Origin of the sequence: Pseudokineococcus basanitobsidens (assembly GCF_037482545.1) — a bacterium.
Taxonomy (GTDB): Bacteria; Actinomycetota; Actinomycetes; order Actinomycetales; family Quadrisphaeraceae; genus Pseudokineococcus; species Pseudokineococcus basanitobsidens.
The window spans coordinates 1-49,403 of sequence record NZ_JBBIAA010000004.1 but is presented as its reverse complement, the minus strand read 5'-3'; the positions used below and the strand labels follow the sequence as shown (position 1 = coordinate 49,403).

The window sequence follows — 49,403 nt, the reverse complement described above, 5'->3', positions numbered from 1 at the left end:
CCCCAGCACCACCCCCGGAGCCGTCCGGGCCGGTCACGCCGACCGGCCCGGACGGCTCCGGCGCGTCGGGGGCACCTCGGGACCTGCCCCCGGCCGTCGGTCCCCTCGGGCAGGATGACGGCGTGAGCGTGACACCCCCCGAGCCGGCCGGCACCGGCGCCACGGCTCCCGCCGCCCCGGCGGGCGAGGACGACCGCCGCACGTGGGCGGCGCTGGCGGACGAGGTCCGCTCCCACCAGTTCGCCTACTACGTCCGCGACGCGCCGAGCATCCCGGACGCCGCCTTCGACGCCCTGCTGCGCCGCCTGCAGGACCTCGAGGCCGCGCACCCGGAGCTCGCCGTCCCCGACTCCCCGACGCAGCGGGTGGGCGGCACCTTCTCCACCGAGTTCACCGCCGTCGACCACGTCGAGCGCCTGCTGAGCCTCGACAACGTCTTCACGTCCGCCGAGCTCGACGAGTGGGTCGAGCGGGTCGTGCGCGAGGCGGGCGAGGGGGCGCGGGTCCGCTGGCTCTGCGAGCCCAAGATCGACGGCCTGGCGATCGACCTCGTCTACGAGGACGGCCGCCTCGTCCGCGCCGCGACGCGGGGGGACGGCCGGACGGGCGAGGACGTCACGCTCAACGTGCGCACCATGGCCGACGTCCCCCAGCGCCTGCGCGAGGACGTCGGGGCGCCCGTCCCGGAGCTGCTCGAGGTCCGGGGCGAGGTGTTCATCCCGGTGGACGACTTCGCCGAGCTCAACGCCGGGCTCGTCGAGGCGGGCAGGCAACCCTTCGCCAACCCCCGCAACTCCGCGGCCGGCTCGCTGCGGCAGAAGGACCCGCGCGTCACCGCCCGGCGTCCGCTGCGGCTGCTGGTCCACGGTCTCGGCGCGCGCCGGGGGTTCGACGTCGCGACGCAGTCGCAGGCGTACGAGCGGCTCGCCGCCCTCGGGCTGCCCGTGAGCTCGCACGTGCAGGTGCTGGACGACGTCGCCGCCGTCCGCGCCTTCGTCGCGCGCACGGGGGAGGCCCGGCACGACGTCGAGCACGAGATCGACGGGGCCGTCGTCAAGGTCGACGACCTCTCGCTGCAGCGGCGGCTCGGGGCGACGAGCCGCGCGCCGCGCTGGGCGATCGCCTACAAGTACCCGCCGGAGGAGGTCACCACCCGGCTCCTCGAGATCTCCGTCAACGTCGGGCGCACCGGCCGCGTCACCCCCTACGCCCGGATGGAGCCCGTGCTCGTGGCCGGCTCGACCGTCGAGCTCGCGACGCTGCACAACGCCGACGAGGTGCGGCGCAAGGGTGTGCGACCGGGGGACGTCGTCGTCGTCCGCAAGGCCGGCGACGTCATCCCCGAGGTGCTGGGCCCGGTCCTGGCAGAGGGCGCCGACGCCTCGCCGCGCGGGCCCGAGTGGCAGATGCCGACGCACTGCCCGTCCTGCGGGACCCGCCTGGCGCACGAGCGCGAGGGCGACAAGGACATCCGCTGCCCGAACGCCCGCACCTGCCCGTCCCAGCTGCGGGAGCGGCTCTTCCACATCGCCTCGCGGAGCGCCTTCGACGTCGAGGCGCTGGGCTGGGAGGCCGCCGGCGCGCTGCTCGGCGGCGTGCCCGACGCGGGGGGCAGCCGGGACGGCGGCGGGTCGGCGGCGGAGGACGAAGGGGTCGCCTCGGCGGCGGAGACCGACGGGGCGCCGGTGGGTGCGGACGGACGGGTCCTCGTCGACGAGGGGGGCCTGTTCGACCTCGACGAGGCCGACCTGCTGCGGGTCCCGCTCTTCCGCAACGCGAACGGCGACCTCTCCGCGAACGGCCGCCGGCTGCTCGACAACCTCGCGGCCGCGCGCGAGCGCCCCCTGTGGCGCGTGCTGGTGGCGCTGTCGGTCCGGCACGTCGGCCCGACGGCCGCCCGTTCGCTCGCCACGCGCTTCGGCAGCCTCGACGCCGTCGTGGGCGCGAGCGCCGAGGAGCTCGCCGCCGCGGACGGCGTCGGGCCCGTCATCGCGGAGGCCGTCCGGGCGTGGTGGGACGTCGACTGGCACCGCGGGATCGTCGAGGCCTGGCGCGCGGCCGGGGTCCGGCTGGAGGACGAGCGGGACCTCTCGGCGCCGCGGCACCTCGAGGGCCTGACGGTCGTCGTCACGGGCGGCCTGGAGGGCTTCAGCCGGGACGGCGCCAAGGAGGCGATCCTCGCCCGGGGCGGCAAGGCCTCCGGGTCGGTCTCGAAGAGGACGGACTTCGTCGTCGTGGGCGAGAACGCCGGCCAGAAGGAGGTCCGCGCGCGGGAGCTCGGCCTGCGGGTCCTGGACGAGGCGGGCTTCCGCGTGCTCCTCGAGCAGGGCCCGTCGGCGCTGCCGGCGCACGGAGGCGACGAGGGCGCTGCCGCACCGGTCGAGGGCGCGGGGGAGCCCGAGGACGCCGGAGGCGCCGACGAGGAGCGCTCGAGCACCGGTGACGGCGACGAGCGGGCGGCCGGGGCGGCCGGGGCGGGCTCCTAGACTCGCCGGCATGCCCGCCCTGACTCCCGACGACGTGGCGCGCCTGGCGGCGCTCGCCCGGATCGACCTGCGACCCGACGAGCTCGAGCGTCTGGCCGGCGAGCTGGACGCCGTGGTCGCGGCGGTCGCCTCGGTGTCCTCGGTGGTGTCCGACGACGTGCCCGCGACGAGCCACCCGCTGCCGCTCGCGGACGTCTACCGCGAGGACGTCGTCGAGCCGTCGCTGGCACGCGAGGACGTCCTCGCCGGGGCGCCGGCCGCGCAGGACGGCCGCTTCCTCGTCCCCCAGATCCTCGAGGAGGACTGATGGCCCCCGCGACCACGGCGCCGTCGGCAGGGGGCCCCGGCGACATCGTCCGGGCGACCGCCGCCGACCTGGCCGGGCGGCTCGCCGCCGGCGACGTCACGAGCGAGGACGTCGTCCGCGCCCACCTGGACCGCATCGCCGCCGTCGACGGCGCCCCCGGGGACGGTCGCGGCGTCGCGGCCTACCTGCACGTCAGCGGCGAGGAGGCGCTCGCCACCGCGCGCGACGTCGACGCCCGGCGCGCCGCCGGCGAGGCCCTGCCCGCGCTCGCCGGTGTCCCCGTGGCGGTGAAGGACGTCGTCGTCACCCGGGGGACGCCGACGACGGCGGGCTCGAAGATCCTCCGGGGCTGGGTCCCGCCGTACGACGCGACGCTCGTCGAGCGCCTGCGGGCGGCCGGGATGCCCCTGCTCGGCAAGACGAACATGGACGAGTTCGCCATGGGCTCCTCGACGGAGCACTCGGCGTACGGCCCGACCCGCAACCCCTGGGACCTGGCGCGCACGCCCGGCGGCTCCGGGGGCGGCAGCGCCGCGGCCGTCGCCGCCTTCGAGGCGCCGCTGGCCGTCGGCACCGACACGGGCGGCTCCATCCGCCAGCCCGCCTCCGTCACCGGCTCGGTCGGCGTCAAGCCCACGTACGGGGGCGTCTCGCGGTACGGGCTGATCGCGATGGCCTCGAGCCTCGACCAGGCCGGCCCGTGCGCCCGGACCGTGCTCGACGCGGCCCTCCTGCACGAGGTGATGGGCGGGCACGACCCACGGGACGCCACCTCGCTGGCCGACCCGGTCGGCGCGCTGGCCGACGCCGCCCGCTCCCGCGACGTCCGCGGCCTGCGCGTCGGCGTGGTCCGCGAGCTCACGGGCGAGGGCTTCTCCGCCGGTGTCACGGCGAGCTTCCGCGCTGCGCTGGACCTCCTGGCGGACGCCGGCGCCGAGGTCGTCGAGGTCTCCTGCCCGACCTTCGCGCACGCCCTCGACGCCTACTACCTGATCATGCCGAGCGAGGCGTCCAGCAACCTCGCGCGGTTCGACGGGATGCGTTTCGGGCTGCGGGTCGAGCCCTCCGAGGGCCCGGTGACCGCCGAGCGCGTCATGGCCGCGACCCGCGGCGCCGGCTTCGGCCCGGAGGTGAAGCGGCGCGTCGTCCTCGGGACGTACGCCCTGTCCGCCGGCTACTACGACGCCTACTACGGCTCGGCGCAGAAGGTCCGCACGCTGGTGCAGCGGGACTTCGCCTCGTCCTTCGAGCAGGCCGACGTGCTCGTGTCGCCGACCGCGCCGACGACGGCCTTCCCGCTCGGGAGCCGCCTCGACGACCCGCTGGCCATGTACGCCGCGGACATCGCCACCATCCCGGCCAACCTCGCCGGCGTCCCCGGCATGTCGCTGCCGAGCGGCCTGGCCGAGGACGGCCTGCCCGTCGGCTTCCAGGTGATGGCGCCGGCCCGCGCCGACGAGCGCCTCTACCGGCTCGGCGGCGCGCTCGAGGCGCTGCTCGACGAGCGCCGCGGCGGGCCCCTGCTGGCCTCCGCGCCGGACCTGCCCGCCCGCCCCGACCCGTCCGCCGCCCGACCGGAGGCCGCACGCGCATGAGCACCGCCACCACGGCCGCCACGGCCTCCACCGCGACGGACGGCAGGGACGCCCTCGTCCCCTACGAGGAGGCGGCGGCCCGCTACGACGTCGTCATCGGCCTCGAGGTCCACGTCGAGCTGGGCACGGCCACGAAGATGTTCGACGGCTGCTCGACGGCCTTCGGGGCGGAGGCGAACACGCAGGTCTCCCCGGTGTCCCTCGGGCTGCCCGGGGCCCTGCCCGTCGTCAACCGGCTGGCCGTCGAGCACGGCATGCGCATCGGCCTCGCGCTCGACTGCGGGATCGCCGAGATGTGCCGCTTCGCGCGGAAGAACTACTTCTACCCGGACATGCCGAAGAACTTCCAGACCTCGCAGTACGACGAGCCGCTGGCCGCGGACGGCCACCTCGACGTCGTCCTGGAGGACGGCACGCCGTGGCGGGTCGAGGTCGAGCGGGCCCACCTGGAGGAGGACACGGGGAAGTCGACGCACGTCGGCGGGGCCACGGGGCGCATCCACGGGGCCGACCACTCGCTCGTCGACTACAACCGCGCCGGCATCCCCCTCGTCGAGATCGTCACCCGGCCCGTCCTGGGGGCCGGTGCGCGGGCGCCGGAGGTGGCGCGCGCCTACGTCGCCGCGCTGCGCGACCTGCTGCGGGCGCTCGGGGTCTCGGAGGCCCGGATGGAGCAGGGGCAGATGCGCGCCGACGTGAACGTGTCCCTGCGCCCCTCGCCCGACGCGCCGCTCGGCACGCGCACGGAGACGAAGAACGTCAACAGCTTCCGCTCGGTGGAGCGCGCCGTGCGGTACGAGGTCTCGCGGCAGGCCGCCGTCCTCGACGCCGGCGGACGGGTCGTCCAGGAGACGCGCCACTGGCACGAGGACACGGGCGTCACGACGTCCGGGCGCCCCAAGTCCGACGCCGACGACTACCGCTACTTCCCCGAGCCCGACCTCGTGCCGCTGACCCCGTCGCGCGACTGGGTCGAGCAGGTGCGGGCTACGCTGCCGGAGATGCCGGTGGCCCGGCGCGCGCGGCTGCAGGGGGAGTGGGGCTACAGCGACCTCGAGATGCGCGACGTCGTCAACGCGGGCCTGCTCGACGTCCTCGTCGAGACCGTCGCCGCCGGCGCGAGCCCCGCCGCGGCGCGCAAGTGGTGGGGCGGCGAGCTCGCCCGCACGGCCAACGACCGGGGCGTCGAGGTGACCGACCTGCCCGTCGGGCCGGGCGAGGTCGCCGGGCTGGCCCGGCTCGTGGACGAGGGCCGGATCACCGACCGCATGGCGCGGGAGGTCCTCGCCGGCGTCCTGGCGGGGGAGGGGACCCCCGAGGAGGTCGTCACCGCCCGCGGCCTGGAGGTCGTCTCCGACGAGTCCGCGCTCGTCGCCGCCGTGGACGAGGCGCTCGCCGCGCAGCCCGACGTCGCCGAGAAGATCCGCGGCGGCAAGGTGGCGGCCGCCGGCGCCGTCGTGGGCGCCGTGATGAAGGCCACGCGCGGCGCGGCCGACGCCAGGCGGGTGCGCGAGCTGGTCCTCGAGCGCGTCGGCGCCGCCGCGGGCTGAGCCGTCGACGGACCTGCGGCGGCGGGGGCGGCGCCCGTCGCACCGGCGCTGCGGCGGCCGACCCGTCGGGCCCGCTAGCGTCGACGGGTGCCCGACGAGAGCAGCCCTGCGCCCACCTCGACGTCCGACGGCCGTTCGCGGGCGCCGGACCAGGGCGTCGTCGTCCGCCCCCTGACGCCGGAGGACCACGCGCGCCAGTGGCGTCTGCACGCCCTGTCCTTCGGCGAGGACCTGTCGTCCCCGCCGGCCGTGGACTCCGAGCCCCCGGGTGCGGTCCGGTACGGCGCCCTCGCGGCCGACGGCGACCTGCTGGGCGCGGTGACCCTGCTGCCGCGCGAGCACTGGTGGGGCGGGCGACGGGTGCCGGCCGCGGACGTCACTGACGTGGCGGTCCAGCCGGAGGCGCGGGGCGCGGGGGTGGCGACGTCCCTCCTGCGGGAGCTGCTCGCCGGCGCGCACGAGCGCGGGGCGGCCGTCTCGGCGCTGTTCCCGACGGTGTCCGGCCTCTACCGCCGCGCCGGGTGGGAGGTGACGGGGACGCTGACCACGGTCGAGGTCCCCACGCACGCCCTCGCGCGCGGCGGCCCCGTCGCCGGGCTCGCGGTGCGCTCCGGCCGCCCGGCGGACCTCGCCGAGGTGGCGGCGCTCTACGAGCGCGAGGCGCGCGCCCGCAGCGGCATGCTCGTCCGGCCCGCCCCGCCGGAGGGACGCTTCCCCGAGGGCGTCGACGGGCTCACGCTCGTCGAGGACGACGGGCGGCTCGTCGCCGCTGCCAGCTGGCACCGCGGCCGCGGCTACGGGCGGGACGCCGTGTTCACCGTCCGCGACGTCGTCGCCGACTCCGCCCCGGCGGCGCGGACCCTGCTCGGCGTCCTGGCCGGCTGGGCGCCCGTCGCGCGCAACCTCCACCTGCGGCTGCTGCGCGGGGACGCCGTCGCCGAGGCCCTGCCCGTGGAGCTCGCCCGCGTCGTCGACCGGAAGGTCGTCATGCACCGCGTCGTCGACGTCGAGCGGGCGATGGCCTGCCGTGGGTGGCCCGCGGCCGTGCGCGGGTCCGTCGTCGTCGAGCTCGTCGACGACCTCGCGCCCTGGAACGCCGGCACGTGGGAGCTCTCGGTCGCGGCCGGCACGGGGTCGGCCCGTCGCACCGACGCCCGGCCCGTCGCCCGGCTCACGCCGGGCGGGCTGGCGGCGCTCTACGCCGGCTCGGTGACCCCGCTCGGGGCGGTGCGTACCGGCGGTGCGGTGGTGCTGGGCGACGAGGGTGCCGCGCTCGCGGGGCTCGACGTGCTGGCGTGCGGGGACCTCGTCGAGGTCCTCGACTACTTCTGAGCGTCCGGGTCGTCCCCGTGGGTGACCGCACGGTCGGGGGACACGTGTCACCAACTCCTTGACCACCGCCGTCCACGTGCCTACAGTCCTCGTGTTCGCCGCGTTGCCGACAAGTTTCGACAGCGCGCTCGGGGTGACGTCCCGCCGGCGAGGACGCCGGTGGCCACGACGGCCCGAGCGCCGCCCGGGTCCCGGCCGAGCCGAGGTCTCGGCGCCCGTACCCGCGCGCCTCACGATGGAGATCACTGTGGATCAGACCAAGACCTCGCGCCGCTCCTTCCTCACGATGGTGGCGATGGCTCCCGTCGCTGCCGCGGCCGTGTCGGCCTGCGGCACGTCCGGGCCGGGCTCCTCCGGCGGCGGTGGTGGAGGTGGTGGCGGCAGCGCCGCGAGCATGTGGTACCTCAGCGGCGAGCCCAACGAGACCATCAAGAACGAGAACATCGGCAGCTGGAACGACGCCAACCCCGACCAGACGATCGACATCACGTTCTTCCAGAACGACGCCTACAAGACGAAGATCAAGACGGCCATCGGCGCCGGCCAGGCGCCCACGATGATCTACGGCTGGGGCGGCGGCATCCTCGCCAGCTACGCGGACGCCGACCAGGTCGTCGACCTCACCGACTGGCTCGACGAGAACCCGGACGTGAAGAACCGCGTGCTGGACTCCACCTACGGCGCGGCCACGGTGGACGACAGGATCTACGCGCTGCCGAACGAGAACGCCTCGCCGATCATCTTCTACTACAACGCGGACATCTTCCAGGAGCAGGGCGTCGAGCCGCCGGCGACGTGGGACGACCTCATGTCGCTCGTCCAGACCTTCAACGACGCCGGCATCGCCCCCATCGCCCTCGGTGGCCAGTCCCGCTGGACGTCGATGATGTGGCTGGAGTACCTCTACGACCGGGTCGGCGGCCCCGAGGTGTTCAACGCCATCTACGCCGGCGAGGCCGACGCGTGGTCCGCCGACGGGTCGATCCAGGCGCTGACCATGGTCCAGGACCTCGTCAAGGCGGGCGGGTTCATCAACGGCTTCGAGTCCATCACCGCCGACAGCAACGCCGACATCGCCCTGATGTACACCGGTCGGACCGCGATGATGCTGCACGGCTCCTGGACCTACGCCGGCATGAAGGGCGACGGCGGGGACTTCGTGCCCAGCGGGACCCTCCAGTGGATCGACTTCCCCTCGGTCGAGGGCGGCGCGGGGGACCCGAAGAACGTCGTCGGGAACCCGGCGCAGTACATGTCGATCTCCAGCGAGGCGGACGACGCCGCGCAGGAGGCGGCGAAGGCCTACTTCGCGGACACCGAGAACGGCATCATGAGCGACTCGGTCATCCAGGCCTACATCGACTCCGGCCAGGTCTGCGTCGCGACCGGCATCGACGACCTCATCGCCGCCTCGGACGACAAGGACTTCCTCAACTTCGCGTACGGGCTGGTCCGGGACGCGCCGAACTTCCAGCAGTCCTGGGACCAGGCGGTGAGCCCGGCCACGGCCGAGACGCTCCTCACGAACATCGACCAGCTCTTCGCGCTGTCGATCACGCCCCAGCAGTTCGCCGACAGCATGAACCAGACGCTGGGACAGTGAGCGCCGCAGCCGCGACGGCGCCCCCGGCGCCGGTGGGCGACGCCCCGCGCGCCGCCCGGCGCAGCGCGACGTCGGCGGGGTCCGTCTGGTGGATGACCCTGCCCGCCCTGGTCATGTTCCTCGCCTTCGGGATCGTCCCGCTGGTCGGCGTCGTCGTCCTCAGCTTCGCCAGCTGGAACGGCATCGGGGCCATCTCCACGGCGGGCCTGGACAACTGGCGCTCCGTCCTCGTCGACCCGGTGATGTACCGCGCGCTCGGCCTGACCTTCGGCCTCATGATCGTGTCGTGGCTCGTGCAGACGCCGCTGAGCATCCTCATCGGCACCTTCACGGCGGGCCGGCAGCGCTACCGCGCCTTTCTGGCGGTCCTGTACTTCCTGCCCCTGCTGCTGTCGGCGGCGGCCATCTCCATCGCCTACAAGGCCCTGCTCGACCCGAACTTCGGCCTCGCGGAGGGCCTCGGCCTGCCGTTCCTGGCGCAGAACTGGCTGGGTGACCCCACTCTCGTGATGTTCGTGGTCATCTTCGTGCTGGCGTGGCAGTACGTGCCCTTCCACTCGCTCATCTACCAGGGCGGGGTCCGGCAGATCCCGGCCTCCCTCTACGAGGCGGCCCAGATCGACGGGGCGGGCACCGTCCGGCAGTTCTTCTCCATCACGCTGCCCCAGCTGAAGTACACGATCATCACGTCCTCGACGCTGATGGTGGTCGGCTCGCTCACGGCCTTCGACCTCATCTTCGTGCTCACCGGCGGCGGGCCGGGGAACTCGACCCGGATCCTGGCGCTGGACATGTACCTGCGCGGGTTCCGCGCCAACCAGATGGGGCCGGCCAGCGTCATCGCGACGCTCATCGTCGTCATGGGTCTGGCCCTGGCGTTGTTCCTGCAGCGGCTCGGCGGGCGGGACAAGTCCTCGAGCCAGCTCGAGGGGCTGTGATGGACGACGGAGGAGCGACCGGACGCCGACGACCGGCCGCCCGGCCCGGAGGGAGGGTGTCGTGAGCTCGACGTTGACGAGGGGCGGGACGCAGACCCGCGGCGATCAGCACGGTCACCGGCGGTCCGCGGGCCGTGAGGGCGCGACGAAGGTCCGGCGCCGCAACGTCCCGGCCGGCGTCGCCGGGTGGGTGTGGCTGGCGGTGATCATCGTGCCGATCTACTGGATCGTCATCACCAGCTTCAAGGCGCAGTCGGACTACTTCGTCCAGAACCCGCTGCTCCCGTCGCCCTCCCCGACGCTGGACAACTACCGGATGGTCGTCGAGAACGACTTCGTGCGGTACTTCGTCAACAGCGCGGTGGTGACGCTCGGCGCGGTCGTCCCGGCCGTCGCGTTCGCCTTCCTCGCGGCCTACGCCGTGGTGCGCAGCGGGGGGCGGTACGTGCAGGGGGTCTCCCGGATCCTCCTGCTCGGGCTGGCGATCCCCGTGCAGGCGACCATCATCCCCGTCTACCTGATCATCATCCGGCTGCAGCTGTACGACTCGCTGCTCGCGCTGATCCTGCCGTCGGTCGCCTTCGCCCTGCCGCTGTCCGTGCTCATCCTCGGCAACTTCGTCCGCGACGTGCCCCGCGAGCTCTTCGAGTCGATGCGGCTGGACGGCGCCTCGGAGTGGCAGATGGCCTGGCGCCTGGCGTTCCCGCTGACCCGACCGGCGATCGTCACCGTCTGCATCTACAACGGGCTCCAGGTGTGGAACGGCTTCCTGCTGCCCCTCGTCCTGACCCAGAGCCCCGACCTACGGGTTCTCCCGCTGGCGCTGTGGACCTTCCAGGGCCAGTACAGCGTCAACGTGCCGGCGGTCCTCGCCGCCGTCGTCCTGAGCACCCTGCCGATCCTCGTGTTCTACGTGGTCGGCCGACGCCAGCTCGTCAGCGGCCTGACCGCCGGCTTCACCAAGTAGCGCAGCACGCGGGGCCCGGCCGGCGAGCCCGGCCGGGCCCCGCGCGCGTCCGGGGCGCCTCCCCGGACGCCCGCCCCTCCCGCGCCGCGGGACCACCGAGCAGGACCGAGGGCCCCATGAGCAGCGACCTGACCAGCAGCCGGCCCGCGACCGGGTCGGGCGACCCCCGCGTCGACGCGCTGCTCGCCCGGATGACCCTCGAGGAGAAGCTCGCCCAGCTCGTCGGCCTCTGGGAGGGACGGGGCGGGTCGGGCGACGGCGGGGACGTCGCCCCCATGGCCGACGCCATGCAGGGGGAGGAGAGCGACTTCGCCGAGTTCGCCGCGCACGGGCTCGGGCAGATGACGCGCCCCTTCGGGACGGCGCCGGTCGAGCCCGCCGACGGGGCCCGGGCCGTGGCCGCCCGGCAGCGGTGGCTGGTCGAGAGCACCCGCCTGGGGATCCCGGCGCTCGTCCACGAGGAGTGCCTCACCGGCCTCGCGGCGTGGCGGGCGACGACGTTCCCCGCGCCGCTGTCCTGGGGCGCCTCCTTCCACCCCGAGCTCGTCGAGGAGGTCGGCGCGGCCATCGGCGCGACGATGGCCGGTCTCGGCGTCCACCAGGGCCTCGCCCCCGTGCTCGACGTCGTCCGGGACGCGCGCTGGGGCCGGGTCGAGGAGTGCATCGCCGAGGACCCCTACCTCGTCGGGACGGTGGGCACCGCCTACGTCCGCGGCGTCCAGTCCGCCGGCGTCGTCGCCACGCTCAAGCACTTCGTGGGCTACTCGAGCAGCCGGGCGGGGCGGAACCTGGCGCCCGTGCACGCGGGTCCGCGCGAGCTCGCCGACGTCCTGCTGCCCCCCTTCGAGATGGCGGTCCGCGACGGCGGCGTCCGCTCGGTCATGAACTCCTACGCCGAGGTGGACGGCCTCCCGGTGGCGGCGGACGCGGCGCTGCTGACGGGGCTCCTGCGCGAGGCGTGGGGCTTCGAGGGGACGGTCGTCGCGGACTACTTCTCGGTCGCCTTCCTCCAGACGCTGCACGGCGTCGCGGAGGACCTCGGCGACGCCGCCGCGCAGGCGCTGGCCGCCGGCATCGACGTCGAGCTGCCGACCGGGACGGCTTACCTGGGGCCGCTCGCCGAGCGCGTGCGCTCGGGCGCGCTGCCCGAGGGCGTCGTCGACCGGGCCGTCCGCCGGGTGCTCGCCCAGAAGGCCGAGCTGGGGCTGCTCGACGCGACCTTCGACCCGGACGCCGTGCCGGACGTCGTGGACCTCGACCCGCCGGAGCACGGCCGGCTCGCCGCGCGGCTCGCCGAGGAGTCGCTCGTCCTGCTCTCGAACGACGGGACGCTGCCGCTCGGCGCCAGGGCGGACGACGGAGGGGACGACGCGGCGGGGCGGCGCGTGGCCGTGGTCGGTCCCAACGCGGACGACCCGTCCGCGCTCTTCGGCTGCTACAGCTTCGCCAACCACGTGCTGGCGCAGCACCCCGGCACCGAGCTCGGGCTCGACGCCCCGGGCGTGCTGGCCGCCCTGCGCGAGGAGCTCCCCGAGGTCGAGCTCGTCCACGCCCGGGGGGTGGACGTCGACTCGGACGACACCAGCGGCATCGGGGCTGCGGTCGAGGCGGCCCGCGGGGCGTCCGTGTGCGTGGCGGTCCTGGGGGACCGCGCCGGGCTCTTCGGCCGGGGCACCTCCGGGGAGGGCTGCGACGCCGAGTCGCTCGACCTCCCCGGCCGTCAGCCCGAGCTCCTGGAGGCGCTCGTCGCCACCGGCACGCCCGTCGTCCTCGTCCTGCTCACCGGCCGCCCCTACGCCGTCGACCGGGCCCTGGGCACGTGCGCCGCGGTGGTCCAGGCGTTCTTCCCCGGGCAGGAGGGCGGCCGTGCGCTCGCCGGGGTGCTCTCCGGCCGGGTGAACCCCTCCGGACGCCTGCCGGTGAGCCTGCCGCGGTCCGTGGGCGCGCAGCCCTACAGCTACCTGCACCCGCGTCTCGGCGGCGCGAGCTCGGTGAGCAACATCGACACCGCCCCGGTGCGCCCCTTCGGGCACGGCCTGTCGTACACCACCTTCGAGCGTTCCGACCTGCGCGTCGCGTCGTCGTCCGTCCCCACCGACGGCGCCCTGGAGGTGTCCTGCCGGGTCACCAACACGGGCGGGCGCCGCGGCGCCGACGTCGTCCAGCTCTACGGGCGCGACCCGGTCGCCTCCGTGACGCGCCCCGTCACGCAGCTGCTGGGCTACGCCCGCGTCGAGCTCGACCCCGGCGAGAGCGCCGAGGTCCTCCTCGACGTGCCGGCGCACCGCCTCTCGCTCGTCGACCGGCGGCTGGTCCGGGTGGTCGAGCCGGGCGCCGTCGAGCTCGTCGTGGGCCCGACCTGCGAGGACGTCGAGCTCGTCGTCGGGGTCGAGCTCACGGGCCCGGTGCACGAGGTCACGCCCACGGACCGCCGGCTCGTGCGGGTGGAGGTCGTGCGCTCCTGACGACGCCGGGCGGGGGGTGGCTACCGCAGCGGGAGGCGCAGCAGCTGGTCGGCGCCGTCGCCGTCGTTGGTCAGGACGCGCAGCGCGCCGCCGTCGGGCGCCGCCGAGACGTCGCGCAGCCGGCCGTGCTCCCCGACCAGGTACGGCTCCGGGTCGCCCACCGGGCCTCCTGCCGGGCTCGTCGCCACGGGCACGCGCCACAGGCGCTCGCCCCGCAGGGCGCTGACCCACACGGCGTCGTCCACGACGGCGAGGCCGCTCGGCGAGGCCTGCGACGGCGACCACCAGACGATCGGGTCGGTGAAGCCCGTGGAGGTGGCCTCGTCCCCGCCGGGCCCCTCGACCTCGGGCCACCCGTAGTTCGAGCCGGGGGTGATGAGGTTGAGCTCGTCCCAGGTGTCCTGCCCGAGCTCGCTGGCGTACATGCGGCCCTGCCCGTCCCAGCCCAGGCCCTGGACGTTGCGGTGGCCGAGGGTCCAGACCGGCGACCCCTCGACCGGGTTGCCCGGGGCGGGCGACCCGTCGGGCGCCAGACGGAGGATCTTGCCCGCGAGGGAGAGCGGGTCCTGCGCGAGCCGGCCCTGCCCGGCGTCCCCCGTCGTGACGTAGAGCATGCCGTCGGGGCCGAACGCGAGGCGGCCGCCGTCGTGGTGGTCCGCGCGCGGGATGCCGGTGAGGAGGTCCTCGGGCTCGCCGAGCGCGTCCCCGTCCAGCGCGGCGCGCACGACGACGTTCTCGGCCGCGCGCGAGACGTAGGCGTAGACGAGGGAGTCCTGCGCGAAGGTGGGCGACAGGGCAAGCCCCAGCAGGCCGCCCTCGCCGTCCGGGGCCGCGCCGGCGACCGTGCCGTCGGGCGAGGTCGTCTGCACGTCGACCACCTCGCCGTCGGGGGTCACCCGCACCAGCCGCGCCTCGTCGCGCAGGCTCACGAGCGTGGAGCCGTCGGGCAGCGCCACCGCGGACCACGGCAGCGGGAGGCCGTCGGCGAGCACCTGCGCCTCGCCGGCGGGCGTGCCCGCGACGGCGGGCGAGGGCTCGGGCGCGGGGGCCGACGGGCTCGCGGTGCCCGGGCCCGGCGCGGGGGCCGACGTGGCGGGCGGGAGCTCGGCCGTCGGCGTCGGCGAGCCGGCCTCGTCCTCCTCACCGCACCCGGCGAGCGCGGCGACGGCGAGGAGGGCGCCGACGGAGGCGGCCGCGACGGTGCGACGACGGGCGGGGAGGGGCGCGCTGACGGACCAGGCCATGCCCGTCCAACGCACCGGCGCGCCCGTGTGCTCCCGCGGGCGGGGCGCCCGCGGCGGCGTCCCGGCCCGCGGACGAGGTGCTCGAGGGCCGGACCGCCGGAAAGGCGCCCGACCTCGCTCCTACACTCGCGCGCATGACCTCCGGCACGACCGACGCCCCCGCGACCAGCGCCTCGTCCGGCGCCCCGGGCCCCACCGGAGGGGTCGACCCCAAGCCTCGCAGCCGGCAGGTCACGGACGGCCTCGAGGCCACCGCGTCGCGCGGGATGCTCCGCGCGGTCGGCCTCGGCGACGACGACTTCGCCAAGCCGCAGATCGGCGTCGCGAGCTCGTGGAACGAGATCACCCCGTGCAACCTCTCCCTCGACCGGCTGGCGAAGTCGGTGAAGGACGGGGTCCACATCGCCCAGGGCTACCCGCTCGAGTTCGGGACCATCTCCGTCTCCGACGGCATCTCCATGGGGCACGAGGGGATGCACTTCTCGCTCGTCTCGCGGGAGGTCATCGCGGACAGCGTCGAGACGGTCATGCAGGCCGAGCGCCTCGACGGGTCGGTGCTCCTCGCGGGCTGCGACAAGTCGCTGCCCGGCATGCTCATGGCCGCCGCGCGCCTGGACCTGGCGAGCGTCTTCCTCTACGCCGGCTCCATCCTGCCCGGCACCGCGAAGCTCGAGGACGGCAGCGAGAAGCAGGTCACGATCATCGACGCCTTCGAGGCGGTCGGGGCGTGCTCCCGCGGGCTGATGAGCCGCAAGGACGTCGACGCCATCGAGCGGGCGATCTGCCCGGGCGAGGGCGCCTGCGGCGGCATGTACACCGCCAACACGATGGCGAGCGCCGCCGAGGCGCTCGGCATGTCGCTGCCGGGCTCGGCCGCGCCGCCGGCCACCGACCGCCGTCGTGACGGCTTCGCGCGCCGCTCCGGCGAGGCCGTCGTCGAGCTGCTCCGACGGGGCATCACGGCCCGCGACGTCATGACGAAGGAGGCGTTCGAGAACGCCATCGCCGTCGTCATGGCCTTCGGCGGCTCGACCAACGCCGTGCTGCACCTGCTCGCCATCGCGAACGAGGCGGAGGTCGAGCTGACGCTCGACGACTTCGACCGCATCGGCAGCCGGGTGCCGCACCTGGCCGACGTCAAGCCGTTCGGGCGCCACGTCATGACCGACGTCGACCACGTCGGCGGCGTCCCGGTCGTCATGCGCGCGCTGCTCGACGCCGGCCTGCTGCACGGCGACGCGCTGACCGTCACGGGGAAGACCATGGCGGAGAACCTCGCCGAGATCGCCCCGCCGGACGTCGACGGCGCCGTCCTGCGCGCGATGGACGCGCCGATCCACCGGACGGGCGGCATCACGATCCTGCGGGGCTCGCTCGCCCCAGGCGGCGCGGTCGTGAAGTCGGCGGGCTTCGAGTCCGACGTCTTCGAGGGCACGGCGCGGGTCTTCGACCGCGAGCGCGCCGCGATGGACGCGCTCGAGGACGGCACCATCACGGCGGGCGACGTCGTCGTCATCCGCTACGAGGGGCCCAAGGGGGGTCCCGGCATGCGGGAGATGCTCGCCATCACCGGTGCCATCAAGGGCGCCGGCCTCGGCAAGGACGTCCTGCTGCTCACGGACGGGCGCTTCTCCGGCGGCACGACGGGGCTCTGCGTGGGCCACGTCGCGCCGGAGGCCGTCGACGCCGGCCCGATCGCCTTCGTGCAGGACGGCGACCGCATCCGGCTCGACGTCACGGCCAAGACGCTCGACGTCCTCGTCGACGAGGACGAGCTGGCCCGCCGACGTGCCGACGGGTGGCAGCCGCTGCCGCAGCGGTACTCGCGCGGCGTGCTTGCCAAGTACGCCAAGCTCGTCGGCTCCGCGTCGAAGGGCGCCGTCCTCGCCTGACCGTCGCAGGCGCTGGGTACGGTCCCGACCATGCCCGCCGCGACGCCACCGGAGGTCGACGACGTCGACCGCGCCATCGTCGCCGCGCTCGTCGCCGACGGGCGCACGAGCTTCACCGACCTCGGCCGGCAGGTGGGGCTGCCGACGTCGACGGTGCACCAGCGGGTGCGCCGGCTGGAGCAGCGCGGCGTCCTCAAGGGCTACACCGCCGTCGTCGACCACGAGGCGCTGGGGCTGCCGCTGTCGGCGATCGTCTCCGTGACGCCCTTCGACCCGGCGGCTCCCGACGACGTGCCGGAGCGGCTGGCCCGGGTCGCCGAGGTCGAGTCGTGCTGGTCGGTGGCCGGGGAGGAGAGCTACGTGCTGCTCGTGCGCACCGCGACGCCCGGGCGGCTCGAGGAGGTCCTCGCCGAGATCCGCACCACCGGCTCGGTGGCCACCCGGACGACCGTCATCCTCTCGACGCCGTTCGAGGGGCGCCCCCCGTCGAGGTCCTGAGGTGGTCGGCATCCGTGACCGTGCACGGTCACGGATGCCGACCACCTCAGGACCTCGACGGGGGGCGCCCCTCGAACGGCGTCGAGAGGATGACGGTCGTCCGNCGCTGCTTGCATTTTCCTCACCCCCCCCCCCCCCCACCTCCGGCCGGGACGAGCCCCTCGGCTGATCCTCCCGACGGTGGGGCTCCCGCCCGGACGAACATGCGCCGAGGTGCTTGTCCGGCGGAGGATCTCCCGCCTACCCTGCGGCTCATGAGCGCCCCCACCGTCGACCGACCGCAGGCCCCGACGACCGGCTCCCCGGTCACGGCGGCCACCGCCCACGAGCACGTCGCGGCGCACATGCTCGACGACGGCCTCGGGCTCGTCCTCGACCTGGCGGCCAGCCGCGGCTCCCGCCTCGTGGACGCGCGGGACGGCACCTCCTACCTCGACATGTTCACCTTCTTCGCCTCCTCGGCGCTGGGGATGAACCACCCGGACGTCGCCGAGGACGAGGCGTTCCGCGAGGAGCTGCTGCTGGCGGCGTTGTCCAAGCCGAGCAACTCCGACATCGTCACGGTGGAGCGGGCGCGCTTCGTCGACGTCTTCGCCCGCGTGCTCGGCGTGCCCGGGCTGCCGCACCTGTTCTTCGTCGAGGGCGGCGGCCTCGCGGTGGAGAACGCCCTCAAGACGGCCTTCGACTGGAAGAGCCGCTGGAACGAGGCCCACGGCCTCGACCCGGCGCTCGGCACCAAGGTGCTGCACCTGCGGCAGGCCTTCCACGGCCGGACCGGCTACACGATGTCGCTGACGAACACCGACCCCAACAAGGTCGCGCGCTTCCCGCAGCTCGACTGGCCGCGCATCGACAACCCGCACCCCGTCGAGGGCGAGGACGACGCCGTCCTGCGCGCCCGCGAGGACGTCGCGCTGGCGCAGGCCCGTGCCGCGTTCGAGGAGCACGCGCACGACATCGCCTGCGCGGTCGTCGAGCCGATCCAGGGCGAGGGCGGCGACAACCACCTCACGCCGCGCTTCCTCCAGGGCCTGCAGGCGCTGTGCCACGAGTTCGACGCCCTCTTCGTCTGCGACGAGGTCCAGACCGGCTGCGGCCTGACCGGGACCGCGTGGGCGCACCAGCAGCTGGGGCTCGAGCCCGACGTCGTCGCCTTCGGCAAGAAGACGCAGGTGTGCGGGATCATGGCCGGCCGTCGCGTCGACGACGTGCCCGACAACGTCTTCCGCGTCTCCAGCCGCATCAACTCCACCTGGGGCGGTGGGCTCGTCGACATGGTGCGGGCCCGTCGGATCCTCGAGGTGTGCGAGCGGGACGAGCTGTTCGACCACGCCGCCCGCGCGGGGGAGCACCTGCTCGCCGGGCTCCGCGACCTCGCGGCGCGCCACCCCGAGATCTCGGGCGTGCGGGGCCGCGGCCTCATGTGCGCGGTCGACCTGCCCGACGGCGAGCGCCGCGGCGCGCTGCTGGCGCACCTGGAGACCGAGGAGCACGTCCTCGCCCTCGGGTGCGGGACGCGCAGCCTGCGGTTCCGCCCCGCGCTCACGGTGACCACCGAGGAGCTCGACGAGGCGCTCGCGGCGCTCGACCGCTCGCTGACGGCGCTGTCCGGCGCGGCCGGTGCCGGCGACCCGCACATGGCCGGCGCCGCGGCCGGCGCAGCCGTGGGCCACGCCGCGGACGCCGGCGGGCAGCCCTGAGCGGCGGGGCCGGGCGCGTCGGCAGCGGGGTCGGCAGCGGGCTCGTCGGCACCACGGAGCTCCGCGCCCGCTTCGCTGCGGCCCTCTCGGCGCTGTACGCCACGGAGGTGCCCGCCTACGGGACGCTCGTCGAGGTCGCGGGCGAGGTCAACGCCGACGTCATGGCGGCGGACCCGGACGCCGCCCAGCGCCTCGGGGCCATCGAGCGGGTGACGGCGGAGCGGCACGGGGCGATCCGCGTGGGGACCGCCCGCGAGCTCGGCCAGGTCGGGCAGGTCTTCGCGGCCCTCGGCATGCACCCCGTCGGGTTCTACGACCTGCGGGAGGCGGCGGCGCCCGTGCCCGTCGTCTCCACCGCGTTCCGGCCGGTCGACGACGACGAGCTGGCGGCCAACCCCTTCCGGGTCTTCACCTCCGTCCTCGCGGGCGACGACCGGCGGTTCTTCGACGCGGACCTCCAGGCCCGGCTGGAGGGGCGCCTGGAGCGGCGCGAGCTGTTCAGCCCGCTGCTGCTCACGCTGGCGGCCCGGGCGGAGGAGGCCGGCGGGCTCGACCCCGAGGACGCCGACGCGTTCGTGCGCCTGGCGACCGCCGCCTTCGCCCTGTCGCCGGAGCCCGTCGACGCCGCCTGGTACGCCGAGCTCGAGCGCGTCTCCGGCGTCGCGGCCGACATCGGCGGCGTCGGGTCCACGCACGTCAACCACCTCACGCCGCGGGTGCTCGACATCGACGCGCTCTACGCGCGGATGACCGGGCGTGGCATCACGATGATCGACGCGATCCAGGGGCCACCCGGAGAGGGAGCGCCGGTCCTGCTGCGGCAGACGAGCTTCCGGGCCCTGTCCGAGCCCCGGCGGATGCGCGGGGCCGACGGGCAAGTGCACGAGGGCGCCCTGCGCGTGCGCTTCGGCGAGGTGGAGGCCCGCGGCTGCGCCCTCACCCCCGCCGGGCGGGCGCGCTACGACGCGTGGACCGCCGCCGGCGGGACGGCGCCCGAGCGCGAGGCGCGCTGGCGCCGGCTGTTCCCCGACGGGGCGGACGAGCAGGCGGCCGCCGGCCTGACGAGCGTCCGCTGGGTGCCCGTCCCCGACCGCCCCCGGGACGACCGCGGCCCGCAGCCCGACCTCGCCCGGCTGCTCGCGGACGGCTGGGTCCGCGCGGAGCCCGTCGTGTACGAGGACTTCCTGCCCGCCTCGGCCGCGGGGATCTTCGCCTCCAACCTCGACGGCACGGGGGAGCGGGACGCCGCCGAGGGCGCGAGCCACCGCGACCTCGCGTGGCTGTCCGACGCGCTCGGCCGCGAGGTCCTCGAGCCGGCGGACCTCTACGCCGCCCGCACCCGGGCGAGCGCCGAGGAGGTCGCGGCCGCGCTCGACCTGCCGCCGCTCGCGCCGCCCGCCGCCGACGACCTCGACGAGAGCGCCCTCCGCGCCTGAGAGCCTTCTCCGCGACGGCGACCCCTCCGGCGAGGTCCGTCACCGTCACCCGACCGGCGCCCTGCGCGCCGCCCCCCTGCACGGCCCACCCGAGGAGACCGCAGTGACCAGCCCCGCACCCGCCACCGGCCACCTGCCCGAGGGGGAGCCGCTCGAGGGCTCGCTCGCCGGCCCCGGCGGCGCCGTCCTGGCCCTCACCGGGACGACGGACGACATCCGGGAGCGGGCCCTGGCCGCGCTGCGCGCCTGCGGCGTCGACGTCGAAGAGCTGCGCTCGGAGGGCGAGGCCGCCGCCGCGCGGGGTGCCGCCGTCGTGACCGCGCGCACGCCCGTCACGGGAGAGGACCTCTTCCCCCTGCCGGCCACCAGCCCGGACGGGGTCGAGGCGGCGGTCACCCTGGCGACGGGCGCCTTCGGCGTCTGGCGCACCACCCCGGCGCCCGTGCGCGGGTTCCTCGTCAAGCGCCTCGGGCAGCTGCTCGTCGAGCACCTCGACGACCTCGCCGCGCTCGTGACGACCGAGGTCGGCAAGACGCCGTCCGAGGCGCGCGGCGAGGTGCAGGAGATGGTCGACGTCTGCGACCTCGCCGTCGGCCTCTCGCGCCAGCTGACCGGCCGGACGATGCCGTCGGAGCGCCCCGGCCACCGGCTCATGGAGACGTGGCACCCGCTCGGACCGGTGGCCGTCGTGTCCGCCTTCAACTTCCCCGTCGCCGTCTGGTCGTGGAACACCGCGCTGGCCCTGGTCTGCGGGGACCCGGTCGTGTGGAAGCCGTCCGAGCTCACGCCGCTCACGGCGCTGGCCTGCACGGCGCTGGCCGAGCGCGCCGCCCGCGAGTGCGGCGCCCCCGAGGGCCTCGTCCCGCTCGTGCTCGGCGACGCCGAGGTCGGGAAGCGGCTGGTGGACGACCCGCGCGTGCCGCTCGTGTCCGCCACCGGGTCGGTGCCCATGGGCCGCGACGTCGGCGCCCGCGTCGCCGCCCGCTTCGGCCGGACGCTGCTCGAGCTCGGGGGCAACAACTGCGCCGTCGTCGCGCCGTCGGCCGACCTCGACCTGGCGGTGCGCGGCATCGTCTTCGCCGCGGCCGGCACCGCCGGCCAGCGCTGCACGACGCTGCGTCGCGTGCTGGTGCACACCTCGGTCGCCGACGCGCTGCTCGAGCGGCTGGTCGAGGTCTACGGGCGGCTGCCGGTCGGGGACCCCTCCGCCCCCGGCGCGCTCGTGGGGCCGCTCGTCGCGCCGCGGGCGCACGAGGCGATGGAGGCGGCGCTCGCGCAGGCGCGCGCCGACGGCGGCGAGGTGCTCGTCGGCGGGGAGCGCGTGCTGGTCGACGAGGCGCCGAGCGCCTACTACGTCCGCCCCGCGGTCGTCCGGATGCCTGCGCAGACCGACGTCGTGCGCAGCGAGACCTTCGCACCCCTGCTGTACGTCATGACCTACGACGACCTCGACGAGGCCGTCGCGGTCCACAACGACGTGCCGCAGGGCCTGTCCAGCGCGATCTTCACGCTCGACGCGCGGGAGGCCGAGGCGTTCATGGCGGCCGACGGGTCGGACTGCGGCATCGTCAACGTCAACATCGGCACGTCGGGTGCGGAGATCGGCGGCGCCTTCGGCGGGGAGAAGGAGACGGGCGGCGGGCGCGAGTCCGGCTCGGACGCGTGGCGCGCGTACATGCGTCGCGCCACCAACACGGTCAACTACTCCCACGAGCTGCCGCTCGCCCAGGGCGTCGACTTCGGCTGACGCGCGGTCTGCGTCCGCGAGACGCCCGTCCCGACATCCGGGACGGGCGTCTCGCCGGTTGACGACGGGGCGGAGCGGGAGCACTGTGGCCCCCATGTCGAGCCGGCAGGACCTCCTCCTCGTAGTTCCCGGGCGTGCGTGAGCCCAGCGCCCTGACGGCTCCGCACGCGACCCCTCGTACCGCCCGCGCACCGCGCCGGCCGAGGGGTCTCGTCATGTCCGGGGGCCGTGCCCCCGCGCTGCGGTGACGCCACGCCCCCAGCAGCACCCGCACGGCACCGCCCGCACCGCACGACGCGGGGCGGTCAGCACCACCGGCACCACCGCGGGCCCGCCCCGGGCCCGTCCGCCCCACCGTGGAGGACCGCCATGGCCAGCGCCGACCAGCGCACCGCCCCCCGTCCGGGGCCGCACCCCGGGCCCCACCCCGGGCCTCCTCCCGGGCACAGGCCCGCACCGCCGGCGCGGGAGCAGGCCACCGTCGGGCAGACCTCGCCCGCCCGCGGCGGCGGGAGCAGCGCCCCCGGGTCCGCCCCCGAGCCCATGACCGGGGCGCAGAGCCTCGTCCGGTCCCTCGAGGCCGCCGACGTCCGCGTCGTCTTCGGCATCCCCGGCGGCGCGATCCTGCCCGCGTACGACCCGCTGCTCGACAGCGCGACCGTCCGGCACGTCCTCGTGCGCCACGAGCAGGGGGCGGGCCACGCCGCGCAGGGCTACGCCCAGGCGACCGGCCGCGTCGGCGTCTGCATGGCGACCTCCGGGCCCGGGGCGACGAACCTCGTGACGGCCATCGCCGACGCCCACATGGACTCGGTGCCGATGGTCGCCATCACCGGGCAGGTCGCCTCGGCCGCGATCGGGACGGACGCCTTCCAGGAGGCGGACATCGTCGGGATGACGATGCCCGTGACCAAGCACAACTTCCTCGTCACGGACCCGGCGGAGATCCCGCGCACGATCGCCGAGGCCTTCCACATCGCGGCGACGGGTCGGCCCGGGCCGGTGCTCGTCGACATCGCGAAGGACGCCCTGCAGGCGCGGACCACCTTCGCCTGGCCCGAGCGCCTGGACCTGCCCGGCTACAAGCCGACCACGACGCCGCACCGCCGCCAGGTCCGGGAGGCGGCGCGGATGCTCGCGGCCGCCGAGCGCCCGGTGCTCTACGTCGGCGGCGGCGTCATCAAGGCCGGTGCCTCCGCCGAGCTCGCCGAGCTGGTCGAGCTCTCCGGGGCCCCCGTCGTCACGACGCTGATGGCCCGCGGCGCGCTGCCGGACAGCCACCCGAGCCACCTCGGCATGCCCGGCATGCACGGCACCGTCGCCGCGGTCACGGCCCTGCAGAAGGCCGACCTCCTCGTCGCCCTCGGCGCCCGCTTCGACGACCGGGTCACGGGGCTGCTCTCGAGCTTCGCGCCCGACGCCGCCGTCGTGCACGCCGACGTCGACCCGGCCGAGATCGGCAAGAACCGTGTCGTCGACGTCCCCATCGTCGGCGACGCGCGCCAGGTGCTCGCCGAGCTGGTGCCCGCCCTGCGCGCCGAGCACGACGGCGGGCGGCGCGCCGACCTCGCCGCCTGGTGGCGCCAGCTGGACGGGCTCCGGGAGACCTACCCGCTCGGCTACGCCGAGGCCGAGGACGGTTCCCTCTCGCCCCAGCACGTCATCCAGCGGCTCGGCCAGATGGCGGGGCCCGAGGCGACCTACGTGTCCGGCGTCGGGCAGCACCAGATGTGGGCCGCGCAGTTCATCGGCTACGAGCGCCCGGGCAGCTGGATCAACTCCGGCGGCCTCGGGACCATGGGCTACGCCGTCCCGGCCGCCATGGGCGCCAAGGTCGGCGACCCCGACCGGGTCGTGTGGGCGGTGGACGGCGACGGCTGCTTCCAGATGACCAACCAGGAGCTCGCCACCTGCGCGCTCAACGGCATCCCGATCAAGGTCGCCGTCATCAACAACTCCAGCCTCGGCATGGTGCGGCAGTGGCAGACCCTCTTCTACGAGGGCCGCTACTCCAACACCGACCTCCACACGGGCGCCGCCGTGGAGATGGGTCAGCGCATCCCCGACTTCGTCAAGCTCGCCGAGGCCTACGGCTGCGTCGGCCTGCGGTGCGAGCGCCCCGAGGACCTCGACGCCACGATCGAGGCGGCCATGGCCGTCACCGACCGGCCCGTCGTCGTCGACTTCGTCGTCCACCGCGACGCGATGGTCTGGCCGATGGTGGCCGCCGGGGTCAGCAACGACGAGATCCAGTACGCCCGGGGCATCTCGCCGGTCTGGGACCGGGACGAGGAGACGAGCACCGAGGACGACGACGCGCCCGGGCCCACCGGGCCGGGGGTCGCCGCCGCCGACGCCCGCGGCGGCGACACCGAGGACGACGACGAGGAGGGCGACCGGTGACGCTCCTGCAGCCGGCCCAGCAGGCCGCCCGGACGACGACGCGGACGACGACCCGGCACACGCTGTCGGTCCTCGTCCAGGACGTGCCGGGTGTCCTGGCCCGCGTCGCCGGGCTGTTCTCCCGCCGGGGGTTCAACATCGTCAGCCTTGCCGTCGGCCCGACGGAGCAGGCCGGCGTCTCCCGGATGACGGTCGTCGTCGACGTCGAGTCGCTGCCCCTCGAGCAGGTGGTCAAGCAGCTGAACAAGCTCGTCAACGTGCTGAAGATCGTCGAGCTCGACGACGGCGCGGCGGTGCAGCGCGAGCTGCTGCTCGTCAAGGTCCGGGCCGACGCCGCCACGCGCTCCCAGGTGCTCGACGTCGTCCAGCTGTTCCGGGCCCACGTCGTCGACGTCGCCCCGGAGGCGCTGACGGTCGAGACGACCGGCGAGCCGGACAAGATCGCCGCGCTGCTGCGGATGCTCGAGCCGTTCGGCGTCCGCGAGCTCGTCCAGTCCGGCCAGGTCGCGCTGGCCCGCGGCGCGCGGGCGATGACCGACCGCTCGTCCGACCGCTCCCCGGAGCGGGCCGGCGGCGACCGGCCGTTGCGCTCGGCGTAGGCCGCGCCTCCGGGCCGAGCACCCAGACCGCACCACCGCACGCGGCGCGCAGGACCGGCGCCGACCCGTCCCCGACCCGAGGAGCCCCTCCCGTGGCTGACATGTTCTACGACGCCGACGCCGACCTCTCGCTGATCCAGGGCCGCACCGTGGCCGTCATCGGCTACGGCAGCCAGGGCCACGCCCACGCGCTGAGCCTGCGCGACTCCGGCGTCGACGTCCGCGTCGGCCTCGCCGAGGGCAGCCGCAGCCGTGCGAAGGCCGAGGCCGAGGGGCTGCGCGTCGTCACGCCGGCCGAGGCCGCCGCGGAGGCCGACTTCGTCGTCGTCCTCACGCCGGACCAGACGCAGCGTGGCCTGTACGCCGAGGCGATCGCCCCGAACCTCGCCGAGGGCGACGTGCTGCTCTTCGCGCACGGCTTCAACATCCGCTTCGGCTACATCACGCCGCCGGAGACGGTCGACGTCGTCATGGTCGCCCCCAAGGGCCCCGGGCACCTCGTGCGCCGCGAGTACGTCGACGGGCGCGGCGTGCCCGTCATCGTCGCCGTCGAGCAGGACGCGAGCGGCGAGGCGTGGCCGCTGGCCCTGTCCTACGCGAAGGCGATCGGCGGCCTGCGGGCCGGCGGGATCCGCACGACGTTCACGGAGGAGACCGAGACCGACCTCTTCGGCGAGCAGGCCGTCCTCTGCGGCGGCGCGTCGGCGCTCGTCCAGGCGGGCTTCGAGACCCTCGTCGAGGCGGGCTACCAGCCCGAGGTCGCCTACTTCGAGTGCCTCCACGAGCTCAAGCTCATCGTCGATCTCATGTACGAGGGCGGGATCGCCAAGCAGCGCTGGAGCGTCTCCGACACCGCCGAGTACGGCGACTACGTCTCCGGGCCGCGCGTGGTCGACGCGCGTGTGAAGGGGAACATGAAGGCGGTCCTGTCCGACATCCAGGACGGCACCTTCGCGAAGCGCTTCATCGCCGACCAGGACGCCGGCAAGCCGGAGTTCACGCGCCTGCGCGAGGCCGGCGAGCAGCACCCGATCGAGGAGACCGGGCGGAAGCTGCGCGGCCTCATGAGCTGGGTGAAGAGCGACGACGACTACACCGAGGGCTCCGCGGGCCGCTGAGGCGCCCGCCCGGACCCCTCGGCCCGCCGAGTCCGACGGACGGCAGGCCACCGCACCCGGGTGGCCCGCCGTTCGTCGCCCTCGCCGGCTCCGGGGAGACTGGCGTCATGGACGACGCAGGAAGGGACAGCGTGGGCCCCGCCGACGAGATCGTCCGTTTCTGGGAGACCGCGCGCAGCCGAGCCGGTCTGGGCCGGCTCTCCGTGGTCACCGGGGCGAGCGCCGCGACGGTCGTGCCGCCGCCGGCGTGGGCCTTCGGCGCCGACCCGCAGCAGGCCGACGAGCTCCTCGCCCTCGTGCTCGAGGGCACCAAGACCGCGACGGCCGGCGCGCGCTGGGAGTACGAGGCCGAGGGGGAGCCGCTGCCGCGCCCCGGCGACCTGTCCATCGTCCTCGACGGCGCCGGCCACCCGCGCGCCCTCGTCCGCACGACGTCGGTCGACGTCGTGCCGTTCTCCGAGGTGGGGGAGGAGCACGCCCGCGCCGAGGGCGAGGGCGACCTGTCCCTGGGCCACTGGCGCGACGTCCACGAGCGCTTCTTCACGGCGACGCTCGCCGCGGCGGGCCGGTCGTTCGACCCCTCGATGCCCGTCGTCTGCGAGGGCCTGCAGCTGCTCTACCCACGCCGCCGCCCGGCGCACGAGCGCGCGCCCGACCTCGTCGACGCCTGACGACCGGCAGGAGCACCCGGCCGACCGGCGCGCAGCGCGAGGACGTCCGGGACGACGACGGCGCCCGCCCCCTCGGGGACGGGCGCCGTCGTCGTCGGCAGGTCGCTGCTCAGTACTTGCGCTCCATCGGCTGGTAGCGCGTCTGGACGACGGGCTTGTAGTCCAGGCGCACGGCCTCGCGGCCGTCCTCGTCGACGGCCCGGTAGGCCATCGTGTGCCGCATGAAGTTCACGTCGTCGCGTGCGGTGTGGTCCTCGCGGAAGTGGCCGCCGCGCGACTCCTGGCGGGCGAGCGCGCCGACGACGACGACCTCGGCCAGCTCGAGCAGGAAGCCGAGCTCGACGGCCTCGAGGAGGTCGGTGTTGAACCGCTTCCCCTTGTCCTGCACGACGACCCGGCTGTAGCGCTCGCGCAGCCCGGCGAGGTCGGTGAGGCACTGCTTGAGGGTCGCCTCGGTGCGGAAGACCTGGGCGTTGGCGTCCATCGTCTCCTGCATGGCCTGGCGCAGCGGGGCGACGCGCTCGCCGGACTCGCGGCCACGGATGCCCTCGAGCGTGGAGACGACGCCGGCGTCGGCGTCCTCGGGCATGGCCACGAGAGAGACGCTCTCGTCCGCCGCGTAGTGGGCGGCGCGCAGGCCGGCGCGCTTGCCGAAGACGTTGATGTCGAGCAGCGAGTTGGTGCCGAGCCGGTTGGAGCCGTGCACCGACACGCACGCCACCTCGCCCGCGGCGAACAGGCCCCGGACGACGGTCTCGTTGTCGGCGAGCACCTCGGTCTCGACGTTCGTCGGGACCCCGCCCATCGCGTAGTGCGCGGTCGGGTAGACGGGCACCGGCTCGGTGTAGGGCTCGACCCCGAGGTAGGTCCGGGCGAACTCGGTGATGTCCGGGAGCTTGGCGTCGATGTGCGCCGGCTCCAGGTGCGTCAGGTCGAGCAGGACGTAGTCCTTCTTCGGCCCGGCGCCGCGGCCCTCGCGCACCTCGTTGGCCATCGAGCGGGCCACGATGTCGCGCGGCGCGAGGTCCTTGATCGTGGGGGCGTAGCGCTCCATGAAGCGCTCGCCGTCGGCGTTGCGCAGGATGCCGCCCTCTCCGCGGGCGGCCTCGGACAGCAGGATCCCCAGGCCGGCGAGGCCCGTCGGGTGGAACTGGAAGAACTCCATGTCCTCCAGCGGGAGGCCGGCACGGTAGGCGATGCCCATGCCGTCGCCGGTCAGCGTGTGCGCGTTCGACGTCGTCTTGTAGACCTTGCCGACGCCGCCCGTGGCCAGGACGACGGACTTGGCGCGGAAGACGTGGATCTCGCCGGTGGCGAGCTCGTAGGAGACGACGCCGGCCACGGCCTTCTCGCCGAGGTCGTTCGTGCCCATGACGAGGTCGAGCACGTAGAACTCGTTGTAGAACTCCACCTCGTGCTTGACGCACTGCTGGTAGAGCGTCTGCAGGATCATGTGGCCGGTGCGGTCGGCGGCGAAGCACGAGCGGCGGACGGCGGACTCGCCGTGGTTGCGGGTGTGGCCGCCGAAGCGCCGCTGGTCGATGCGCCCCTCCGGCGTGCGGTTGAAGGGCAGACCCATCTTCTCGAGGTCGAGGACGGCGTCGATGGCCTCGCGGCACATCACCTCCGCGGCGTCCTGGTCGACGAGGTAGTCGCCGCCCTTGACCGTGTCGAAGGTGTGCCACTCCCAGTTGTCCTCCTCGACGTTCGCGAGGGCCGCGCACATGCCGCCCTGGGCCGCACCGGTGTGCGAGCGGGTCGGGTAGAGCTTCGTCAGCACGGCGGTCTTGGAGCGCTGGCCGGCCTCGATGGCGGCGCGCATGCCGGCGCCGCCGGCGCCGACGATCACCACGTCGTAGATGTGCGTCTGGACCACGGCGGGTCACCTCTCGCTGGGGCGGCGGGCGGAGCGGAGGGCGCACCACCTCGAACTCCCTCAGGGTAGGACGCCCGACGGTCGACGTCGACGATCGAGGGGCGGCTCACGAGAGGACCTGCCTATCGACAGCCCGTCCGGCGGCTACCGTCGGCCGGGTGCAGCTGCAGCAGCTCGCCTGCTTCGTCGCGGTCGTGGACGCGCGGCACTTCACCCGTGCCGCGCAGCAGCTGCACCTGGCGCAGCCGTCGCTGTCGGCGCAGGTCCGCTCGCTGGAGCGGGAGGTCGGCGGCCCCCTGCTGCACCGCCAGCGCGGGGCCGTCCGGCCCACCGAGGCGGGCGAGCGCCTGCTGCCCTACGCGCGGCGGATCCTCGCCGACGCCGCGGCGGCGACCGCGGAGATGGCGCGCGTGCGCGGCCTCGAGACCGGTGTCCTGCGCGTGGGCGCGACGCCGAGCGCCGGGACGGCCCTGCTGCCGCCCGTGCTGCGCCGCTTCCACGACGCGCACCCCGGGGTCCGGCTGGAGCTGGCCGAGGGCGGCTCGCGCGACCTCGTCGAGCAGCTCGCCGTCGGCGCCCTCGACCTCGCCGTGCTCGTCCTGCCCGTCGCCGCGCACGCCGGTGCGCTGGCGACGACGCCGCTGCTGCGCGACGCGCTCGTGCTGGCGAGCGCCGCCGACGCGTCGCCGGTCGTCCCGGGCCCCAGCGCGGCCCCCGCGGACCTCTCCGGCGTGCCGCTCGTCCTGCCGGGGGAGGGCTACGACCTGCGGGCCAGCGCCCTGTCCGCCTGCGCCGCCGCGGGCGTGGAGCCCCACGTCGTCGCCGAGGGTGGCGAGCTCGACGTCGTCGTCGCCCTCGTGCGCGCCGGGGTGGGAGCGGCCGTGCTGCCCCGGACCGTCGTCGACGGCGCGGGCGACGGCCTGCGGTGGGTCCCCCTGCGCGGCCCGGCCCTGCACCGGACGGTCGGCGTCGCCCACCGCAAGGACGTGCCGCTCGGGCGGGCCGCGGCCGAGGTGCGACGCCTGCTCATCGAGCAGACGTCCTGACTGCGTGGCTCGGCATCGGACGGGGCGGGCCCTCGGGTGCCAGGACGCGGACACCGACGTCGAGGGCGTCGGCCACTGCGCTGGCCGCTGGGGCATGCGGGTGTCAGCAAGCGCTTGCGTGTAGTCGCCCACGTAGGAGCGAACCTTAGAGCGATCACACCGGGCGCTCCGCCCTTGACAGGTCCCATGCGGCCTGAACTACCTTCGTAAGGGCTTACGTCACAGCGAGGCGGTACCGCGTGGAACTCGCGACGACGTCGTGTCACCGCCCCGTCGCGAGTGATCGGCGTTCGACTGCACGACCGCCATCGCCTGGACGAGCCCTGCAGCCTGGTCGGAGGAGAATGACGTGGACAAGTGCTGGACGAGCTGGACCCTCATGCGTCGCACGACCCGCCTCTGCGCGCGGCCGCAGGCCGTCGCAGTCGTGCTGGCCGTGGCGGTGGCCGGGCTGGGCGCGACTCCCGCGGTCGCGGCAGGCCCGACCACGACTGCGGTGCTGATCGCCGCCGACGACCTGCCTGTCGCCCTCGAAGCCGAGAGCGCAGTCCTGAGCGGCGGCGCCGGCGTCAACGACAACCACGAGGGCTACTCGGGCACCGGTTTCGTCGACGGCTTCATCCTCGACAACCTGGGAACCGCGAGCGTCACCTTCACGCTCGTGGTCCCCGCTGCCGGCGAGTACGGCCTGAACCTGCGGTACGCCAACGGCACGGGGTCGGACATGACCATCACCCAGGACACCGGGGCCGCGGCGCGCCAGATCACGCTGCCGTCCGCCCCCGGGGCCGGCTGGGACTTCTGGTCCGTCCACCAGGAGGTCGTCGAGCTCGAGGCTGGCGAGCAGCAGGTGACCTACCGCTACGCGAGCACGGACACCGGCAACGTCAACCTGGACGCCATGGCGCTGGCCGCAGTCGGAGACCTGTCCACACCGGGCGGTGGAGCCACCGACCCGGACGAGCTGGGCGAGTCGGGCCCTGACACCCGGTGGGACGACGTGACCGACGTGCTCCGACCCCTGCCCGGGCGCCGTAGTACTGCCTTCCAGGCAGAGGACGCGTTCTTCGCCAACGGGGCCGAGCAGGTCGCATGGCGGGGTGACGACGGCGTCGACATGTCGCGTGAGCGCGCCCGCCTGGTCGTGCCCGTGGTCGTGAGGTCGTCCGGTCGTCAGCTCGTCAGCGTGCGCTACGTCAACCGCAGCGGCGCTCCCGCCGACGTGGTCGTCGGGGTGGACGGCATCCCCCAGGGCCGGCTCGTGCTCCCGGCCGGCAGCAGCTGGCAGGACGTGGCGGTCCGCCTGCCGCTGTCGAAGGGCCTCGGCAGCGTGGAGCTGCGACGGACGGGCAACACCCTCGAGCCCGGGATGGTCGTCGACAGCGTAATGCTGCGCGGCGGTCTGCCTCTTCAGGAGCGCGGGGCCACTGTCGCGACCACGACCTACCAGGCCGAGCGCGGGCGCACCGACGGCGACGTCCTGGAGCCGAGCCGGGCTTTCCACGACGTCGCGGCCGAGGCGAGCGGCAGGCAGGCGGTCCGCCTGGCCTCGGAGGGCGACCACGTCGAGTGGGAGCTCACCGAGCCCACCAACTCGCTGGTGCTCCGGGCGTCCATCCCTGACACGGCGGACGGCACGGGCCAGGTGGGATCCCTCGGCGTCTACGCCGACGGGCGCAAGGTCTCGGACATCGACGTCTCGAGCGAGTTCGCCTACGTCTACGGCGACTACCCCTACGTCAACGACCCGTCGCTGGGCGGTGCGCAGCGCTTCTTCGACGAGACGCGGGTACTCCTCGACGAGGAGTTCCCGACCGGCACCGTCCTGCGGCTCGCCAAGGACGCCGCATCGGCGGACCTGCCTTACACGGTCGACCTGGCCGAGACGGAGGTCGTGGCGGATCCGCTCACCGCTCCGGAGGGCTACGTCGACGTCCGCGACCTCGGCGCGACGTCCGACGACGGCACGGACGACACGGCCGCCTTCGAGGCCGCCGTGGACAGGGCCCGCGAGCTGGGCACGGGGGTGTGGGTTCCCGAGGGGCGCTTCACGCTCGGCAGCCGGCTCCGGGTCGAGGGCGTCAGCGTCCGTGGCGCCGGCCCGTGGCGCTCCGTCGTCGAGGGCCGCGACGGCCACGGCGGCTTCTACGCGACCGGGTCCGGCGTCACGATCGCCGACCTCATGGTGGATGGCGACGTCCGCTACCGCGACGACGCCGATTTCGACGCCGCCATGGAGGGCGACTTCGGTCAAGGCTCCCTGCTGCAGAACGTCTGGGTCGAGCACACCAAGGTGGGCCTGTGGGCCTCCAGCGGTACGGACGGCTTGTACGCCCTGGGCCTGCGCATCCGCGACGTCTTCGCCGACGGCGTGCACTTCAACGGCCGGGTCACCGACTCGCGCGTCGAGCACACGGTCGTGCGGAACACCGGGGACGACGCGATGGCGATGTGGTCCTCCGGCGGCTCGGTCACCCGCAGCGTCTTCGCCCGCAACACCGTGCAGAACCCGCTGCTGGCCAACGGGGCGGCCCTGTACGGGGGGACGTCCAACCGGATCGAGCGGAACGTCGTCATGGACACCTTGACCGCCTCCGCCGGCATCGCCGTCAGCACGCGTTTCAACCCTGTGCCGTTCGCCGGGACGACGGTGGTCGAGGGCAACACGGTCCTGCGCAGTGGGGGGTGGGAGCCCAACTGGGCGACGTCATTCGGCGGTATCTGGGTCTTCGCGGACACGAGCGCCATCACGAGCCCGGTGGTCATCCGGGGCACCGACGTCGTCGACTCGACCTACGAGGGCGTGCTCGTCAGCGGCAACCACCCCGTCGAGGATCTTCGGATCGAGGACGTCACCATCGACGGCGCCGGGTCCTACGGCGTGGCGATCCGGGTAGGCGGCGTTCACCGCCTCACCGACGTCCACGCCACGGGCGTCCCGGCCGACGAGGAGGGTCGTCGCAGCCAGTTCTGGGGCCAGCTTGTCGACGGCGGCGGCAACACGGGCCTTTGGTAAGGACCACCTCTGGCAGCGAGTCCCGCTGAGCCGACCCGGCCTGCAGCCCCCGCTCCGGGCCGGGGAAGGAGGCGACCGGGTGGGGAGGCCTCGTCGGTCCGCACAGACGGGACTGGCGGCGCCTCCCCACCCGGCGCCGCACGCACCGGTCGAGGCGCGGGGCCGGCCGCCGCTGGGGCGAGGACCCGACGGCGGCCCGCGGTGCGCCAGGACCCGCCCGCCGCGCCGTGGCGCGGACGGTGGCACGGCCAGGGCCGCTGGAGCGGCGCCCGTGCCGCGCCGCCGGCGCAGGACCGGTGGTGCCGCCCCCACCGGGGGGCGACCGGTCTGCGGGAGGGGTTCTCCGACCCGAGTCTCCGACCCGGACGAGCGTCGCCGCCAAAGGCGAGGGCAGGGTGGGAGCGCTTCCGGTCCGAGCGCCGGCTCCGGAGGGGTCCGTCGTGAGCAACGGACGGGGACGCGCGGTGGCTGGTGACGATCGGTGGCCGCCGCCGGGCTCGCGCAGCAGTCGGCCCGGCGGCCGTCGGTCGCCCGGGCACGTCACGGGTAGTGCCTGCTCGCCCGGTGTCGAGCCGTTGACGGCTCCTGCTTCGGCGCCGACGGCCGCGTCGGCGACACCGTGCGCGCAGGGACCGCCGAGGCGTCCAGCGGGCCGCAGCGACTACGGCCTCCCTGCGCCCCAGCAGCCGGGGGCCGGCCGGTTCTGTCGTCGTGCTGCGCCGACACCGACCGCTCGTCGAGCTCATGGGGCGACTGCGCCGCGGTCGGCGGCTTCGGCCGCCGCCTCCGCGTGGTCAGCCCCCGGTGGAGCCGCCTCTGCACGGAGGGCCTGGCGCGGGACGCCAGGCCCTCCGGAGACGGCGACCAGGCCCGTTGGCGGGGAGGGCTGACGATCCGCGGCCCCGCCGGGGGACCTGGCGGTCGGTCAGTAGCTGTTCCCACCGCCGTCGACGACCTGGAACCCGGCGGGCGCCTCGATCGCCGGACCACCCAGATCGCGGAGCGTGACGCCGTTCAGCGTCACCCGGCCCGTAGCCTGGACTTTCAGGCCCTGCGCACCGGTGCCGTCGACCAGCACGTCTTCCAGGCGCAGGTCGGAGACCTCCTTGTTGTAGCTGACGAGGACCCCCATGTAGGTCGAGTCGAGGATGCGGGTGTCCCGGATGACGACCCGCGACGTGATCGGCGCCGAGTCGGCGAAGACCCACACGGCGCCCAGTGCGGTCCGCCAGTTCGGCTCCCAGCCACCGGTGCGCAGGAGCGTGTTGCGCTGGACGAGCGTCTCGCCGGACAGGGGCACGGGGTTGAACCGTGTGCCGACAGCGATCCCGGCCGAGCCCGTGAGCGTGTCGCTGACGAGGTTGTCCTCCACGCGGTTGGAGGTGCCGCCGTAGACGCCCGCGCCGTTGCCGAGCAGCGGTGTGTGCACCGTGTTGGAGGCGAAGACGCTGCGGGTCACCGGGTAGCCGTCCGACCACATCGCGAGCGCGTCGTCGCCGGTGTTGCGCAGGACGGACTGGGTGACCCGGGTCTCCTGGACATCTCCGTGGAGGTTGACCCCGTCGGCGAAGGTGTTGCGGATCCGCACGCCGATCGCCAGGAGGCCCCGGGTGCCGCGGTCGGCCCACAGGCCCACCTTGGTGTGCTCGACCCACACGTTCTGCAGGAGCGACCCGTGGCCGAAGTCGCCCTCGAAGGCGGCGTCGAAGGCGGCGTCGTCCCGGTAGCGGACGTCACCGTCGACCATGAGGTCCGTGATGACGACACCGGACCCGGTGGCGAAGAACCCGCCCTTGCCGTCGCGGCCCTCGACGACGGAGTACCAGGGCCCCGCGCCGCGGATGCTGACGCCCCGGACGTCGATCCTCTGGGCGAGGGTGAAGCGTCCTGGCGGGACCCAGACCCCGGTGCCCGCCGCCCGCGCCGCGTCGATGGCGCGGAGGAAGGCGGCCCTGTCGTCGCTGTCGTCTCTCGGTGTGGCCCCCTGGTCTCGGACGTCGACGAAGCCGGCCGGCATGGGCAGGGGGTCGGGGACGACCTCGGTCTCGACGAGGTCGACGTCGTAGCGGGCGGCGTCCGAGGCGGTGTCCTTCTGCAGGCGCAGCTCCGTCCCGGCGGGGAGGACGGGGAAGGTCGTGCGCGAGTCGTCGAAGAAGCGCTGCGCGCCGCCCTGCGAGGGGTCGTTGCCGTAGGGGTAGCCGCCGTAGACCCAGGAGTAACGGCTGCTGACAGGGACGTCCGCGACCTTCCTGCCGTCCGCGTACAGCCCGATCGTCGCATCTTGGCCGGCGCCGTCCGGGGTGTCGGGGATGGACGCCCGCAGGACGAGTGCGCTGGCCGGCTCGGTCAGCGTCCACGAGACCGAGTCGCCGGTGGCGGTGAGGCGCACGGCCTTACGCCCGGAGGCCTCGGCGGCCACCTCGTGGAAGGTGCGGCTCGGCCCGAGCACCTGGGCGTCGGTGGAACCGCCCTCGGCCTCGTAGGTGGTGTAGGGGACGCTCGCGCCACGCTCCTCCATCGCCTGGCCCGCTTCGAGCAGGACGGCGTCGACGGCCAGGGGGCCACCGGTGCCGTTCGCGTCGTCCTGCAGCAGCTCGACGGTCCGCAGGCCGCGCGAGAGGTCGAGCTCGACGCCGAGGTCGAGCCAGCCGTCGCCGGCGGGCACGACGAGGTGACCGCGGGGCAGTCCGTCGACCGACAGCAGGAGGCGCTGGACGTCGCCGCTGCCGTTCGCGGCGCGGACCGTCACCGTCTGGGCGCCCCCGCCTGTGGACCGGACGGGCACGACGAGGCGGGAACCGGGTCCGGCGAGGCCGCCTGCGGCCGGGGTGCCGGCGACGTCCGCCACGACCGCCCCGTCGACGACGTGGCCCTCCTCCGCCTGGAACGGCGTGCCGCCCGCCGACGGGACCGTGGCGAGGTCGTCGACGCCGGGGGCCGTACTTCCGCCGCTTCCGCCCGTACCGCCACCGTCGCCGGGCGCGGTCGGTGTGATGCCGAGCGCGTCGAGGTTGACGTTGCCGGAGTCACCGCTGCCGAAGCGGTAGGCGACCTCGTGCTCGCCCGCGGTGAGGGCCACCGCCTGGCGCACCTCGTCCCAGGCACTCCAGCCGGCGGTGGCCGGCACCGATACCTGGCGTGCGGGCGCTCCGTCCAGCAGCAGTGAGAGCGTCTTGGCCGACCCTGTGCCATTGGCGAAGCGCAGGTCGAGGTCGTAGTCGCCGTCGGCCGGGACGTCGAGGCGCACGGAAGCGGTTGCGGCGCCTCGGTTGCTGTCCACGAAGCCCCCGACGAAGCCGTCACCCGAGAAGCCCAGGTGCTCGTCGGCCACGACGGCGCCACCGGAGAGCTCCGCGTCCTCGAGCTCCACCGAACCCGGCACCGCAACTGGTGCCGCAGCGCCCACGCCAGGCTCGTCACCACCGCCGGAGGCGGCTGCGACGACCTCCAGCTGGTCCAGGTTGACGTTGCCCGAGTCCTCGGGGCCGTAGGTGTAGCGGACCTCGTGCGTCCCGGGCGCGAGGTCGAGCGCTGTCGTGGCCGTCGCCCACCGGGCCCAGCCGCCGGTGGCGGGGAGCCGGACGCGTCCCCGCTCGACGCCGTCGGCGCTCACGGAGAGGGTGCGCTCGGACCCGGTTCCATTCGCGTAGCGCAGCTGCAACTCGTGGGTCCCGGAAGTCTCGGCGTCGACCGTGAAGCCCACTGCGGCGTACCCGCGGTGGGCGTCGACCAGGCCGCCGACGTACCCCGTGCCGGCGAAGCCGCCGTGCTCGTCCTCGACGACGGCGCCGCCGGAGAGGACGGCCTGCTCCGCCTCGAGCGAGGTCGCCGCGGCTGCGGCGGCCGGGGGCCCGACGAGCCCGGCCAGGGTCAGTGCGGCTCCGAGCGCGAGTGCGACCGGTGCGCGGCCGCGCGGTCGGGCGCCTCGGCTGCGGGTGCAGAGGTGACGGTGTCTGGCGTCCACAGGGTTCTCCCTCGTGCTTGGGGTCTGGGGATGTCGGGCTCGCCCGGCAGCAGTGCAGGACGCAAGCGCTTACTATGAACTGTGGCTAGGTCCGGCATGCCTAGACAAGCAATGAGCGGGCGTAATCACGTAAGGGCTTCACGTAAGGACTAGCATCTCGGCATGGTCCAGCGGACGACGCTCAACATGGCGGACATCGCCCGCCAAGCAGGGGTGTCGATCGCGTCGGTGTCACGTGCGCTCAGCGGAGCGCCCGGCGTGTCGCCGGAGACGCGAAAGCACATCCGGTCGCTGGCCCACGACCTCGGCTACACCGTCTCCCCGGACGCCGCCCGTCTCGCCCGGGGCACGTCGGGCCGCGTCGCCGTCGTGACCCCGAACCTGTCGCACTGGTTCTACTCCGCGATGCTCGACGGCATCGTCACCGCCCTCCACGAGGTCGAGACGGACGTGCTGCTCTACGAGGTCAAGCACGAGCGGGAGCGCACGAGGTTCTTCGCCGAGCTGCCGGCCCGGCGGCAGGTCGACGCGCTGGTGCTCATCGCCCTCCCGATCAGCGACGAGGAGCGCCAGCGGCTGGACAAGATGGAGGTTGCCGTCGTCATGGCCGGTGGCGTCCTCGGCGACCACCCCCACGTCCGGGTCGACGACGTCGCGATCGCCGACCAGGCCGCCTCGCACCTGCTCGTCGCCGGCCACGAGCGCATCGGGCTCATCGGCTCGGGCGGCACGTGGGTGCTGCCGTACGCGGCGCCGGCGGGACGTGAGCAGGGCTATCGGCGGGCGATGGACCGGTGGGGCGTACCGGTCCGGGAGGACCTGGTGGTCCGGCCCGTCTGGGGCACGGGCGGCGGAGCGGAGGGCATGGCGCAGCTCCTGTGCCTGCGGCGGCCGCCGACGGCCGTCGTCGCCTTCTCCGATGAGGTGGCCTTCGGTGCGCTGCTGACCCTGCGCCGGGCGGGCGTCGGCGTCCCGGAACGAATCTCGGTCGTGGGCATCGACGACCACGAGTTGGCCGAGGCCTTCGACCTCACGACGGTGCGCCAACCGGTGACGGAGCAGGGGGTGCGCGCCGGCGAGCTCGTGCGGCAGGTGCTCACGGGCCGCGAGCCCGAGGAGTCGCAGGTCGAGCTCCCGTGCCGGCTGGTCCTGCGGGGCACCACGGGCGCCCCCCGCCCGACGTGAGCCGCGAGCCACCCGTCGCGCGCGGTCGTCAGCCGCTGGCCACGTTTCGCCTGTCGCTGCAAGGATCGGTCATCGATGAGCGCAATCTTGCACGCGTGCTTGCTCGCTGCTTCACTCCGTCGCCATGGCGAGGCGGTTGTCCGAGGTGGCCCGCAAGGTGGGTGTCAGCGAGGCCACGGTCAGCCGGGTGCTCAACGGCAGGCCCGGCGTCTCGCAGGCCAAGCGTGAGGCCGTCCTGACGGCGCTCGACGTGCTCGGGTACGAGCGCCCCTCCCAGCTGCGCGGCGACCGGGGACGGCTCGTCGGTCTCGTGGTGCCCGAGCTCGTCAACCCGATCTTCCCGGCGCTGGCCGAGGTCATCGGTGGAGCGCTCGCGCAGCAGCAGTTCACACCCCTGCTGTGCACCCTGTCGGCCGGCGGTGTCAGCGAGGGGGAGCTGGTCGACCTCCTGCTCGCCCAGCACGTGTCGGGAGTGGTCTTCGCGGGCGGGTCCTACTCGGAGCGAGGGGCCGACCACCGCCCGTACCGGCGCCTCGCGGAGCTGGACCTGCCCGTCGTCCTGGTCAACGCCTCGGTCGAGGAGCTCGACTTCCCATGCGTGGCCTGCGACGACCTGGTGGCCGTCCGGCAGGCGCTCGGCCACGTCCTCTCGCTAGGTCACCAGCGCGTCGCGCTGCTGCTCGGACCGGAGGGGCACGTGCCGTCCGAGCGCAAGCTCGAAGCGGCCCGCCAGTTCGCCGCCGGCGGCGCCCTCGACCTCTCTCCGTGCCGGGTCGCGCACAGCCAGTACTCCGTCGAGGGCGGCCAGGCGGTCGCGAAGAGGCTCGTCGACGCTGGCGCCACGGCGCTCGTGTGCGCGTCCGACCCCCTGGCGCTCGGAGCGGTGCGCGCTGCGCGCCGGGCCGGCCTCGAGGTGCCGGGGGACGTCTCGGTGGTCGGCTTCGACGACTCGGCATTGATGAGCTCGACCGATCCCGCGCTGACCACGGTGCGCCAGCCGATCGATGCCATGGGCCGAGCCGCCATCGACCTGCTCGCCGCCATGATCGCCGGCAGGCACGTCTCGCGCGACGAGTTGCTCATCGAGCCGGAACTCGTGGTGCGCGGCTCTACGGCGGCCGCACGGTCACGCTGACCACCTCGGGCCGGTGGGCCGCCCCGTCGGTCACTCTCGGCGCCGTGGCCCCGACCCGGTGAGGCGCCCCTTGAGGTCACGTTTACGGACGAGGGCAACAGGATGACGTAAGACGCGTGCAGCACTTGCGCAAGGATTGAGCGGCGGCAGGCACCCGATGTACGTTCTGCTCGCCGGTGGCACGCTGACGCGGCCCCTTCGCCGGCGACAGGCGACCGTCCGCCGCGCGGCGGCGGCCCGACGTGACTGGAGTGACGATGCGACGAAGCATCCTGGCAACTGGCGCCGTGTGCGCGACCCTGACCCTCGCTGCGTGCGGGTCAGGCTCCTCCGGAGGTTCCGGCGGCGGTGGGGCCGAGCCGGCGGCGACGGGCACCGGCGCGGGTGACGCGGCCGGCACGGGCGCCATCACGTTGTGGGTGGACGACAACAGGTTCCAGGAGATGGCACCGGTCGTCGAGGACTTCCAGCAGGAGACGGGCACCGCCGTGGAGCTGGTGCGCAAGTCCACCGAGGACATCGGTCCCGACTTCGTCGCGCAGGTGCCCACCGGCGAGGGGCCCGACATGATCCTCTCGGCGCACGACGGTCTCGGCGAGTGGGTCACGAACGGGGTCGTCGCGCCGGTCGAGCTCGGCGACGCCTGGGACGACATGTCGCCGGTCGCGGCTGCGGCCATGGCCTACGACGGCCAGTACTACGGCGTCCCGTTGTCGCTGGAGAACGTGGCGCTGGTCCGCAACAACGACCTGCAGGCCGAGACCACGGCGACGACGTTCGACGAGCTCGTCCAGGAGGCGAAGGGGGCTGGCACCGACTTCTCCGTCGTCATCCAGCAGGGTGAGGAGTCCGACCCCTACCACCTGTACCCGCTGCAGACCTCTTTCGGCGCCCCGGTCTTCGAGCAGAACGCCGACGGCTCGTACACCTCGGAGCTCGCGCTGGGGGGTGAGGGGGGCCACCGCTTCGCTCAGTACCTCAAGAAGCTGGGCGACGAGGGCGTGCTCGACATCTCCGTCGACGGCGCCAAGGCCGGGCAGGCTTTCGCCGACGGCCAGGCGCCCTACATCATCACCGGGCCCTGGGGCATCCCCGACATGACCGAGCAGGGGATCGACTTCAGCGTCCTGCCCATCCCCCCGGCCGGTGACGAGCCCTCGCGGCCCTTCGTCGGCGTCCAGGGCGTGTTCGTCTCGGCGAAGTCCGACGATCCGCTGCTGGCGTCGCAGTTCGTCAACTACCTCGCCACCGAGGAGGCGCAGGACACGCTGTACGAGGCCAGCCACCGCACGCCCGCGCTGGCTGCCTCCGCGCAGAAGGTGGACGACCCGGTCGTCGCCGGGTTCAACGAGGCGGGCGCCGACGGCGCACCGACGCCGGCCATCCCCGAGATGAGCGCTGTATGGGGCTTCTGGGGCACGACCGAGGCGCAGATCATCAGCGGCCAGGTCGCTCCCGAGGAAGGCTGGGACCAGATGGTCGCGAACATCCAGAGCACGATCGAAGCGGGCTGAGGCCCCCTGGCGCCCGCCCCGCACCGGCTCGGTGCGGGGCAAGCGCCCGCTTCCATCCCACCGGGTCCGCCGGGGCGAGACCCGCCGCGGGTCTCGGGCGGCGCCCTCCTGAGCCCAGCGCACCGCTCCTGCGACCGTCCAGAGGACTGCTCATGACCAGCAACACCAGCACAGGCGCGCCCTCGACAACGGCCGGCGGGGAGACGCCGTCCCGGCGGCAGCGCCCCGCCGGCGGAAAGCCGCTGCCCCGGCGGCAGCGCCCGCGAGGCGTAGAGCACGCCCGGGACGTCAGGCCCGGCTTCGTGGCCAAGCTGCTGCTGATGGCGGCGGCCAACGCCGTTGGCCTCTACGGGATCCTCTCCGCGTGGTCGGTGCAGTCGTGGGGAGTCCTGATCCTCCTCGCCGTCGCGCTGGCCGTGGTGGACTGGGTCTACTACTCGCGGCGCGCCATCCCCGGGAAGTACCTCGTCCCCGGCCTCGTCTTCCTCTTCGTGTACCAGATCTTTGCCATGGCCTACACGGGCTACGTGGCGTTCACCAACTACGGCGACGGGCACAACTCGACGAAGTCCGACGCCATCGAGCAGGTCCTCGCGCAGAACGAGCGACGGGTCGAGGGATCAGCCGCATACCCGCTGGCCGTGGTGGCGCAGGACGGCGAGCTGGGCCTGGCGATCGTCGACGACGGGTCCGTCGAGGTCGGCACCGCGGACCAGCCGCTGGAGGCCGTCGAGGGAGCGAGCGTCGACGGTTCACGCATCACGGCCGTGCCGGACTGGACCGTGCTCGAGCTGTCGAGCATCGCCGAGCGGCAGTCCGAGGTCGTCGCCCTCCGCGTCCCCGTGTCGGACGACGTCGGCAGCGGCTCCATCCGGACGCAGGACGGCGCCACGGGTTACGTCTACCGGCCCGCGCTCACCTACGACGAGTCCAGCGACACGATGGTCGACACGCAGGACGGAACCGTCTACGCCCCCGACGAGGCGGGCAACTTCGTCTCCGACGACGGGCAGGTGTTGACGCCGGGATGGCGGGTCACGGTGGGGCTGGACAACTTCGGCGCCCTCTTCACCGACTCCCGCATGAGCGGACCCTTCCTGGAGATCTTCACCTGGACCTTCGTCCTCGCCGGTCTCTCGGTGGCAACGACCTTCGCCCTCGGCATCTTCCTGGCGGTGACGTTCAACGACCCCCGGCTGCGCGGACGTAAGATGTACCGCTCGCTGCTCATCCTCCCGTACGCCTTCCCGGGTTTCCTGTCTGCGCTGGTCTGGCGGGGGATGCTCAACGAGCGGTTCGGCTGGGTCAACGAGGTGCTCCTGGGCGGCGCCGAAGTCCCCTGGCTCAACGACGCACTGCTCGCCAAAGTCTCGGTTCTCCTGGTCAACCTCTGGCTCGGCTTCCCGTACATGTTTCTCATCTGCACCGGCGCGCTGCAGGCCGTCCCGTCCGACATGGTGGAAGCTGCCCGCATCGACGGCGCCGGTCGGCTGCAGGTCTTCCGGCACCTGACCCTGCCCCTGATCATGGTCGCCGTCTCACCGCTGCTCATCGCGTCGTTCGCCTTCAACTTCAACAACTTCGCCCTGATCTACATGCTCACGGGCGGCGGCCCCAACTTCGTCGGGACGCCCTACGTGGTAGGGCACACCGACATCCTCATCTCGATGGTCTACTCGGTCGCCTTCGAGAGCGGCAGCAAGCAGTACGGCGTCGCCAGTGCCCTGTCCATACTGATCTTCGTCATGGTCGGCTTGATCTCGTGGTTCGGCTTCCGTCGGACGCGCCAGCTGGAGGAGATCTGAGATGGCATCCACGTCCACCACCGCCTCCTCGACCGGCTCGCCGACGCCTCCGCGAGCCAACGACCACCGGCTGCGCGGTCGGCGGTGGTGGTTGGAAATTGGATGGCGGCACCTCGTCGGCGTCGTCATGGTTGTGGTCTGCGCGGTGCCACTGCTGTACGTGCTCTCCGCTTCCTTCAACCCGAACGGCAACCTCACCGGCTCCAACCAGCTCTTCCGGCAGTTCTCACTCGCCAACTACGCCGAGCTGCGGTCCGCCGGCTTCGGCAGGTGGGCGGTCAACTCCCTCGTCGTCTGCTCGGTGACCGCGGTCGGCACGGTCGTCATGGGGGCAGCGGCCGCCTATGCCTTCTCGCGGTTTCGGTTCACCGGCCGGCGGGCGACGCTCACCACGCTATTGCTGCTGCAGATGTTCCCGCAGATGCTCGCCTTCGTCGCCATCTTCCTGGTCCTGCTGACCCTCGGTGACGTCATCCCGGCCATCGGCCTCAACACGCACCTCGGCCTCATCTGCGTCTACCTCGGCGGCGCCCTCGGAGTGAACACCTTCCTCATGTACGGCTTCTTCAACACCGTGCCGCGCGAGCTCGACGAGGCTGCGAAGATCGACGGGGCCACCCATGCCCAGATCTTCTGGGGCATCATCATGCGCCTGGTCACGCCGATCCTGACCGTCGTGGGACTGCTCTCCTTCATCAGCACCTACGGCGACTTCATCATCGCCCGCATCGTGCTGCAGCGCGCGGACCAGCTCACCCTCGCGATCGGCCTCTACAACTGGGGCTCGGACGAGCGCAACGCGCCGTGGGGCCTCTTCGCGGCCGGCGCGGTGGTCGCGGCCGTCCCCGTGGTCCTGCTCTTCCTCCTGCTCCAGCGCTACATCGTCTCCGGCCTCACCGCCGGGTCGGTCAAGGGCTGAGGCACCGCCGACGAAAGGCTCGCCCCGTGCTTTCCACCACCACCGTCCCTGCGCCCGCGAACGCAGCACAGGTCCGCGGCACGTGCTACCGCTTCACCGTGCTGACCAGCCGGCTGGTCCGGATGGAGTGGAGCGACGACGGCGTGTTCGTCGACAGGCCCACCGCGGTCGTAGCCGACCGAGACTTCCCGGTCCCCGACTTCTCGGTCGAGCGGGACGGCGACGCGGTGCAGATACGCACCGAGCACGTCCATCTGCACTTCGACGGGCGGGCCTTCAGCACGTCGGGGCTGTCGGCGGCGGTGCTCGGCGCCCCGGACATCCACTACGCCACCTGGCGCTTCGGCCACACCCCACCGCAGTTCCTGCCGCACCGGGGCAACCTCGGCGGCACCGCGCGCACGCTCGACGAGGTGGACGGGGCGTGCCCGCTCGAGCCCGGCATCCTTTCCACCTATGGCTTCGCCGTCCTCGACGACTCGGCGTCGGTGGTGCTCTCCGAGGACGGCTGGGTCGAGGAGCGCCCGACGACCGGGCACGACCTCTACCTCTTCGCGCACGGGCGCGACTACCAGGGGGCCCTGGACGACTACTTCCGGTTGACCGGGGGGCCTGCGCTCGTGCCGAGGCACGTCCTCGGCAACTGGTGGAGCCGGTACTGGCCGTATGATGACGATGAGTACCTCGAGCTCATGGACGACTTCGCGGCCCGGCGGGTGCCGTTCTCGGTCGCAGTGCTGGACATGGACTGGCACGAGGTCGACATCGACCCCGATCTCGGCACCGGGTGGACGGGCTACACGTGGAACCGCAAGCTGTTCCCCGACCCCCCGGCCTTCCTGGCCGAGCTGCACCGGCGCGGTCTGGCGGTGGCGCTGAACGTCCACCCCGCCGACGGCGTCCGTCGTCACGAAGATGCTTACGCCCGGGTGGCCCGCGCCGTCGGCCGGGACGCGAGCACCGGGGACGCCATCCCCTTCGACATCTCGTCGCGGACCTTCGTCGAGGCGTACCTGGCCGAGCTGCACCACCCGCTCGAGGAGGAGGGCGTCGACTTCTGGTGGCTTGACTGGCAGTCCGGCGGTTTCTCCCGGCTGGAAGGGCTGGACCCGCTGTGGATGCTCAACCACGTGCACTTCCACGACTCCGGTCGGGACGGCAGGCGCCCCCTCACCTTCTCGCGGTACAGCGGTCCAGGGAGCCACCGCTACCCCGTCGGGTTCTCCGGCGACACGATCGCCTCATGGGCGTCGCTCCGCTTCCAGCCGTACTTCACCGCGACAGCCGCCAACATCGGGTACTTCTGGTGGAGCCATGACATCGGTGGGCACATGCACGGCACCACCGACCCGGAGCTCACGGCCCGCTGGGTCCAGTTCGGAGCGCTGTCGCCGGTCAACCGCCTGCACTCGTCGGCCAGCCACTTCTCCTCGAAGGACCCGCAGGACCTTGGCCTTGAGGCCGGACCCGTCGCGACGCGCTTCCTGCGGCTGCGGCACGTGCTCGTGCCCTACCTGTACACGGCCGCGTGGCGCTCCACCACCGACGGCGTCGCGCTCGTGCGTCCCCTGTACCACGCGCACCCCGGCGAGCAGGCGGCCTACGAGCACACGAGCTCCTACCTGCTCGGGCCCGACCTGCTCGTGGCGCCCATCACCGCGCCGCGCGACCCCGAGTCCCAGATGGCGGCCGCCACAGCGTGGCTCCCCGAGGGGGAGTGGACGGACCTGCTCACCGGTGCGACCTACCGCGGCGGCCGTACCCACACCCTGCACCGGACTCTGGAGCACTACCCGGTCCTCGTGCGTGCGGGTGCGGTGCTCCCCCTCGCCTCGGACGCCACGGCCCCCGTCGTCGAGAACCCGCGCGACCTGGTCCTGCGGGTGCAGCCCGGCGACGGCACGTCGGAGCTGTCCGAGGACGACGGCACGGCGCAAGCCGACGCGTGGCGCACCTCCATAAGACAGACCTGCCGACGGCAGGAGGGGCTCCTGAGCATCACCGTCGGCCTCACCACCGAGGGTGCTGCGGGCCCGCGGAACCTGGACTCCCTGTGCTTCGACCTCGCCGGCGTCTCGTCGATCGGCGCCGCGAGCCTCGTCGTCGGCGACCACGAGCACCCCCTGCAGGTGGTCGACGGGGACGACGACGCCGCGGTGCTGCTCGGGCCGAGCCTCCGCCTCCGGGCCGAGCGCGTCGACCTTCACGCAGATGTCCTCCTGAAGATCGTCGGCGCGCAGCCCGCCGCACAGGACGTGCAGGCGGCGGTAGTCGCCATCCTGCAGCGCGCGCGCATCGAGGTGGATGTCAAGGACAGGGCCTACGCGGCGCTCCAGCGGCTCGAGCGCCTCGAGCTCGCGGCCGAGCTCAGCAGCAACGGCCTGCCACGCCCCGTTTTCAACGCCGTGCTCGAAGTTCTCAGCGGCGCGACCCGCTAGCGTCGACGGCAAGCGTCATGGTCTGAACCACCTCGAGGACACGGCCTCGCTGGAGGACCGCATGGCCAGGGTCGCCGACGGGACGATCGCACTGCGCGTCGCCGGGACCGTCCCCGCAGAGCGAGCGGCCGAGGCCCACCGACGACTCGAGGTGGGCGAGCAGCGCGGGCGCGTCGTCCTCACCTTCTGAGCCGGAGTTCGATCCCGGACGGCCGGGAAGAGCCCCACGGAACGACGTCCGTGGACCGGTCGCTCAGGACCCGGAGGCGTGACCGTCCAGGTCGACGACCTCGAACTCCAGCAGCCGCGCGGCGGTGGCCACGGGCTGGGCACGCTCCCCGGAGTGGGCCCTGGCGGCGTCGCCATCCTCGCTCCACGCGCGGAAGGAGGCGTCGTCCTCCCAGCGGGTGAGGACGAAGTAGCGCTCCTCGCCCGCGGTCGGGCGGAGCAGCTCGAAGCCGAGGAAGCCGGGCGTGCCGTCGACGGCGCCCAGGCGGGCGGCGAAGCGGCGCTCCAGCTCGGGGCCGGCGCCCTCGGGCACCGAGATGGCGTTGATCTTCACGACGGGCACGTGTCCAGCCTCGCGCAGCGGGGCGGGGCGGGGCGGGGCGGGGCGGGGCGGGGGGAGGAGGCGCGGGTGCGGCGGCGAGGTGCCGCACCCGCGCGGGCGTGCGACCGTCCAGCATGGAGATGCACCACGAGCGCCGCGGCGCCGGCGCCCCCCTCGTCCTCGTGCACGGCCTCGGGTCGACCTCGCGCNGTTAGCGTTCCCCCCCCCCCCGCGGGCGTGCGACCGTCCAGCATGGAGATGCACCACGAGCGCCGCGGCGCCGGCGCCCCCCTCGTCCTCGTGCACGGCCTCGGGTCGACCTCGCGCACCTGGGACCCCGTCCTGCCCGGGCTGGCCGCCCACCGCGACGTCGTCGCCGTCGACCTCCCCGGCTTCGGCGGCACGCCGCCGCTGGAGGGCGAGGTGTCGATCGCCTCCCTCGCCGATGCCCTGGTCACCTTCCTGGAGGAGCAGGGGCTCCGGGACGCGGACCTCGTGGGCAGCTCCGTCGGCGCCCGGCTCGTGCTCGAGCTCGCCCGCCGCGGCGTCGGCGGCGACGTGGTCGCCCTCGACCCGGGCGGCTTCTGGGACCGCCGCCAGCTGGCCGTGTTCGGCGCCACCATCGGGGCCTCCATCCGCCTGGTCCGAGGCCTCCGCCCCGTCCTGCCGGTGCTCACCGGCAACCCGGTGACGCGCTCGGCGCTGCTGGCGCAGCTCAGCCCCCGCCCGTGGGCGCTGCCGCCGGCGCTGGTGCTGCGCGAGCTGCGGGGATGGGCGGCCGCGCCGAGCTACGACGCGCTGCTCGCCGCCCTCGTCCACGGGCCGCCGCAGGAGGGCGCACCCGCCGGGGGGACGCCGGGCCGGGTGGTCCTCGGCTGGGGCCGCCAGGACCGCGTCGTCACGCCGAGCCAGGCCGCCGTGGCGACCGAGCGCTTCCCGGACGCGCAGCTGCACTGGTTCGACTCCTGCGGCCACTTCCCGATGTGGGACCAGCCCGAGGAGACGGTGCGGCTCGTCCTCGAGAGCACCGGCGAGGAGTCCGCACGCCGGGACACGGGTCCTGAGGGGCGGGACGCGTCATAGCCTCGCAGGCATGGCGCAGACGGTCAGGCTGGCAGTGCTCCCGGGCGACGGCATCGGTCCGGAGGTGGTCGCCGAGGGCCTGAAGGTCCTCGACGTCGTCGCGGGCGACCTGGACCTGGTCGTGGAGCGCACCGAGTACGACCTCGGCGCGCGCCGCTGGCACGCGACGGGGGAGACCCTGCCCGACAGCGCCCTCGAGGAGATCCGCGGCCACGACGCGATCCTGCTCGGCGCCGTCGGCGACCCGTCCGTCCCGAGCGGGGTCCTCGAGCGGGGCCTGCTGCTGCGGCTGCGCTTCGCTCTCGACCACTACGTGAACCTGCGCCCGAGCCGCCTGCTGTCCGGCGTCGCCTCGCCGCTGGCCGACCCCGGCGAGGTCGACCTCGTCGTCGTCCGCGAGGGCACGGAGGGCCCCTACACCGGCAACGGCGGCGCCCTGCGCGTCGGGACGCCGCACGAGGTCGCGACCGAGGTCAGCGTCAACACCGCCTTCGGCGTCGAGCGCGTCGTCCGCGACGCCTTCGCCCGGGCGCAGGAGCGGCCGCGACGACGGCTCACGCTCGTGCACAAGCACAACGTCCTCACGTACGCCGGGGACCTGTGGCGGCGGACCGTCGACGCCGTCGCGGCGGAGTTCCCCGACGTCAGCACGGACTACCTGCACGTCGACGCCGCGACGATCTTCCTCGTCACGGACCCGTCGCGCTTCGACGTCGTCGTCACCGACAACCTCTTCGGGGACATCGTCACCGACCTCGCGGCCGCGGTGACGGGCGGCATCGGCCTGGCGGCGTCGGGCAACGTCAACCCCACCCGCGAGGCGCCGAGCATGTTCGAGCCCGTCCACGGCTCGGCACCCGACATCGCCGGGACCGGCCGCGCCGACCCGACGGCCGCGGTGCTGTCCGTCGCCCTCCTGCTGGAGCACCTGGGCCACCCGCAGGCGTCCGAGCGCGTCGTCGGCGCCGTGGCCGAGGACCTGCGCCGGCGCGCCGGCGGCTCGCCGCGGACGACGTCGCAGGTCGGCGACGCCGTCGCCGCCGCTCTCGCGTGAGCCGCGTCCGCGGGGGGTCGGGGGCCGGGCACGCGGGGATACCGTGACCGCCATGGCGAGCCCGACGACGTCCTCCAGCCCGGCACCGGCCCCCGACGCGACGGCCAGCTCGGCCGCGGGCGTGCCGACGGCTGCCGTCCAGGACGTCCGCCTCGACTTCCCCGTCGCCGAGGGGGTCGTCCGCCGCCCGGACGCCGAGCGCGCCGAGGTCCTCGCCGCGCCGGGCTTCGGCCGGCACTTCACCGACCACATGGCCCGCGCGGTCTGGACGCCCGCCGGCTGGGGCTCCGACGCCGTCGTCGCGCACGCACCCATCACGCTGAGCCCGGCCTCCGCCGTCCTGCACTACGCGCAGGAGGTGTTCGAGGGCCTCAAGGCCTACCGGCACGAGGACGGCTCGGTGTGGGCCTTCCGCCCCGAGGCCAACGCGCGGCGCTTCGCGGCCTCGGCGCGCCGCCTCGCCCTGCCGGTCCTGCCGGAGGACGCCTTCCTGCGCTCCGTCGAGCAGCTCGTCGCGGCCGACCTCGACTGGGTGCCGGGCGGCGGCGAGGACAGCCTCTACCTGCGCCCCTTCATGTTCGCCTCGGAGAGCTTCCTCGGCGTCCGCCCGTCCGCCGAGGTGACCTACCTCGTCATCGCCTCGCCCGCGGGCCCCTACTTCGGCGGCGGCGAGATCCGGCCCGTGTCCATCTGGCTCTCGCAGGAGTACAGCCGGGCCGCCCCGGGCGGGACGGGCGCCGCCAAGTGCGGGGGCAACTACGCCGCGGGCCTGCAGGCGCAGGCGGAGGCGTCGGCCCACGGGTGCGACCAGGTGGCCTTCCTCGACGCGGTCGAGCACCGCTGGGTCGAGGAGCTCGGCGGCATGAACCTCTTCTTCGTCCTCGACGACGGCACCGTCGTCACCCCCGAGCTCACCGGCACCATCCTCGAGGGCGTCACGCGCACCTCGGTGCTCCAGATCGCCGCCGACCTCGGCCACGACGTGGTCGAGCGCCGCGTCGACGTCGCCGAGTGGCGCGACGGCTGCGCGAGCGGTCGGGTCCGCGAGGTCTTCGCCTGCGGCACGGCCGCCGTCGTCACCCCCGTGGGAGCGCTCGTCGAGCCCGGCCGCCGCTCCGTGCCGGGGGACGGCGGGACCGGCGAGGTCACCGCGACGATCCGGGCGCGGCTCACGGACGTGCAGACCGGCCGGGGCGAGGACGTGCACGGCTGGATGCACCGCCTGGTCTGACTGTGAGGGTGGTCAAGCCGGTCCAGCACTGATGGG

Annotated in this window: 33 protein-coding genes and 1 pseudogene; 30 read left to right on the top strand and 4 right to left on the bottom strand. The window is 74.2% G+C overall.

Going from position 1 to position 49,403, the window contains the following annotated elements:
- Positions 1–128 precede the first annotated feature (128 nt).
- The 9 genes from ligA (at position 129) to WDZ17_RS05820 (ending at position 13,243) form a co-directional block, all read left to right on the top strand.
- Positions 129–2,486: an NAD-dependent DNA ligase LigA gene (gene ligA / locus WDZ17_RS05860; protein WP_422631858.1), complete on the top strand. Its 2,358-nt coding sequence runs from the start codon at positions 129–131 to the stop codon at positions 2,484–2,486.
- A gap of 10 nt (positions 2,487–2,496) precedes the next feature.
- Positions 2,497–2,793, top strand: coding sequence for an Asp-tRNA(Asn)/Glu-tRNA(Gln) amidotransferase subunit GatC (gene gatC / locus WDZ17_RS05855; RefSeq protein ID WP_339574199.1), 297 nt, complete (start codon positions 2,497–2,499; stop codon positions 2,791–2,793).
- Positions 2,793–4,388: an Asp-tRNA(Asn)/Glu-tRNA(Gln) amidotransferase subunit GatA gene (gatA, locus tag WDZ17_RS05850; RefSeq protein WP_339574198.1), complete on the top strand. Its 1,596-nt coding sequence runs from the start codon at positions 2,793–2,795 to the stop codon at positions 4,386–4,388. Before gatC ends, gatA begins: the two co-directional genes overlap by 1 nt.
- Entirely contained in the window at positions 4,385–5,938 is a 1,554-nt protein-coding gene (gene gatB / locus WDZ17_RS05845; protein ID WP_339574197.1) for an Asp-tRNA(Asn)/Glu-tRNA(Gln) amidotransferase subunit GatB, read from the top strand. The genes gatA and gatB overlap by 4 nt, the downstream gene beginning before the upstream one ends.
- An 87-nt stretch (positions 5,939–6,025) precedes the next feature.
- Positions 6,026–7,270 (top strand): GNAT family N-acetyltransferase, encoded by a 1,245-nt coding sequence (locus WDZ17_RS05840; protein ID WP_339574196.1) that lies wholly within the window; start codon positions 6,026–6,028, stop codon positions 7,268–7,270.
- A 247-nt stretch (positions 7,271–7,517) separates the two neighbouring features.
- On the top strand, positions 7,518–8,873 hold the full coding sequence (locus WDZ17_RS05835; protein WP_339574195.1) for an extracellular solute-binding protein: 1,356 nt from the start codon (positions 7,518–7,520) through the stop codon (positions 8,871–8,873).
- Between the two features lie 92 nt (positions 8,874–8,965).
- The gene (locus tag WDZ17_RS05830; RefSeq protein ID WP_422631857.1) at positions 8,966–9,811 is read left to right on the top strand and encodes a carbohydrate ABC transporter permease; all 846 of its coding nucleotides are present in this window, start codon (positions 8,966–8,968) and stop codon (positions 9,809–9,811) included.
- A gap of 61 nt (positions 9,812–9,872) precedes the next feature.
- On the top strand, positions 9,873–10,778 hold the full coding sequence (locus WDZ17_RS05825) for a carbohydrate ABC transporter permease (RefSeq protein ID WP_339574193.1): 906 nt from the start codon (positions 9,873–9,875) through the stop codon (positions 10,776–10,778).
- Between the two features lie 116 nt (positions 10,779–10,894).
- Positions 10,895–13,243 carry a beta-xylosidase/alpha-l-arabinosidase gene (locus WDZ17_RS05820; protein ID WP_339574192.1) on the top strand — a complete coding sequence of 783 codons (2,349 nt, stop codon included), beginning with the start codon at positions 10,895–10,897 and terminating at the stop codon, positions 13,241–13,243.
- Positions 13,244–13,263: 20 nt separating this feature from the next.
- Here WDZ17_RS05820 and WDZ17_RS05815 read toward each other — a convergent pair whose 3' ends face one another.
- Positions 13,264–14,487 carry a PQQ-dependent sugar dehydrogenase gene (locus WDZ17_RS05815; protein ID WP_339574191.1) on the bottom strand — a complete coding sequence of 408 codons (1,224 nt, stop codon included), beginning with the start codon at positions 14,485–14,487 and terminating at the stop codon, positions 13,264–13,266.
- A gap of 134 nt (positions 14,488–14,621) precedes the next feature.
- On the opposite strand from WDZ17_RS05815, the gene ilvD reads away from it, so the two are divergent.
- The 9 genes and pseudogenes from ilvD (at position 14,622) to WDZ17_RS05770 (ending at position 26,551) form a co-directional block, all read left to right on the top strand.
- A complete protein-coding gene (ilvD, locus tag WDZ17_RS05810) occupies positions 14,622–16,379 on the top strand; it encodes a dihydroxy-acid dehydratase (RefSeq protein ID WP_339574190.1) in 1,758 nt (585 codons plus the stop codon).
- Positions 16,380–16,409: 30 nt separating this feature from the next.
- The gene (locus tag WDZ17_RS05805) at positions 16,410–16,877 is read left to right on the top strand and encodes an Lrp/AsnC family transcriptional regulator (protein ID WP_339574189.1); all 468 of its coding nucleotides are present in this window, start codon (positions 16,410–16,412) and stop codon (positions 16,875–16,877) included.
- Positions 16,878–17,131: 254 nt separating this feature from the next.
- Positions 17,132–18,475: pseudogene (gene lat / locus WDZ17_RS05800) on the top strand (L-lysine 6-transaminase); the annotation flags it as partial.
- Between the two features lie 98 nt (positions 18,476–18,573).
- Positions 18,574–20,013, top strand: coding sequence for a 2-oxoadipate dioxygenase/decarboxylase (hglS, locus tag WDZ17_RS05795; RefSeq protein ID WP_339574353.1), 1,440 nt, complete (start codon positions 18,574–18,576; stop codon positions 20,011–20,013).
- 133 nt (positions 20,014–20,146) lie between these two features.
- On the top strand, positions 20,147–21,760 hold the full coding sequence (gene amaB, locus WDZ17_RS05790) for an L-piperidine-6-carboxylate dehydrogenase (protein ID WP_422631856.1): 1,614 nt from the start codon (positions 20,147–20,149) through the stop codon (positions 21,758–21,760).
- 369 nt (positions 21,761–22,129) lie between these two features.
- A complete protein-coding gene (locus tag WDZ17_RS05785) occupies positions 22,130–24,163 on the top strand; it encodes an acetolactate synthase large subunit (protein ID WP_339574186.1) in 2,034 nt (677 codons plus the stop codon).
- Positions 24,160–24,762 (top strand): acetolactate synthase small subunit, encoded by a 603-nt coding sequence (gene ilvN / locus WDZ17_RS05780; RefSeq protein ID WP_422631849.1) that lies wholly within the window; start codon positions 24,160–24,162, stop codon positions 24,760–24,762. The genes WDZ17_RS05785 and ilvN overlap by 4 nt, the downstream gene beginning before the upstream one ends.
- A gap of 92 nt (positions 24,763–24,854) precedes the next feature.
- A complete protein-coding gene (gene ilvC, locus WDZ17_RS05775) occupies positions 24,855–25,880 on the top strand; it encodes a ketol-acid reductoisomerase (RefSeq protein WP_422631848.1) in 1,026 nt (341 codons plus the stop codon).
- Positions 25,881–25,987: 107 nt separating this feature from the next.
- The gene (locus WDZ17_RS05770) at positions 25,988–26,551 is read left to right on the top strand and encodes an ASCH domain-containing protein (protein WP_339574185.1); all 564 of its coding nucleotides are present in this window, start codon (positions 25,988–25,990) and stop codon (positions 26,549–26,551) included.
- 109 nt (positions 26,552–26,660) lie between these two features.
- Here WDZ17_RS05770 and sdhA read toward each other — a convergent pair whose 3' ends face one another.
- Positions 26,661–28,373, bottom strand: coding sequence for a succinate dehydrogenase flavoprotein subunit (gene sdhA, locus WDZ17_RS05765; RefSeq protein ID WP_422631855.1), 1,713 nt, complete (start codon positions 28,371–28,373; stop codon positions 26,661–26,663).
- 212 nt (positions 28,374–28,585) lie between these two features.
- Here sdhA and WDZ17_RS05760 point away from each other — a divergent pair, with 212 nt between their 5' ends.
- On the top strand, positions 28,586–29,473 hold the full coding sequence (locus tag WDZ17_RS05760; RefSeq protein WP_339574183.1) for a LysR family transcriptional regulator: 888 nt from the start codon (positions 28,586–28,588) through the stop codon (positions 29,471–29,473).
- 349 nt (positions 29,474–29,822) lie between these two features.
- The gene (locus WDZ17_RS05755) at positions 29,823–32,489 is read left to right on the top strand and encodes a glycosyl hydrolase family 28-related protein (protein WP_339574182.1); all 2,667 of its coding nucleotides are present in this window, start codon (positions 29,823–29,825) and stop codon (positions 32,487–32,489) included.
- Between the two features lie 925 nt (positions 32,490–33,414).
- Here the strand turns inward: WDZ17_RS05755 and WDZ17_RS05750 are convergent.
- On the bottom strand, positions 33,415–36,453 hold the full coding sequence (locus tag WDZ17_RS05750) for a carbohydrate-binding protein (RefSeq protein ID WP_339574181.1): 3,039 nt from the start codon (positions 36,451–36,453) through the stop codon (positions 33,415–33,417).
- A 162-nt stretch (positions 36,454–36,615) separates the two neighbouring features.
- On the opposite strand from WDZ17_RS05750, the gene WDZ17_RS05745 reads away from it, so the two are divergent.
- The 7 genes from WDZ17_RS05745 (at position 36,616) to WDZ17_RS05715 (ending at position 45,639) form a co-directional block, all read left to right on the top strand.
- Positions 36,616–37,638, top strand: a complete 1,023-nt coding sequence (locus tag WDZ17_RS05745; protein ID WP_339574180.1) for a LacI family DNA-binding transcriptional regulator — start codon at positions 36,616–36,618, stop codon at positions 37,636–37,638.
- A gap of 124 nt (positions 37,639–37,762) precedes the next feature.
- Positions 37,763–38,773 carry a LacI family DNA-binding transcriptional regulator gene (locus WDZ17_RS05740; protein ID WP_339574179.1) on the top strand — a complete coding sequence of 337 codons (1,011 nt, stop codon included), beginning with the start codon at positions 37,763–37,765 and terminating at the stop codon, positions 38,771–38,773.
- A gap of 419 nt (positions 38,774–39,192) precedes the next feature.
- Positions 39,193–40,287 (top strand): sugar ABC transporter substrate-binding protein, encoded by a 1,095-nt coding sequence (locus tag WDZ17_RS05735; protein WP_339574178.1) that lies wholly within the window; start codon positions 39,193–39,195, stop codon positions 40,285–40,287.
- Between the two features lie 152 nt (positions 40,288–40,439).
- Complete coding sequence (locus WDZ17_RS05730; RefSeq protein WP_422631847.1) at positions 40,440–42,092, top strand: ABC transporter permease subunit; 1,653 nt, start codon at positions 40,440–40,442, stop codon at positions 42,090–42,092.
- 1 nt (position 42,093) lies between these two features.
- Complete coding sequence (locus WDZ17_RS05725; RefSeq protein ID WP_339574176.1) at positions 42,094–43,011, top strand: sugar ABC transporter permease; 918 nt, start codon at positions 42,094–42,096, stop codon at positions 43,009–43,011.
- Positions 43,012–43,037: 26 nt separating this feature from the next.
- On the top strand, positions 43,038–45,449 hold the full coding sequence (locus tag WDZ17_RS05720) for a glycoside hydrolase family 31 protein (protein ID WP_339574175.1): 2,412 nt from the start codon (positions 43,038–43,040) through the stop codon (positions 45,447–45,449).
- A 22-nt stretch (positions 45,450–45,471) separates the two neighbouring features.
- Positions 45,472–45,639, top strand: coding sequence for a zinc-binding dehydrogenase (locus WDZ17_RS05715; protein ID WP_339574350.1), 168 nt, complete (start codon positions 45,472–45,474; stop codon positions 45,637–45,639).
- Positions 45,640–45,702: 63 nt separating this feature from the next.
- Here the strand turns inward: WDZ17_RS05715 and WDZ17_RS05710 are convergent, their stop codons facing one another.
- Positions 45,703–46,020: an antibiotic biosynthesis monooxygenase family protein gene (locus tag WDZ17_RS05710; protein WP_339574174.1), complete on the bottom strand. Its 318-nt coding sequence runs from the start codon at positions 46,018–46,020 to the stop codon at positions 45,703–45,705.
- Between the two features lie 231 nt (positions 46,021–46,251).
- Here WDZ17_RS05710 and WDZ17_RS05705 point away from each other — a divergent pair, with 231 nt between their 5' ends.
- Genes WDZ17_RS05705 through WDZ17_RS05695 form a run of 3 tightly spaced genes read left to right on the top strand, consistent with a single transcriptional unit; the run spans position 46,252 to position 49,367 of the window.
- Positions 46,252–47,082: an alpha/beta fold hydrolase gene (locus WDZ17_RS05705; RefSeq protein ID WP_339574173.1), complete on the top strand. Its 831-nt coding sequence runs from the start codon at positions 46,252–46,254 to the stop codon at positions 47,080–47,082.
- Between the two features lie 10 nt (positions 47,083–47,092).
- Entirely contained in the window at positions 47,093–48,136 is a 1,044-nt protein-coding gene (locus WDZ17_RS05700; RefSeq protein ID WP_339574172.1) for a 3-isopropylmalate dehydrogenase, read from the top strand.
- Positions 48,137–48,188: 52 nt separating this feature from the next.
- Positions 48,189–49,367, top strand: a complete 1,179-nt coding sequence (locus tag WDZ17_RS05695) for a branched-chain amino acid aminotransferase (protein ID WP_339574171.1) — start codon at positions 48,189–48,191, stop codon at positions 49,365–49,367.
- Positions 49,368–49,403: the final 36 nt, after the last annotated feature.

What these genes read in the sequence shown, in the direction of transcription:
- gatC (WP_339574199.1), top strand. Translation starts at nt 2,497, where the DNA reads ATGCCCGCCCTGACTCCCGACGACGTGGCGCGCCTGGCGGCGCTCGCC.
- gatA (WP_339574198.1), top strand. Translation starts at nt 2,793, where the DNA reads ATGGCCCCCGCGACCACGGCGCCGTCGGCAGGGGGCCCCGGCGACATC.
- gatB (WP_339574197.1), top strand. Translation starts at nt 4,385, where the DNA reads ATGAGCACCGCCACCACGGCCGCCACGGCCTCCACCGCGACGGACGGC.
- WDZ17_RS05830 (WP_422631857.1), top strand. Translation starts at nt 8,966, where the DNA reads ATGACCCTGCCCGCCCTGGTCATGTTCCTCGCCTTCGGGATCGTCCCG.
- WDZ17_RS05820 (WP_339574192.1), top strand. Translation starts at nt 10,895, where the DNA reads ATGAGCAGCGACCTGACCAGCAGCCGGCCCGCGACCGGGTCGGGCGAC.
- WDZ17_RS05815 (WP_339574191.1), bottom strand. Translation starts at nt 14,487, where the DNA reads ATGGCCTGGTCCGTCAGCGCGCCCCTCCCCGCCCGTCGTCGCACCGTC.
- ilvD (WP_339574190.1), top strand. Translation starts at nt 14,622, where the DNA reads ATGACCTCCGGCACGACCGACGCCCCCGCGACCAGCGCCTCGTCCGGC.
- WDZ17_RS05805 (WP_339574189.1), top strand. Translation starts at nt 16,410, where the DNA reads ATGCCCGCCGCGACGCCACCGGAGGTCGACGACGTCGACCGCGCCATC.
- WDZ17_RS05785 (WP_339574186.1), top strand. Translation starts at nt 22,130, where the DNA reads ATGGCCAGCGCCGACCAGCGCACCGCCCCCCGTCCGGGGCCGCACCCC.
- WDZ17_RS05770 (WP_339574185.1), top strand. Translation starts at nt 25,988, where the DNA reads ATGGACGACGCAGGAAGGGACAGCGTGGGCCCCGCCGACGAGATCGTC.
- sdhA (WP_422631855.1), bottom strand. Translation starts at nt 28,373, where the DNA reads ATGCGCGCCGCCATCGAGGCCGGCCAGCGCTCCAAGACCGCCGTGCTG.
- WDZ17_RS05745 (WP_339574180.1), top strand. Translation starts at nt 36,616, where the DNA reads ATGGTCCAGCGGACGACGCTCAACATGGCGGACATCGCCCGCCAAGCA.
- WDZ17_RS05740 (WP_339574179.1), top strand. Translation starts at nt 37,763, where the DNA reads ATGGCGAGGCGGTTGTCCGAGGTGGCCCGCAAGGTGGGTGTCAGCGAG.
- WDZ17_RS05730 (WP_422631847.1), top strand. Translation starts at nt 40,440, where the DNA reads ATGACCAGCAACACCAGCACAGGCGCGCCCTCGACAACGGCCGGCGGG.
- WDZ17_RS05725 (WP_339574176.1), top strand. Translation starts at nt 42,094, where the DNA reads ATGGCATCCACGTCCACCACCGCCTCCTCGACCGGCTCGCCGACGCCT.
- WDZ17_RS05705 (WP_339574173.1), top strand. Translation starts at nt 46,252, where the DNA reads ATGGAGATGCACCACGAGCGCCGCGGCGCCGGCGCCCCCCTCGTCCTC.
- WDZ17_RS05700 (WP_339574172.1), top strand. Translation starts at nt 47,093, where the DNA reads ATGGCGCAGACGGTCAGGCTGGCAGTGCTCCCGGGCGACGGCATCGGT.
- WDZ17_RS05695 (WP_339574171.1), top strand. Translation starts at nt 48,189, where the DNA reads ATGGCGAGCCCGACGACGTCCTCCAGCCCGGCACCGGCCCCCGACGCG.